Here is a 57,671-nt window from a genome sequence, read left to right as displayed (position 1 = left end):
GGGCAATTTCAGCAATGATGTTGCCGGGCGCCGTGAAGTCGCGCACGCGGATCTCATACTTCTCCGAGTCCAGGTACTCTTCCTTGCCCGGAATCGGCGCCGCTTCGCACAGCTCGAAACCTGAATACATGCCCCACAGGCCAGAGCCCATGGTCGCCAGCGCCGCACGGATCAGAAAGCCCGGCCGTCCCGATTCGTGCAGGAAGCGCGGATTGATGTCCGGCGTGTTGACGAAGAAGTTCGGGCGATAGCAATCGCGCCATGGCACTTCGTTAAGCTCGGTGAAATATTCAGACAGCTCGGCCTTGGTGTTACGCCATGTGAAATAGGTGTAACTCTGGGTGTAACCCACCTTGCCCAGACGCGCCATCATCGCTGGCTTGGTGAAAGCTTCAGCGAGGAACATCACTTCCGGGTGCTGACTGCGCACTTCACCGATCATCCACTGCCAGAACGGCAGCGGTTTGGTGTGCGGGTTATCGACGCGGAAAATCTTCACGCCTTCCTTGACCCAGCCCAGCACGATGTCCCGCAGTTCCAGCCACAGGCCCGGAATGGCATCCGGCGCGTAGAAATCGACGTTGACGATGTCCTGATACTTTTTCGGCGGGTTTTCCGCATAGCGGATGGTGCCGTCCGGACGCCACGAGAACCAGCCCGGATGCTGCTTGAGCCACGGATGATCCTGCGAGCACTGAATCGCGAAATCGAGTGCGATTTCCAAGCCATGGTCGGCAGCGGCTTTCACCAGATTGCGGAAGTCTTCAAGACTGCCCAACTGCGGGTGAATGGCTTCATGGCCGCCATCTTCGCTGCCGATTGCGTATGGACTGCCCGGATCATCCTGGCCAGCCGTCAACGAGTTGTTCGGGCCCTTGCGGTGCGCACGACCAATAGGATGGATTGGCGGGAAATACAACACGTCGAAACCCATGTCGCGAATCATCGGCAAGCGCGAATGAACGTCGTTGAACGTGCCGTGGCGTGCCTTGTCATCGGTGATCGAGCGAGGAAACAACTCGTACCAGCTGGCAAACTGCGCCAGTTCACGCTCGACATCCAGCGGGTATTCCAGGCTGCGACTGAGGAACGCATGATTATCAGCCTGTTTCATCAGGCTCACGGTATCGCTGTGCAGCAGCAGCGCGACCTGTTCGGTGCCGTCGGACCGGCCAAACCGCTCCAGCAGGCTTTCGATCTGCTGACGCTGCTCGTCCTGACTGCGTTCGGCAGCCTTGGTCAGATGAATACGGCCTTCTTCAAGCTCCAGATCGATGGGCACACCTGCCGCGAACTTTTTTTCCAGTTCATAGCAGTAGCTGCCAAATTGATCGATCCAGGCTTCAAGTTGAAACACGTAGCGGCTGACAGAGGTCGGGGTGAACTCACCGACCCAACTGTCGTTGCCCAACTCGTGCAACGGCGCGACCTGCCAGACCTCTTCATCGGCAGCGCGCCAGCGCACATTGACGGCCATCTTGTCGTGGCCGTCCGCGTAGACCTTGCTGGTGACTGTAACCGGTTGCCCGATGATCGCCTTGGCCGCAAACATCCCACCATCTATCACAGGCAACGTGTCTTCGATCACGATGCGTGGCAGCTGTAGCGCCTGGGTCAGCGACAAGGGTTGGGTCGGGTGCGGTACATCGGTGGCCAGGGAATCCGGACCGTATGGCTGTTCATTCATCGAGCATCACTCCTCACGCCCCAGGGACGCTCCTGTGCATTCCATGCAATGGAAAAATTGACGGTATGGCAGCGCACGACCACAGAGCCCCGAGGGCTCGTCTGTTCCGCTGCCTAGATTCCGAGCAGACATCAGGGTGAAAGTTCAAAGGTTTTATGACGGCTTGCGAAGCGGATCAGAGCATAGCTCAGCCGGAAATGTTTGAGTTGACCACGCAGGACTGTTCTCAGACGTACGCAGGAATTGTCGCTTGACGAGCCTTTGCTGCAAGGACTAGAGGCACTACGGCACACTGATTCAGAGGCATGGATTAGCCGGGTAATCGGAACGGAGATGCACCTTGATTCTGAAGCGCTGCAATTATGAAATATTGAATTTCAAAGTAGGTAGCGATGAAGCAAAGCGCTTCGATTTTGGTAGTGATCTGTTGGCAGCGGAGGCGGCTGACGCCACAAATCAATTGAATCATCGCAAAAGCAGAGAGGTCGAACGCAGTGCCAACAAGGAGGCTGAAACCATGAACCTGCCCATTCCGCCTGTAGCTCCTGATCCGAATATCGACAATCCGGTACTGCCCGGGACACCGCCCAGACCCGATAACGAACCACCACCGACAATGCCGCCGGTTATCGATCCGCCTGAGGAAAACCCGCCAGTGGGTGACCCACCGGCCGAAGAGCCTCCCGTGGTGGTCTGACCGCGCGCTGACCTGACGCTGAAGCTATCCGTGTCGCAGCTGGATACCCTCAGCGTCCTCCCGCCACATCAATGAACGTTCCGGTCGCATAAGACGCCTGATCCGACAGCAACCAGATGATGGCCTCGGCGACTTCCTCCGGAGTGCCGCCACGGCCCATGGGCAGTGCGCCTTCGAGTTTGCTGACGCGGAGCGGATCGCCGCTCAGGGCATGAAAGTCGGTAAAAATGAAGCCCGGCCTTACGGCATTGACGCGAATGCCCTCCCCGGCCACTTCCCTGGAAAGCCCGATGGTGAAGGTGTCCAGCGCGCCCTTGGAGGCTGCGTAGTCGACGTACTCACCCGCCGAACCGAGGCGCGCCGCCAGCGACGACACGTTGACGATGCTGCCGCCGTGACCACCATGTCGCGGTAACATGCGCAGCAGCGCGTGCTTACTGCACAGCATGGGCCCGACCACGTTGTTCATCATCATCTTGAGCATGCGAAATTCCGACATGTCCTCGACTCTTGAGGCCTGTGCCAGTGTCCCTGCATTGTTGACCAGATGCGTGACACGCCCAAGCTCGGAGTCGACTCTGGCGAACAGACGGATGATTTCGTCCTCGTTGCTCACATCGGCCTGCATCGTGATGGCATGCGCACCCTGCGCCCGGACCTGTGCGGCAGTCTTTTCCGCCGAGGCACGGTCGGACATGTAGTTGATGCAGATCCGGTAACCATGTTTGGCAGCCAGACGCGCCGTCGCTGCGCCGATCCCGCGCGAACCGCCGGTGATGATGAGGACTTTTTCCATGTTCAGTCTCGTAAATGTTTCCGGAAGTCGGCAATCAGTCGGGCCTGACACCCGCAGGGCGGCCAGAGGTGACTGATCGTGCCAGCGTTTGCGATCCAACGCCATCGAAGCGTTTCAGAAAGCCGACGCTTTGGTCTCCGGTTCTTGTGCACTGAGCGCGATTCTCGACTCGGCCTTGCGGATATCCTCGAGAAACTGCGGTGCAGGCAACGGGTGCCCGAGCAGAAAACCCTGCAGGGAATCACATCCCAGGTGAGTCAGAAAACGCTGCTGGAGCGTGGTTTCAACGCCTTCGGCGACGATGCGCAAATTCAGTGCCTGCCCCACCGCGACGATCGCCGACACAATGGCCGCATCGTCGGTGTCGTGTTCCAGATCGCGAACGAAACCGCGATCGATCTTGATTTCGTTGGCCGGCAGCCGTTTGAGGTACATCAGGCTGGAGTAACCCGTACCAAAATCATCGATCGACAGGTCCAGGCCCATCTCTGACAACCTGTTCAGCACGCCGAGGCTGGCATCCGCATCATCCATGGCGGTGGTTTCGGTGATTTCCAGCGTCAGGCAGTTGGCCGGCAACTGATGACGGGCCAAGGTATCCGCAACGGTGGCAACCAGACCGGAGTGGCGGAATTGCAAGGCCGACAGGTTGACTGAAATGCGCCAGTGCGAGTACCCCTCGGTGTACCACTCACGCATCTGCCGGCAGGCTTCGTCCAGCACCCATTCACCGATCTGAATGATCAGTCCGGTTTTCTCGGCCATGGCAATGAACAGATCAGGTCCCAGCACCCCGCGCTCTGGGTGATTCCAGCGCAAAAGGGCTTCGGCACCTATCGGCAGCCCGGTCAGAGCGTCAAATTTGGGCTGATAATAAAGACAGAAGTGCTTTTGCTTGAGCGCGGTGCGCAAATCCTGCGACAGCTGCAACTGGTTGCGAGCGTTGCAGTTCATCGATACTTCAAAAAAACTGTGGCCGTTCTTGCCTGCTGCTTTGGTGTGATACATGGCTGCATCGGCGTTGACCAACAGTTCGTGCTGGGTTGCACCATGGCCTGGATAAATGCAGATGCCGATGCTGAGCGAAATCTGCAACTGGTGTTCGCCGATCAGGAACGGATTGCTGATCTCGCTGACCTGACGGTTCGCCACCGTCAGCGCGTCCTGTTGATCGGCAAGCTCGATAAGCAGGACAAACTCGTCGCCGCCGACTCTGGCCAGCGTGTCATGCCGGTTCACGTTCTGACGCAGCCGCAACGCCACCTGACGCAACAGCAGATCGCCCGTGTGGTGGCCGAATGCGTCATTTACCGGCTTGAAACCATCCAGGTCCATGAACATCAAGGCAAAACAACCGCCCGTCTCATCGGCCCTGGTCATGGCCTGCTCGACACGCTCCGCGAGCAGCACACGGTTGGGCAGCCCGGTGAGGTTGTCGTGCATCGCCAGATGGGTGAGTTCCTGGTTGGCCTGGTTCAGAGAGTTGGACAGCACCGCCGTGCGCGCCTCAAGATGAGCATCCAGAATACAGGCGAACAGGGTGAGGCTCAGGACCGTCAGGCTGGCAACCAGCACCACTCTGTCCAGCCCGTTACTGCTCAGCCCGTTGACCAGCGCCCCACAAAAGCTGCCTTCGGCAAAGTTGGCGGCCGCCATGCCGGTGTAGTGCATGCCGACTACGGCGAGGCCCAGCACCACTGCCGCGCCAGCGCGTACCAGAAACATGCGAGGCCGGTGATGGCGGAGACGGAACGCGATCCACAAACCCGCCGCCGACGCTGCAACGGCGATCACCAGTGACAGGACGAACAGGACGGGCGTGTGTTCGATAGCGGGCTGCATGCGCATGGCCGCCATGCCGGTGTAATGCATGGCGCTGATACCCAGCCCCAGCAGCACGGCTCCCAGACTCAGTTGCAGTAGCGAAAGCTGCGGTTGTGCAACCAGCCACAGGGCGAATCCCGATGCCAGGACGATGATCGACAGCGACATCAGCAGGAGTGGCACGTCATAGCCGAGGTCGATGGGCAAGACGAAGGCCAGCATGCCGATGAAGTGGGTTGACCAGGTGCCGACACCCATCGCAAAAGCGCCGCCGACAATCCACACATACACCGCCCGCCCTTGGGCAGAGCTGATCCGGCCAGCGAGATCAAATGCGATGTAGGACGCAAGGATCGCAACGAAAACGGAAAGAACGACAAGCGAGGGTATATAACTGCCAATCAACATAGACGCACCTGAAACCCAATGAGCGCGTCCGTGCCGTTCTTGTGCGCTGATTGTACGCAATAGCTACCAAATGTCGCGGCACTTGGTCGAAAAAGGTGGCAGTGCGCCATTAATTTTGCAGTTATCAGCGATAGATAAAGAAAACTTGCTCTTTATTGCCTCAGCAGGCTCACTCCTTCAGTGTCATATCACGCTCGGCATCCCAGCCGCCACCCAGCGCAGCGATCAGTTGCACACTGGCAAGCAACCGGCTTTGCAGTACGTTGAGCACACTTCGCTCATTGCTCAGCGCAGTGGCCTGCACGTTGACGACGTCCAGATAGCCGATCAGACCAGCCTTGTACTGGTTGTTGGTGAGGCGCAACGAATCACGCGCGGACACCAGCGCTTCCTGACGCACCGCGGCCTCGTCTTCATAAACCTTGAGCTGGATAAGGTAGTTTTCGACTTCCTGAAAACCGTCGAGCACCGTTTGACGGTATTGCGCAACCGTCTGGTCATACAAGGCTTCGGTACGTTCCACCTCTGCCGAACGTCGACCGCCGTCGAACAGGGTCAGGGCCAGTTGCGGCCCTACCGACCAGAAACGGTTAGGCAGGCTGATCCAGTTGGCGAAGGTACTGCTGCTGTAACCGCCGCTCATGCTCAGGGTGAAGTCCGGATAGTAAGCCGCCTTGGCGACCCCGATGTTGGCATTGGCGCCCATCACCGAACGTTCTGCTGCCGCGATATCAGGCCTGCGCTCCAGCAGCTGCGATGGCAGCCCCGGCGGGATAGCCGGCAACTGCGGAATCGTCGTGCTGGCCGGCAGGTTGAAGTCAGCCGGTGCCACGCCCATCAACACGGCAATGGCGTTCTCGTATTGCGCGCGCTGCCAGGCCAGATCAATCAGGTCGGCCTGCGTGCTTTTCAGCTGGGTCTGCGCCTGAGCGACCGAATCACGTCCGGAAATACCGGCGCGGTACTGATTCTGGGTCAGGGTCAGGGAGCGCTGATAGGCATCGACAGTGGACTCCAGCAAACGCTTCTGTTCGTCGATCACCCGCAATTGCAGGTAATTCTGGACCAGCTCCGATTGCAGGCTCAGGCGCATTGCGGCCAGGTCGGCAAGGCTGGCCTGCGCGTTCGCGGTGTCGGCCTCCAGGCCACGGCGCAGTTTGCCCCAGACGTCGGCCTCCCAACTGACGCCCAACTGGGCGTTGTAGCTGTTACGAATCCCCGAAGCGCTGGTCCCGGAGTTCGATGTTCCGGTGCCCTGCCCTGAACGGGTCTTGCCGGTCGTCAGGTCCAGAGTCGGCATGAAGGCCGCTCTGGAACTGCGCACCAGCGCCTGTGCCTGACGGTATTGCGCTTCGTACTGGGCCACTGTCTGGTTGGACGTGTTCAAACGCTCGACCAATGCATTCAGGTCCTTGTCACCGTACACCTGCCACCAGGCGCCCTTGGCCATTGCGTCGCCGGGGGTCGCGGCCCGCCAGCCCTGAACCGCCTTGAACTGCACAGGCGCGGCCATGGTCGGCCGCTGATAATCCGGTCCGACCGCGCAGGCGCTGAGAAAAGCGATACAGACTGCCAGCCCGAGCGGGCGAATCAGCCATTCTGGACGGGATGTGAAAGCCGGGCGTTCGGTCATAGCGGAGTTTCCAGAGCGGCATCAGTGCGCACGCCACGCCATTTACTGAAGCGATGGCGCAGACGATCGAGATAAAGGTAAACCACAGGCGTGGTGTAAAGCGTCAGGATCTGACTGAAGATCAGGCCGCCAATAATGGTCAGGCCCAGCGGCTTGCGCATTTCGGCACCTTCGGCCGTACTGAGCAGCAGTGGCAAGGCACCGAGAATCGCCGCCATGGTGGTCATCAGAATGGGCCGCAGACGCTGCAGACAGGCATTGCGGATCGACTCCTCGGGCGCCATGCCCTGCTCGCGCTCAAGGTGCAGCGCCAGATCGATCATCATGATGGCGTTCTTTTTCACCACACCAATCAGCAGAAACAGTCCCAGCAGGGATATCAGGCTGAACTCGCTGCCGACCACATAGATCGTCAGCAAGGCGCCGACGCCCGCCGATGGCAGGGTCGAGAGAATGGTCAGCGGGTGAATGTAGCTTTCATAGAGAATCCCCAGCACCAGATATACCGCGAGCAGCGCTCCGAGAATCATCCAGGGCTGGCTTTTCTGGGTCGCGGCGAACGCATCCGCAGTGCCTGCCATTTTGGTGATGATGTCTGCTGGCAGCCCGATGGCCGCGATCGCCCGTTCGATGGCGACGTTGGCCTTGTCCAGGCTCGCGCCTTCTGCCAGGTCAAAGGAGATGTTTTCAGCGGCGAACTGCCCGTCATGGGAAACCCGGTCGTTGGCCAGACTGCGTTCGTAATGGGCAATGCTGGACAACGGCACACGCTGACCGTCTGCGGTGATGACCTGAACCTGCTCAAGTGTCACCGGGTCCTGCGCGTATTTGGGATTGACCTCCATCACTACCTTGTACTGATTGAGGCTGTCGTAAATGGTCGACACCTGGCGCTGGCTGTAGGCATTGTTGAGTACCGCAGTCACCATGCTCATGTCGATGCCCAGCCGCTTGGCGGTGTCGCGGTTGACCACCAGCGTCACTTGCTGGGCTCCGCGCCCTTCCCGGGCATCGATGGCGGTCAGCTCGGGGACCGACTTGAGTGCCGCGACGATCTTCGGATACCACTGGCGCAGGCTGGTCAGGTCGGCGCTCTGCACAATGTACTGGTACTGCGAGCTGGTCTGCTCGCGCCCCCCGCCCAATTGCAGGTCCTGGTCCGGCGCCAGGAACAATCGCCCGCCCGGTACATGCGGCAAGGTCTTGCGCAAGCGCTCGACAACTTTTTCCGCCGACAGTTTGCGCTCGGCGATTGGCACCAGACGCACGATCATGAACGCGTTGTTGGTGCCGCTGCTGCCGCCAATGAACCCGGCAACGCTCTCTACTGCAGGGTCGGCCAGCACGGCACGGCGGAATTGCTCCATCTTCGGCTGCATCACCGAAAACGACAGGCCGTCGTCGCCACGGACGAAACCCATCAGTTGCCCGGTGTCCTGCTGCGGCAGAAACGTCTTGGGCACCACCACGTACAGCGCGATGTTGACGATGACGGTGATCAGCAGGCTGATGAGTGTCAGGCGCGGATGGCGAAACACCCAGCCCAGCGAACGGTCGTAGCCTGCCACCATGCGGTCATTGACCCTCTCACTCCAGCGCTGAAAGGCGTTCTCGCCGCTGGCTTCACGGGGTTTCAACCAACGGGCGCACAGCATGGGGGTCAGCGTCAGTGACACGATCAACGAGACGATGATCGCCACCGACAAGGTGATGGAAAACTCGCGAAACAGACTTTCTACCAGCCCGCCCATGAACAGGATGGAAATGAACACCGCAACCAGCGAGACGTTCATCGACAGCAAGGTGAAACCTACTTCCTTGGCCCCCAGAAACGCCGCTTTCATGGGGTCCAGGCCGTTGTGAATGTGCCGGGAAATGTTTTCCAGCACCACGATGGCGTCGTCGACCACAAGCCCGGTCGCGAGGATCAGGGCCATCAGCGACAGATTGTTCAGGGAAAAGCCGAACAGGTGCATGATGGCGAAGGTGCCGACCAGCGACACCGGAACCGCCAGCGTGGGAATGAGCGAGGCGCGAAAGCTGCCGAGGAACAGAAAAACCACCATCACCACCAGAATCACGGCGATCAGCAGGGTCATTTCAGCTTCGTGCAGCGTCGCCTTGATCACCGGCGAGCGGTCCATGGCGATCTCCAGCCTGACACTTGCGGGCAGCACGGCCCGCAAGGCTGGCAATTGCGCCTTTATCTGCGCAACGGTCTCGATGATGTTGGCTCCCGCCTGACGGTTGACGACCAACAGCACCGCCTGATCATTGTTGAAGAAGCCACTGTTGTAGCGGTCTTCCACCGCATCGCTGACCTTGGCGACATCCTTCAGACGCAGGGTCGCGCCATCCTTGTAGCGAATGATCAGCGGTGCGTAGTCAGCGGCTTTTTCCAGCTGATCATTGGCCTGAACCTGCCAGTTATGCAGGTCATCCTCGACAAAACCCTTTGGCCTGCGCACGTTGGTCCCGGTAATCGCGGTGCGCACGTCATCCAGCGATACGCCGTACTGGGAAAGCATCTGCGGTTCCAGCTCGATGCGCACGGCGGGCAGCGAACTGCCGCCGATCTGCACCTCGCCAACCCCCGAAACCTGCGACAGGCTTTGCGAAAGGATGGTCGAAGCCAGGTCGTAAAGCTGGCCCTTTTCCAGCACCGTCGAGGTCATCGACAGCACCATGATCGGGGCCTGAGACGGATTGACCTTCTTGTAGGTCGGCATGCTGCGCATCCCGCTCGGCAGCAGATTGCGCGAAGCGTTGATGGCCGCCTGCACTTCGCGAGCGGCGCCATTGATGTCGCGATCGAGGTCGAACTGCAGAATGATCCGGGTTGTACCCTGGCTCGAATTGCTGGTCATGGTGTTGACCCCGGCAATACTGCCCAGAGAACGTTCGAGCGGCGTTGCCACAGTGGACGCCATGATCTCCGGGCTGGCCCCGGCGAGGCTCGCCGAGACCACGATGACCGGGAAATCCATGTTCGGCAAAGGTGCCACGGGCAACAACCTGAAACTGACCGCGCCCAGCAGCATGATCGCCAGGCTCAGCAGGACGGTCGCAACCGGGCGGCGGATAAAGGGGGCGGACAGGTTCATGCGTCAGCCTGTTGCGAGCGGTCCGGGGCAGCGGGTTTACGACTCCAGCGCTGACCGAGACGGTCGAAATACAGATAGATCACTGGCGTGGTAAACAGCGTCAGGACCTGGCTGAGCAGCAGGCCACCGACCATCACCAGACCCAGCGGCTGGCGCAACTCGGCGCCGGAGCCGCTCGCCAGCATCAGCGGAACGGCACCGAACAACGCCGCCAGGGTGGTCATCAGAATCGGCCGGAAGCGCAGCAGCGCTGCTTCGTAAATCGCCGTTTCCGGGTCGACGCCGCGATTGCGTTCGGCATCCAGAGCGAAGTCGATCATCATGATCGCGTTCTTCTTGACGATGCCGATCAGCAGAATGATGCCGATGATCGCGATCATTCCCAGATCGTTGCCGCTGATCAACAGCGCCAGCAAGGCGCCGACCGCCGCCGAAGGCAGTGTCGAGAGGATGGTGATCGGGTGGATGTAGCTCTCGTAGAGCACGCCCAGCACGATATACATGGTCACCACCGCCGCCAGCACCAACAACAGGGTGCTGGACAGCGAGGCCTGAAATGCTTCGGCCGCGCCCTGGAACCGGGTCTGCACGCCAATCGGCATACCGATGTCCTTCTGCACCTGCTCGATCACTTCCACGGCCTTGCCCAACGCAACGCCGGGGGCAAGGTTGAAGGACATCATCACCGCCGGAAACTGCCCGAGGTGGGTAATCGCCAGCTGTGCCTGACGCTGCTCGACCCGCGCCAGACTCGACAGTTTGACCTGTGCACCGTCAGTGGTCTTGACGTGGATCTGTTCAAGTGCGGCAGGACCGAGCTCACTGGCGGACGCCGCCTGCAAGACCACGCGGTACTGGCTGGCCTGAGTGTAAATGGTTGATATCTGCCGCTGGCCGAATGCGTCATACAGCGCATCGGTGATATTGGCCACCGTCACGCCGACCCGGCTGGCTGCGTCGCGATCGATATTCAGATACACCTGCAACCCCTTGTCCTGCAGGTCACTGGCCACGTCGGTCAGCTCGGAACGCTTGCCCAGCGCGTCGACCAGCGTCTGGCTCCACTTGCTCAGCAGCTCGGCATCGGGGGATGACATGCTGAACTGATACTGGGTACGGCTGACCCGGTCTTCGATGGTCAGGTCCTGTACCGGCTGCATGAACAGACGGATGTCCGACAGTTTGTCGACCTGCGGCTGCAGGCGCTGGATGACTTCGCTTGCCGTGAGATCACGTTCACCATGCGGCTTGAGGTTGATCAGCAGGCGTCCGCTGTTGAGCGTCGCATTGTCGCCGTCCACACCAATGTACGAGGACAGGCTGACCACCGCCGGGTCCTGAAGAACAATGTCCGCCAGCGCCTGCTGGCGCTCGCTCATGGCCGCAAACGAAACGGATTGCGGCGCTTCGGAAATGCCCTGGATGACGCCGGTATCCTGCACCGGAAAGAAGCCCTTGGGCACCGCGATGTACAGCAGTACCGTCAGGCCCAGCGTGGCGATGGCAACCAGCAGGGTCAGTGGCTGATGCTTGAGTACCCAGCGCAGCCTGCCGGCATACAGATCAATCAGCCAGTCGATCCACGCACCACTGGCCTTGTAGAAACGGCTCTGGTCTTCCTCTTTCGGCTCACGCTTGAGCAGACGCGCGCACATCATCGGAGTCAGCGTCAGCGAGACCACCAGCGAGATGAGGATGGCAACCGCCAGGGTGATGGCAAACTCGCGAAACAGGCGCCCCACTACATCCGCCATGAACAGCAGCGGGATCAGCACTGCAATCAGCGACAGGGTCAGGGAAATCAGGGTGAAGCCGATCTGCTTTGCGCCCTTCAGCGCAGCCTGCATCGGCGTTTCGCCTTCCTCGATGTGCCGGGAGATGTTTTCCAGCATCACGATGGCGTCGTCCACCACGAAACCGGTGGCGATGGTCATCGCCATCAGTGTCAGGTTGTTGATCGAGAAACCGGCGAGGTACATGACGCCGAACGTCCCGACCAGCGACAGCGGCACAGCAATCGACGGGATGATGGTCGCGCTGAAGCGACGCAGGAACAGGAACGTCACCAGCACCACCAGCACGATGGCGATCAGCAATTCATGCTGAACATCGGCCACCGACGCCCGAATGGTCTGGGTACGGTCAGTCAACACCACCACGTCGAGGCCTGCCGGAAGGTTATTGGTGATCCCCGGCAGCATGGCCTTGATCCGGTCGACGACCTCGATCACGTTGGCACCCGGCTGCCGTTGAATATTAAGCAAGACAGCCTGACTGCGATTGGCCCAGGCAGCCAGTCGTTCGTTCTCTGCACCGCCGACAATTTCCGCGACGTCTTTCAGGCGCAACGGCGCGCCGTCCTTGTAGGCCAGAATCAGGTTGGCATATTCCTCGGGGGACTTGAGCTGATCGTTGGCGTCGAGCATCGATACCCGGGTCGGCCCGTCAAAGTTGCCCTTGGGCTGATTGACGTTGGACGCGCTGATGAGCGTGCGCACGTCGGACAGATTGAGGCTGTTGGCCGCCAACGCCTCGGGATTGACCTTGATCCTGACTGCCTGACGCTGCCCGCCCGCAATACTGACCATACCGACGCCGCTGATCTGCGAAATCTTCTGTGCCATGCGCGTATCGACCAGATCATTCAGTTTGGGCAACAGCATGGTTTTGGAGGTGATGGCCAGGGTCAGCACCGGCGTGTCGGCCGGGTTCACCTTGTTGTACACCGGCGGGGCCGGAAGATCGGTCGGCAGCAGGTTGGTGGCCGCATTGATCGCTGCCTGCACTTGCTGCTCGGCCACATCCATATTGATTTCGAGGCTGAAACGCAGGGTGATCACCGAGGCGCCACCCGAACTGGTGGACGCCATCTGGGTAAGCCCGGGCATTTGCCCGAACTGGCGCTCCAGCGGCGCAGTCACCGAACTGGTCATTACCTGCGGGCTGGCACCGGGGTACAGCGTCATCACGCGAATGGTCGGATAGTCCACCTGCGGCAAGGCCGAAACCGGCAGCAAGGTGTAAGCGATGAGACCGGCCAGGACGATGGCCAGCATGCTCAACGTAGTGGCTACCGGACGCAGGATGAACAGGCGCGACATGTTCATACGTTTGGTTTTTCCACCTTGCCAAGCACTGCCGACTTGTCAGTGCCGCTGCCCGGCTTGCCGTGCAACTTCTCAACCGGGCTTGCCGGTACATCCTTGCTGTCGTTGACCACTTCCACTTCAGCGCCATCACGCAGTCGATCCGTGCCTTCGAGCACCACCCGCTCGCCCGCAGCCAGGCCTTCGGTGATCACCGTCGACGTTTCGTCGCTTGGACCGGTTTTCAGCAGCTTGAGTTTGACCTTCTTGTCGCCGTCCAGCACATAGACGAACGTGCCGTCGGTACCAAACTGCACGGCCGCCGTTGGCACCAGAATCGCCTGGCGAAGCGTGTCCGCACGCAGGCGCACGTTGACGAACTGGTTGGGGAACAGGATTTCGTCGCCGTTATCGAAACGGGCCTTGAACTTCAGGGTGCCGGTCGCCACGTCGATCTGGTTGTCGAGGCTGGCGAGCACACCGGTCGCCTGCATTTTCGTGTCGCCACGGTCCCACGCTTCGACGGGCAGCTTTTCGCCGGTGCGATAACGGGCGATGACCTTGGACAGGTCTTTCTCAGGCAGTGTGAAGTTGACCGAAATGGGCTGGGTCTGGGTAATCACCGCCAGCGCCGTGGTGTCGTTGGCGGCAACCAGATTGCCGACATCCAGCTGTTTGAGGCCCACCCGGCCCGCAATCGGAGACCGGATACGGGCAAAGTCCAGGTTCAGCTTCGCTTCAGCCACCGCTGCCTGGTTGGTCTTGATCGTGCCCTGGTACTGATTCACCAGTGACTCGGCGGTGTCCAGCGTCTGCTTGGCGATACTGTCTTCGGCAAACAGCCCGCGATAACGCTGCACATCAAGCTGAGCATTCTTGAGCAACGCCTGATTGGTGGCCAGCGTGCCTTCGGCCTGCTGCAAGGCGACTTGATAGCTGCGTGGGTCGATTTCTGCCAACAGATCACCGGCCTTGACCATCTGCCCTTCCTGGAAGTAGATCTTGACCAGTTCCCCCGCCACCCGGCTGCGCACATTGATGGTGTTCATCGCCGTCACAGTACCGAGCGCCTTGTAGTAGATCGGAAAATCGCCCTCGGTCGCTGGAGCTACACGCACCGGGACAGCCACCGCCGAGGCACCGAAACCAGGTCGGCCGGCACCCGCCTTCTTGCTCTCGGCCCCCTTGCCGGGTGTCGATGCAGGCCATAGCCACCAGCACAGGACAACGATGACCACAAGGACCAACAAACTGATCAACCAGCGACGGGATTTACGGGGGCCAGACAATTGCATGAATAAATCAACCATTACGGGTGGGGGGTTGTTCAGAAGGCAGAACAATAAGCACAGATACGTGACAAGCAAAGCGCCTTTACCAAGCCCTTACTTAATAAACGTATAAAGCACGAACAGAATAACGGCCTGAGTGGTATCAGGCCGTCAATGTGTTGCGGAACGTTACTTCAATACAGCCAGTGCAGCGTCGTAGTTCGGCTCTTCGGCAATTTCCTTGACCAGTTCGCTGTGCAGGACATTGTCGTTTTCGTCGAGCACGACTACCGCGCGTGCGGTCAGGCCTTTCAATGGGCCGTCGGCAATAGCAACGCCATAGTGCTGGCTGAAATCGGCACTGCGGAACGAGGAAAGATTCTGCACGTTTTCCAGACCTTCAGAGCCGCAGAAGCGTGCCTGGGCGAAAGGCAGGTCGGCGGAGATGCACAGGACCACGGCATTGCTCAGTTCGTTTGCCTGGGCATTGAACTTGCGGACCGATGTGGCGCAGGTCGGCGTATCGACACTCGGAAAGATGTTCAGCACTTTGCGCTTGCCTGCAAAATCGGCCAGGGTCACGTCGGACAGGTTGGCAGCGGTCAGCGTAAAAGCAGGTGCCTTCTTGCCAGCGGCAGGCAGCTCGCCATTGACTTGAACCGGACCGCCTTTGAGAGTCACTTGAGCCATGAAACACATTCCTTATTGAAAATGGGTAAAGAGCCGGAAGTTAAACACGAAAGTGGCTTCTGGCCTATATCGGAGAATTCCGAATTTGCTCAGGAAACGAGTCTGTCCCTGATATCTGGGTGGGCGCACAACTCCACCAGCCAATCGACGAATACCCGCACTCTTCGCGACAATTGTCGATGCGGCGGATAAAGCGCGGTCAAGGGCAGGGCCGGCGGGCGATACTCGCGTAACACCTCGACCAGCGCACCACTGCGCAGTTGTGCGGCAATGTGATAACGAGGCACCTGCACCAGGCCGAAACCCGCTTCGCAGGCGGCCACATACCCCTCCGCACTGTTGACCGACACCGAACAGGTCATGCCGTGATCACTGTCCAGGCCATCGGCCATGAACTCCAGGCCATAACGTTTGCTGGTGCTGGACGAGAAATATTCAATGACTTGATGCTGCGCCAGGTCATGCAGATCCCGCGGCGTGCCGTATCTGTCGAGATAGTCTCGGCTGGCGCAGGTAATCTGGGTCAGATTGCCCAGCGGCCTGGCGACCAGCGTGTCATCCAGCGCATCGCCAGCGCGCAGCACACAATCCACACCTTCACGTATCAGGTCGACCGGCCGGTCGCCCATGCCGATCTCAAGCCTTACCTGCGGGTAGCGCCGGGTGAACTCGGGCAACGCCGGGATCACGATCATACGGCCCAGGCTCACCGGCAAATCCACGCGCAGCAAGCCCTTGGGTTCAGCCCCCTTGGACGAGAAGGCAGCTTCGGCGTCGTCCAGATCGGCAAGCAGGCTGACGCACCGCTGATAATAGGCTTTGCCGTCCGGCGTGGTACTGACCTGCCGCGTAGTGCGCTGTAACAATTGCACACCCAGATGCGCTTCCAGCTGCTTGATCAGAACCGTCACTGACGCGCGCGGCATGTGCAGGCTGTCGGCAGCCTTGGCAAAACCGCCCAGTTCGACGATACGGGTGAATGCGCGCATGGCGTTGAATCGATCCATGATTACCGGAAGCCTGAGTTCAAGGAGTGTGTGAGGGATCACACTGTTTTAACAGGGTAAACCGGTTGAGCCGAGCGCCGGCAACAGGTCAGCGCCCGGCCTTGGTCAGAAGTCCCTTTTATAGAAAATATCCAGCGAACTGGCAACACCGCTCGCCGCCTCAAGGTATACCCGTTTGCTCAGCAGGTAGCGCAAGGCAATGGTATTGGCCGGTTCAAAAACACCCACGCCGTAACGCAGGCTGAGCTTCTCGGTGATCTTGCCGCTGGCCACCACATTGGTCTTGTCGCCCGTGCCAGACGTATCCAGTTCGAAATCCTTGATGCCGAGGTTGTCAGCGAGTTTGCCGGTGGTCGAAGAGCTGCCCGCAACACCCAGCGCCAGCGCCGCCTGAGCGACCATGTTGTTGTCTTCGCCGGAAGTGCTCAAGGGCCTGCCCATGACCAGATACGACAAGGCCTGCTCCTGACTCATCGCCGGTTCGGAGAACACTTCGGTGGTGGGCTGATCGGCGCTACCGGTCAGACGAATGCCCGCAATAACGTCATCCGTCTGCCGGATGGCTTCGATATCCAGATAAGGCTGGTCGACAGGACCGGCGAAAAGCAGCCTGGCTTTGCGGATGGTCAAACGCTGCCCATAGGCGCGATAGCGTCCGTCGTTAAGATTCAGTTCGCCACGGGTGTCCAGGTTGTCACCGATGTGTACACGGCCGGCCAGATTGGCCGTTAGCCCGAAACCGCTGAAGCTGAGTTTGTCCTGCCCGACAATCACGTCGATATCCATGCCCACCGCCAGCGGCGGCGTGCCCTGCTCGGTCTGCTGGCCGACAATCACCGTGTCACCCGACAGTTTGACGGTGGACGGTGGCAACTCGCGCACGGTAATCGTGCCCTTGGGCACCAGCACTTTGCCGGAGATGGCCAGCCGCTCGCCCTGCATGGAGATTTTCAGATCAGGGGAAGCTTCTACGGCGGCGTACGGTTCAACGTCGATCGGCAACTGCGAACCCTTGAGGCTGACGCCCACCATCAGGCTCTGCCCCCAGGCCACCTGACCGCCTATAGTGCCCTGACCTGCGCTGCCACTTTTCCAGCCACCGTTGATCTGCACGCTTTCACCTGCGATCAACGCCTGGACCTTGAGGTCATGCAGCTCCATCGGTAACTCGGGCCCTGCGACTTCACCGCCATCAAGGTTTACGCTGCCATTTACCAGCGGCGCCAGCAAACTGCCCGACAATCGACCGGAGCCGTTCAAGCGCCCGTTGAGTTTTTGCACGGTGGGTGCGAAAGGCCGTGCCACCGAGATATCCAGCCCGGAGAGATTAAAGTCGCCCGACAGGGTCTTGTCTTTGGCCAACGGGTCGATCTGCGCATTCAACAGCAGCCTGCCCAGCTTGCCGCCCTCGAAATCCAGACGCGAGTCGATGCGTTTGGGGGTCATGGTGCTGCTGAGTTTCAGCGTCTGATACGGGAAGTCCAGCCATTGATCGTTGTTACGAACCCGCAGCGTACCGCCCCCGGCATCGACCGTGATCTGACCGCTTGGGCCTGCCGCCGGGATATCGAGCTGAACGTCGGCATTCAGCGCGCCCTTCCAGGCGAAATCCTTGGGCATCCACTGCGCGAGGCTGTCGAGCGGAAAATTCTTCAATTGATAGCGTATACGTGGCTCCGGCATCAGACGCTGATCGCCGCCGCACAGGCTGGCCGGCCCGGAAACCCAGCAGTGCGCGCCGAAGTTGAGCTTGCCGTCAGCGAGGCGTTCGATCTTCGCCGGTTGCTGCAGACGCCAGTTCTGGCCGCCGCTCTGCACAGTGCCGCTGGCCAGACGACCGCGCCAGTTGTCTTGATCGAGACCGCCGTCCAGCCCCATCGCCAGTTTGAGCAGCGGGCCTTGCAGATCGAGCTTCAATTGCTGGGCCTTGAGCGTGCCCTGCCCGTCGAGCTGCAAGGTGCCCAAAGCCGTATCGCCTGCCTGAATGCCTGCGCCCTTCAGGTTGATGGTTGCGCGCTGCGCCGGATCAAGTCTGGCGTCGAGCGTCAGGCTTTGCAGGCGATTGTCCTGCAATGCAAGCTGGCTCCCCTGTAACGCCAATTTGCCCTCAGGGGCTTGCAGTGTACCCGCCAGGTCAAGCCGGCCTTTGATCTGCCCTTGCAAGCGCGGCCATAACTGGCCCAGACGCGGCAGATCAAGATCAAGTTGGCCTTTCAGACGCTGTTGCAGACTGCCAGTGCCCTGAATGCGGTTGTCGCCCAGGCGGATATTCAGACTGCTGACGTTCCATTGCTGATCACGGCCATCAGCCTTGGCTTGCAGCAACGCTGGCTGACCCCGCAAGCGACCCTTCAAATCCAGGTCGGCGGTCAGTTCAAGCTGCTCATTCTTCAGCTGTCCCTGGCTGCGCAACGGACCGGCCAGCTTGCCGGGAAGTTCGGCGACCCAGAACGAAGGGTCAAGTGCAGTCAGATCAAGTGCCGTGTCCCAGCCAATGCCGTCGGCGAATTTCAGGTTGAGGTGGCCGCTGGCCTTGCCCTGCCCCGCGACCAGCTCCAGTTGCGGCAGATGAACTTCCTGCAAATTACCGCTGAACGGGCTGACCAGCGTGAATGCCCCTGCCGGCCCTTTGAGGCTGGCGTTGAAATTGCCCAGGTAATTGCCATCGGTGTAAGAAATTTCGCCCTTGAAGGCGTGCAGCGAGACTTGCGGCTCGGACGGCAACGGATAAAGCCGCTGCCAGGGAAAGTCCAGCCAGTCGATGCTGGCATCAGCGGAAAACCCGTTTTGCCAATTCAGCTTGCCGTTGATGGCCAGACGCTGCTGATCACTGGCGCTGAGGTCCAGCCCGGCGATGGTTGCGCCCTTGGCGTCCACACGCCCTTGCAATGCCAGCGCGACCGGGCCTTTCTCGGCGGGCAGGCTGGCTGTGCCGTTAATCAGATAGCCCGCATCGAGATTGCCCTCGGCTGTCAGCAGCAACTGGTCGAGTTGCAGCGTGTCGGGCAATGCGGAACTGGGCTTGAAGTGCTCTGAGGTCAGTTTCAACCGGGCGGGCAGATGTTCGGCCAGCGGCTGCAACTCTCCGGTGAGGACGCCAGGCAGATACCCGCTGCTGTCCGCCTTGAGTTGCAGGGTCTTCAGCACGTCGCCCTGAATATCCAGCGCCAGCGTCCAGGCCTGACCGTCCTGCGGCGGCAGTTGCAGTTGACCCTGGGCGCTCAAAGGCCAGTCACCTTCGGGCTTGAGCAGGCCGTTGAGGTCCAGCACCAACGCGTCGCGCTGCAGGTGCGCGCTGTCGATCTGCAAGCCTTCAGCAGTCCAGTGCGCCGCCAGCTTCAAATCACGTAACTGTTCGACGCCGTCGAGTTGCAGGCTGCCAAGCTGTACATCAGCCAGTTTCAAGGCCAATGGCAGGTTGAGCGTTGGCAGACTCACAGGGCCGCTATTGCCAGGCTCGGCGCTCGGCGGGAAGTGCAACAGGACTTGTCCGGCATGCAAACGGTCGATGCACAGCGTCATTTTCAGCAGACAGGCAGGCGTCCACTCGACGTCGGCAGATTGAACCTCGACGCGGTCCTCGCCTTGCTGCCATACGAGTCGATCTGCACTCCACTGCCCGCCGAGCCGGCCCTGAAAGTTGTCCAGTTGCAGCCCCGGCACACGGGCCAGCGCCCAACGGCTGCCAGGCTGGGTCCCCAGTAGCAAGCCGGCGCTGACAATCACCAGCAGCAGCAAGGCAATCAGGCTCAGCCCAACAACTTTCGCAGCGCGCTTGATGTTGACACTGTTCACAGTTCCGGCCCCATCGAGAAGTGCAGGCGGATTCCACCGTCATCGTCCAGCCCGTGCGCCAGATCGAGGCGCAACGGCCCTACCGGTGAAACCCAGCGCACGCCGAAGCCGACCCCGGTCTTCAGGTCTGGCCGGTCCAGATTGTTGAACGAGTTACCCTGGTCGACAAAGGTCGCCAGCCGCCACTTCTCGGCAATCGAGTACTGGTATTCGACACTGCCCGCAAACATGTAGCGGCCGCCGGTGCGATCGCCGTCGGAATTGGTCGGTGAGAGTTTCTGATAGTCATAGCCGCGCACGCTCTGATCGCCACCGGCAAAAAAGCGCAGCGAAGGCGGTATCGAGGTGTAACCGTCAGTGAGGTTGCCGCCAAGCTGCACGCGGCCAAGGAAGCGGTGGTTCTGGGCAACCGTGGTCAGGCCTTTGAGCAACACGTTGGCATGGACCAGGTTGGCGTCCGACAACATGCCCTCTTTGGCCACCTGTGTTTCAAATTGCAGACGATAGCCGTGACTCGGGTCGATGCGATTGTCACTGCGCAGGTACGAGTAACTGATGCCCGGCATCAGCAGCGTGCTCAGGCCCGCGTCGTCGCCCAGCCGGTATTCTTCACGTTGCCATTTCAGGGAAATGACCCGCTCCCAGCCGCTGGGCAGCTTGCTGTGCCATTCCGGCCCGACAGTCAGCAGCTTGCTGAGGCTGTCAGTGCCGGCGATCTCTTCATATTGATAGCCACCGGCGTAACGCATTTTGTCGGTCAACGGCGGATCGAGCGGTACGTCGTACCACAAGCCGACGTTCTGCCGTGGCGCGGAAATTTCCGATTCGAAGCCGTAGCTATGGCCTTGCGGGTTGGCCCAGTGGCGGGTCCAGTTGGCTTTGCCACGTGGCCCCACGTCGGTGGAATAGCCCAGCCCCAGGCCCATGGTGCGCGGCTTGCGGGTTTCAAGCTGGACGGTAACCGGAATCACATCATTCACCGCCGCCGTGGGTACGGCGTCGACTCGCACGCCTTCAAAATAACCGCTGGCCTGCATGTCCTGGGTCAGCTCGGCGATCAGTTGCGAGTCGTAGGGGGTGTTTTCCTTGAAGGGCACCATGCGTTTGAGCAGGTCTTCATCGAAGGGGGTGTTGCCGCTGAACTTCACCTGACCCAGCGTGTAGCGTGGACCGCTGTCGTAGACCAGTTCGATGTCGGCGACGCCGGCTCGCGGGTCGATGGCCAGGCGCTGGTGGGTGAAACGGCCACTGAAGAAACCATAACGCGATGCCTGATTCTGAATCAGGCGCTTGGCGTCTTCGTAATTGCCGTGGTTAAGCACAGCGCCGGTCTTGAGCGCATCACTCTTCGGCACCTTGAATGCCTTGAGCGACGCAGCAGGACCCTCGACCCGGATAACCACATTGCGCAGGTGAATCGGCTCACCCGGCTTGATGTTGATGACCAGGCGCGGCTCGGGACCGTCCTGGATTTTGCTGTCGATCTGCGCCTGATAATAGCCCAGCGCCTGCGCTGCCTTTTCCGCCTGCTGCTCAGCGCCAAGACTGAAGTTGCGCAGGGCCTTGGCGTCACGCTCGCCCGGATCGCCCACGTAGCCTTCAACGTTGGCCTTGAGTTGCGGGTTGGCGGGCTCGATCCGGACATCCAGACGGGCCTCGGCCAACGCCGTTGCGCTCATGGACATCAGGACCAGGCTGCTGAATAGCTTGAACATTTTCATGGGCGTGGATGCTATCACGATCGACAGGCTGCACTGGAAGCCCACGAATTGGCGAATATTCAAACCGTTGCGTCAGGGACCGCCAGAGAAACCTGAGGGTTCGGATGGAAGAACACATGTTCGCGAACAGGTCCTACGGCGATCTCGCCAATTTCCTCGTAGCCTTGTCGCTTATAGAACTCGAAATAACGGGGATTTCCGGTGTCGACGACAATCCCTTGCGAGTTTTCGTCTACTGCGCACCAGTCGTGCAACGCCGCAAGCAGTCGCTCGCTCAAGTCTTGGCCGAGCTTCTGGCCCTGGTATTCCGGATCAAGCCCGATCAGCGGCAGAACATGCGCGGTTTCCGAAGGCACACAGGCCAGCACAGCGTTGTAATACGCCAGGTAGCGTTGGGTACAGCCCAGACCGGTGTCCATGACCATGCGCAGACGCCAGGCCCAGCTCTCGGTAACACCCAGGCGACGCTGAGGCGGCGCAACCAGTGCAACACCAACCAGACGATCCTCCAGGAACAGACCGAGCGCAGGCTGGTTCTGCAGGAAATGCTGTTTGACCAGATGGCGAATGGTCGCCAGCACGCGTTGTTCGTACCCTTCACGCTCAGCGTTGAACAGGTAAGCGAACGTCGGGTCGTGCCGATAAGCCCTGAACAGCAAGGCACGGGTTTCACGGGAGTAACCGCTGTCGAGCTGGCGGATTTCGCCCGTGATGGCAACAGGTAGGGACATAAAGGGCCTCGTGTTAACGGAACTGCGTCTGGCGCAGCGGTTTTGGCAGCAGGCTTTCGAGTGATGGCGATTGAGAACAGTTCCAACGAATTGTCCGACCCTGCGCCACTGTCGTGTCCGACGACGCTGGTTCTCGATCGGCAGGTCAGCTAGCATCGCAGTTTGTTTTGCTCAGGACCGCTGTTTTATGAAAATCGTCTCGTTCAACATCAATGGGCTGCGCGCTCGACCGCATCAATTGGCGGCGCTGATCGAAAAGCACCAGCCTGACGTGATCGGTCTTCAGGAAACCAAGGTCTCGGACGAGCAATTTCCCTATGCGGAAATCGAAGCGCTGGGCTATCACGTGCATTTTCATGGCCAGAAAGGCCACTACGGGGTCGCCCTGCTGTCGCGCAATCCGCCGCTGGAACTGCACAAGGGCTTTGAGGGGGATAACGAGGAATCCCAGAAGCGCTTCATCTGGGGCACCTATGCAGACAGCAATGGCCAGCCGGTCACCATCATGAATGGCTATTTTCCGCAGGGCGAAAGTCGCGATCACCCGACCAAGTTTCCGGCCAAGCAGCGTTTCTATGAAGACCTTCAGGCGTTGCTGGAAAGCCGTTTCAGCAACGAGCAGCCGCTGATCGTGATGGGCGATGTGAACATCTCGCCGCAAGACTGTGACATTGGTATCGGTGCCGACAATGCCAAGCGCTGGCTGAAAACCGGCAAGTGCAGCTTTCTGCCGGAAGAGCGCGAGTGGATGGAGCGCCTGAAAAACTGGGGGCTGGTAGACAGTTTTCGTTACCTGCACCCTGAGGTGAACGACCGGTTCAGCTGGTTCGACTACCGTAGCCGTGGCTTTGAAGACGAGCCGAAGCGCGGCCTGCGCATCGACCTGATCATGACCTCCACCGGTTTGCAGCCACGCATCAAGGCTGCAGGCGTGGACTACGATTTGCGCAGCATGGAAAAACCATCGGATCACGCGCCTATCTGGCTCGAACTGAACTGATCCGCCGCTCGTTGCACCGGCCTGTCCATTACACAAAGCAGGCCGGTGTTTAAAGACTCGTTAATCGCTCAACTGTCATATTCCAGCAACGTCTCTGTCTTAATCTCCCGACACCCTCCCGTGATCCATGGTGACGCCGATGCTGCGCGCTCTGCTAACGGCGCTGATCCTGTCGAGCGCCACCCTGCCCCTCACTGCGCAGGCGGCGTTGCCTGTCCCCGCCAGCGATATGCCGACCTTGCGTATCCAAGGGTCCAACACCATCAATGCCGAACTCGGGCCTGCGCTGGTCGAAGGCATGCTGCGCCAGCAAGGCATGCAAGCGGTGCAGAGCGTGCCGGGTACTGCGCTCAACGAACAGCGAGTGGTCGGCACTACCGCATCGGGCCAAACAGTCAGCGTCGAGGTCACCGCGCATGGCTCAGGCACCGGGTTCACCGCGTTAAAGGCCGGTAATGCCGACATTGCCGCTTCTTCGCGACCGATCAAGGACCAGGAAGCCCGAGAACTGGCCAGTCTGGGTGATCTCAAGAGCGCCGCAGGTGAGCAAATCATCGCCATCGATGGCGTTGCGGTGATAGTGCATCCCGGCAACCCGCTGCGACAGCTGGATACGTTGCAACTGGCACGCATTTTCAGCGGCGAAGTCAGAGACTGGAGTGAAGTGGGTGGCAATCCGGGAGTCATTCATCTGTATGTTCGCGACGAAAAGTCCGGCACCTACGAAACCTTCAAGGAACTGGTACTGGCCAAATATGGCAAGAACCTGTCCAGTGCTGCGGTGCGCTTCGAGTCCAGCGAGCAATTGTCCGATGAGGTCAGCAAAGATCCCAATGGCGTAGGCTTTACCGGAATGCCGTCGATCAGGCACGCCAGAGCGGTGGCCATTGCCGACGGTGAATCCAGGCCCATGTTGCCGACCATCAGCCTGATCGCTACCGAAGACTATCCGTTGTCGCGGCGGCTCTATCTGTATGTGCCGCCTGCCACTCATCAACGCTGGGCGCAGGCACTGGTGCGTTTTGCGCAGAGTGCCGAGGGTCAGGCCATTGTGGCTCAGGAAGGTTTTGTCGCGCAGACCGTGCAGGCGCTCAAGGTTCAGCCCACCGCCCAGATGCCTGCCGACTATCAAGCGTTGACCCGCAAGGCCGAGCGGCTTTCGGTCAATTTTCGCTTCGCGCAGGGCAGCGCCAGGCTGGACAACAAGGCTCAGCAAGACCTCAAGCGTGTCGTTGATTACCTGAAGGCCAATGACCGGCTCGACCAGCACGTGACACTGGTCGGCTTCGGCGATGCCAAGAGCGACCCGGCACGTGCTGCCCTGCTGTCACGACTTCGGGCCATGGCCGTGCGCCGCGAGCTGCTGAAGAGCGGCGTGACCTTCCGCGAGATTCTTGGCCTGGGCGACGAGATGCCGGTGGCAACCAATGACATCGACGACGGCCGGATCAAGAACCGCCGTGTCGAAGTCTGGGTGCAATAGCTCGCTTGCTGCTCAGGAGCGACTGCGCGACAGGTCCGCAGGCAGGTACTTGCCCAGCTCGAACTTGCCGATAGCAGCGCGGTGCACTTCATCCGGGCCATCGGCCAGCCGCAGGGTGCGTTGCATGGCGTACATGTAGGCCAGCGGGAAATCATTGGAAACCCCGGCACCGCCATGCATCTGAATGGCACGATCGATGACGTTCAGGGCAACGTTGGGCGCGACCACCTTGATCTGCGCAATTTCGCTTTTGGCGACCTTGTTACCTGCCGTGTCCATCATATAGGCGGCTTTCAGGGTCAGCAGCCTGGCCATATCGATCTCCATCCGTGAATCAGCGATTTTATCGATGTTGCCGCCCAGTCTTGCCAGCGGCTGGCCAAACGCGACGCGGTTGATGGCGCGTTTGCACATCAGTTCAAGCGCCCTTTCAGCCATGCCGATAGAGCGCATGCAGTGATGAATACGCCCTGGGCCCAGTCGCCCCTGAGCGATCTCGAAACCTCGGCCCTCGCCCAGTAACACGTTTTCATAAGGCAAACGCACATTGTCGAACAGCACTTCGGCATGCCCGTGGGGCGCGTCGTCATAACCGAATACCGGCAGCGGCCGGACGATCTTCACGCCGGGCGTATCGACCGGCACCAGAATCATGGAGTGCTGCTGATGGCGCGGCCCGTCGGGGTTGCTCAGGCCCATGAAGATCAGAATTTTGCAGCGCGGGTCACAGGCCCCGGAGGTCCACCATTTACGTCCGTTGATGACCCACTCATCGCCATCACGCTCGGCGCGTGCGGCCATGTTGGTCGCGTCCGAAGACGCCACATCAGGCTCGGTCATCGCAAAGGCCGAACGAATCTCACCGCGCAACAGCGGCTCCAGCCACTGTTTTTTCTGCTCATCGCTGGCATAGCGCACCAGCACCTCCATGTTGCCGGTGTCAGGCGCAGAGCAGTTGAACGGCTCCGGCCCCAGCAGCGAGCGGCCCATGATTTCCGCCAGCGGCGCGTACTCCAGATTGCTCAGCCCGGCGCCCAGTTCAGACTCCGGCAAAAACAGATTCCACAGACCTTCGGCTTTTGCCTTGGCCTTGAGTTCTTCCATGATTGCGGTGGGCTGCCAGCGATCACCTTCGGCCACTTGCTGTTCGAAGACCGGCTCGGCGGGATAAACGTAAGCATCCATGAACGCCGTGACGCGCTCACGCAGTGCCTGCACTTTCGGGGAGTACGCGAAATCCATGGGCCGCTACCTTCTCGGTCAGAGTGTCGATGTCGTCAAACGGATGCTAAAGAACCTCCAGCCATTTATCTAATCTATTCTCGGCGTGTATAAACATTCATAACCGATATATGATCGAACAACGCTGCGTCACGTCCTAACCTGATAAACGGCGAACCACAATAACAGTACGAGGCATCCTCACCCATGAACCTGAGCAAGGTCGATCTCAACCTATTCATTGTCTTCGACGCCATCTATACCGAGGCCAACCTGACCCGCGCCGGGCAGATCGTCGGGATCACCCAGCCCGCCGTTTCCAATGCACTGGCGCGCTTGCGCGAAACCTTCAACGACCCGTTGTTCGTGCGCACGGCACAAGGCATGGTGCCTACGCCCATGGCGCAGAACATCATCGGCCCGGTACGCAATGCGCTGTCGCTGCTCAGGGTCTCGGTGCAGGAAAGCCGCATATTCAACCCGTTGCAGGCCAACAAGAACTACCGCATCAGCATGACCGACCTGACCGAAGCGGTGATCCTGCCAGCGCTGTTCCAGCGGCTGCGACGCCTGGCACCTACTGTCACCATCGAGAGCTTTTTGTCCAAGCGCCGTGAAACCACCAAGGAACTGGCGGCCGGACGCCTGGATTTCGCCGTGGATGCGCCGCTCAACACCGACCCGCAAGTACGCCATGTCAAGCTGATGGAAGACCGCTATGTATGCAGCATGCGCAAGGCGCACCCGCTGGCTGGCAAGGCCTCAGTGACGCTGGATGATTATCTGGCGCAAGCACACATTCATATCTCCAGTCGCCGCAGTGGACTGGGCCATGTGGACCTTGCGCTGGGCAAGATGGGCATCCAGCGCAAAATCGCGTTGCGCTCCCAGCATTACCTCATGGCGACCCAGGTATTGCAGCAGACCGATATGGTCATGACCGTGCCGGAGCGCTTCGCCCGTCGCAACGACCTGCATTATGTGGACCTGCCGATCAATGACGTTCCCTCGGTCGAAACCCATCTCTACTGGCACGAAAGCACCGATCAGGACCCTGCCAATCGCTGGATGCGAGAGCAGATCATCGAGCTGGCACAGCGGATAGTTGCTCAGGAAAAAGGCTGAAGAGGAAGCTGCAAGCCTCAAGCTTCTGACTTGTAGCTTGTAGCTTGCAGCTTGACGCATACGTAAAGCAACCGTAGGTTAGAGCCCAAGCCCCGCCGAGTACCACCATGAGCAGTCAGACCTACAGTATTTCCGAACTTGCCCGCGAGCTGGACATCACCACCCGCGCAATCCGCTTCTATGAAGAGCAAGGCATGCTCAGCCCGGAACGCAAGGGGCTGGAGCGTATCTATTCGGCGCGTGACAAAGTCACCCTGAAACTGATCCTGCGCGGCAAGCGGATCGGCTTTTCACTGGCCGAATGCAAAGAGCTGATTTCGCTGTACGACCCGAGCGGCGGTAACCAGAAACAATTGCAGACCATGCTCGGCAAAATCACCGAGCGCCGGGCGCAACTGGAACAGCAACTGCTGGACATTCAGCAGATGCAACTGGAACTGGACACCGCCGAAGAGCGTTGCCGCGCCGAGCTCGATAAAACCGCCGCCACGTCACACTGACCCTGCAGGCACTGCCATGTCACTCCCGCAAAAAGTGAATATCGTCGAAGTCGGTCCGCGTGACGGTTTGCAGAATGAGGCGCTGCCGATCAGTGTCGAGGCCAAGGTGCGTCTGGTCGACGACCTGAGTGCTGCCGGATTTGGCCACATAGAAGCGGGCAGTTTCGTGTCCGCCAGATGGGTGCCGCAAATGGCGGGTTCGGCCCAGGTGCTGGCGCAGATTCAGCGCCGTGAGGGCGTAATATATTCGGCCCTGACGCCAAATCTCAGAGGGTTCGAAGATGCGCTGGCAGCCGGTGCCGGAGAAGTCGCAGTCTTCGCCGCAGCGAGCCAGGCATTCTCTCAGCGCAACCTGAACTGCTCGATCAGCGAAAGCCTGGAACGCTTCGCGCCGGTCATGGCCGCCGCTCGCCTGCATGGCTTGCGGGTTCGGGGTTATGTGTCCTGCGTATTGGGTTGCCCTTATGAGGGCAATGTGTCGCCCGAACAGGTCGTCGCAGTTGCCAATGAGCTGCATGCCATGGGCTGTTACGAGATTTCGCTGGGCGACACCATTGGCATCGGCACGCCCGGCGCTGCCCGCGCCCTGTTCAATGCAGTGGCTGCACACATCCCCCGCAGCAAACTGGCCGGACACTTTCACGACACCTACGGCCAGGCGCTGGTGAACATTTACGCCAGTCTGGAAGAAGGCATCCAGGTATTCGACAGCTCTGTCGCAGGCCTGGGCGGCTGCCCCTACGCCAAGGGGGCGAGCGGCAATGTCGCCACCGAGGATGTGCTGTACATGTTGCAAGGGCTGGGTATCGAGACCGGCGTTGATCTTGATCAAGTCATCCAGGCTGGCCAGCGAATCTGCGAGGTGCTGGGGCGCAGCAACGGCTCGCGCGTGGCCAAGGCCCGGCTGTCAGCCTGACAACCGTCACCGGTCGGTAACAGGGTGCGACACGTTGTCGCGGAGTGTTACCCTGACTGCGTCCTGTCGAGACAAACGGGTAACACGGAAACAACCGACAACAGAATCAGACGACCCGATGCCCGAAAAAAACCGCAAATGCCCGGTTTCAGGGGCTTTGAAAAAACTGGCACGGGTCCTGCTATATCCTTTGTACAACAAGAATAAAAGCACGCAGCAACCCAATAAAAACAATACGTATCGACTCTGACATAACAAGAACAACACGGACAGAGACGCAGCTAACAGATTTTTTTGGAGTGGATAGCTTTTCTGAACGACTTGCCCTGCAGGCCGTTCGCAGCCAGACAGAGAACAATAAAACTGCCCCGAGGCAGCCCCCGTACTGGTTGGATCGATACGATGAAAGTGGCATCAGCGCTCAAAAAAATACGTTTGCTCTTGATCCCGTATGTGGATCGCTCAAAAAAGATGTGAAGGGACAGGTCGCCAAAAACAACAACAGGCCTCCCGACAAACAAAAAAGAGCATAGCAATAGAACTTGAAGGGGAGCCCAGGCTCCCCTTCGTGCTTTCCTGGATTTCACCGGCCTTCCTTGCACGGATGACGCTCGTACCAACGCTCCGCGTCACGTATCCCCTTCTTGCCCGAAGCTCGCCGGTCAGCACCGCAACCTCCTGACGCTCCTACAGGTGTTAAACAGAACGTTGACAGTGCACACTCTCAGGTTTACGTTAACGTAAAGGTCATAGCCAATCGTTCAGAACGACATCCAAGAATAAAACAGGAACGCTGCCCATGAGTTACCCCAGCCTGAACTTCGCCTTGGGCGAAACCATCGACATGCTCCGCGATCAGTTGCAATCGTTCGTCGCTGCAGAGCTCACCCCTCGCGCCGCACAGATCGACAAGGACAACCTGTTCCCGGCCGACATGTGGCGCAAATTCGGTGAAATGGGCGTGCTGGGCATCACTGTTAGTGAAGAGTACGGCGGCGCGGGTCTCGGGTATCTGGCGCATGTGGTGGCCATGGAAGAGATCAGTCGTGGCTCGGCGTCGGTAGCGTTGTCCTACGGCGCGCACTCGAACCTGTGCGTCAACCAGATCAACCGTAACGGCAACCCCGAGCAGAAAGCCCGTTACCTGCCAAGGCTGATCAGCGGCGAACACGTTGGCGCACTGGCCATGAGCGAACCCAATGCGGGCTCGGACGTGGTGTCGATGAAGCTGCGGGCCGACAAGCGTGGCGACCGCTATATCCTCAACGGCAGCAAAACCTGGATCACCAACGGGCCGGACGCCAACACGTATGTGATCTACGCCAAGACCGACCTGGAGAAAGCAGCGCATGGCATCAGCGCGTTCATCGTCGAACGCGACTGGAAAGGATTTTCTCGCGGCAGCAAGTTCGACAAGCTGGGCATGCGCGGCTCCAACACCTGCGAACTGTTCTTCGACGATGTCGAGGTGCCGGAAGAAAACCTGCTGGGCGTGCTCGACGGCGGCGTCCGGGTGCTAATGAGCGGCCTGGATTACGAGCGCGTGGTGCTCTCGGGCGGGCCGACCGGCATCATGCAGGCCTGCATGGACGTGGTCGTCCCCTACATTCATGACCGCAAGCAGTTCGGCCAGAGCATCGGCGAGTTTCAGCTGATTCAGGGCAAGGTTGCCGACATGTACACCCAGCTCAACGCCAGCCGGGCCTATCTGTATGCCGTCGCCCAGGCCTGTGATCGTGGCGAAACCACGCGCAAGGATGCGGCAGGCGTGATCCTGTACAGCGCCGAGCGGGCCACCCAGATGGCGCTGGATGCCATTCAGATTCTCGGCGGCAATGGCTACATCAACGAGTTTCCGGCCGGTCGACTGTTACGCGACGCCAAGCTCTACGAGATCGGCGCAGGCACCAGCGAAATACGCCGCATGCTCATTGGTCGCGAACTGTTCAACGAAACCCGTTGATTCCGGAGTCCTCATGGCCATCCTGCACACCCGCATCAACCCGCGTTCCGCAGAGTTTTCGCTCAACCATGCCGCGTTGCTGCAACAGGTCGAAAACTTGCGCAGCCTGCTGAACACTGTCCGCCAAGGCGGTGGGCCAAAAGCCCAGGAACGCCATACCTCGCGTGGCAAGTTGCTGCCGCGCGAACGCATCAATCGCTTGCTGGACACGGGCTCGCCGTTTCTGGAAATCGGCCAGTTGGCCGCGCACGACGTGTATGGCGAAGACGTCCCGGCGGCCGGTGTCATTGCCGGCATCGGCCGCGTCGAAGGCGTCGAATGCATGATTATCGCCAACGATGCCACGGTGAAAGGCGGCTCCTATTACCCGCTGACGGTCAAAAAACACCTGCGGGCGCAGACCATCGCCCAGCAGAATCGCCTGCCATGCATCTATCTGGTGGACTCCGGCGGTGCCAACCTGCCACGTCAGGACGAGGTGTTTCCGGATCGCGAGCACTTCGGGCGAATCTTCTTCAATCAGGCCAACATGAGTGCCCAGGGCATTGCCCAGATCGCCGTGGTCATGGGCTCCTGCACAGCAGGCGGGGCCTATGTACCGGCGATGGCCGACGAAGCGATCATGGTACGCCAGCAAGCCACAATCTTTCTGGCCGGGCCGCCACTGGTCAAAGCCGCCACCGGCGAAGTAGTGAGCGCCGAGGACCTGGGCGGTGCCGACGTGCATTGCCGCACGTCCGGGGTTGCCGATCATTACGCTGAGAGCGACGAACACGCACTGGCGCTGGCACGGCGCAGTATCGCCAACCTCAACTGGCGCAAGCAGGGTCAGTTGAACGTCATCACCCCCGTTGCCCCGCTCTACGCCAGTGACGAGCTGTACGGCATTATTCCGACCGACACCAAACAGCCGTTTGATGTACGGGAAATCATCGCCCGACTGGTGGACGGCTCGGTCCTTGATGAGTTCAAGGCGCTGTTCGGCACCACGCTGGTCTGCGGTTTTGCGCATCTGCACGGTTACCCGATCGCCATTCTGGCCAATAACGGCATCCTCTTCGCCGAAGCCGCCCAGAAAGGCGCGCATTTCATCGAACTGGCCTGCCAGCGCGGGATTCCGCTGCTGTTTCTGCAGAACATCACTGGTTTCATGGTCGGTCAGAAGTACGAAGCGGGTGGCATCGCCAAGCATGGCGCCAAGCTGGTCACCGCCGTAGCCTGCGCCAGGGTGCCGAAATTCACGGTGATCATCGGTGGCAGTTTCGGGGCTGGCAACTACGGCATGTGCGGCCGCGCTTACGACCCGCGTTTTCTGTGGATGTGGCCCAACGCGAGAATCGGCGTGATGGGTGGCGAGCAGGCGGCCGGCGTGCTGGTGCAGGTCAAGTGCGAACAGGCTGAACGCGCAGGGCAGGCCTTCAGCCCGCAACAACAGGCCGAGCTGAAACAGCCGATCCTCGATCAGTATGAACATCAGGGCCATCCGTATTACTCCAGCGCCCGCCTGTGGGACGACGGCGTCATCGACCCGGCGCAGACCCGCGAGATACTGGCGCTGGCCCTCTCCGCTTCGCTCAATGCGCCCATCGAACCCACGACCTTTGGCCTGTTCCGCATGTAAGCGGGGAAATCACCATGACCTCATTCGCCACCATAGAACTGCTCGAAGACCCGCGAGGTTTCGCCACCCTGTGGCTGAACCGTGCGGACAAGAACAACGCATTCAATGCGCAGATGATTCGCGAACTGATCATCGCGCTGGACCAGGTACAAGCCAATTCCAGCCTGCGTTTTCTGCTGCTCCGTGGCCGCGGCCGACACTTCAGTGCGGGCGCTGATCTGGCCTGGATGCAGCAGGCCGCCGATATGGATTACAACACCAATCTGGACGATGCACGGGAGCTGGCGGAGCTGATGTACACCCTCGCCAGATTGAAGCTGCCCACGCTGGCCGTGGTTCAGGGCGCAGCCTTTGGCGGTGCGCTGGGCCTGATCAGTTGCTGCGACATGGCTATCGCTGCCGAGGACGCGCAGTTCTGCCTTTCAGAAGTACGCATCGGCCTCGCTCCGGCGGTTATCAGCCCGTTTGTGGTTCAAGCCATAGGCGAACGCGCAGCACGGCGTTATGCACTGACCGCGGAACGCTTCGACGGCCGGCGCGCACAGCAGATCGGCCTGATTGCCGAGTGCTATGCGGGCACCGAGCTGGAAGCGCGAACGCTTGAATGGATCGAGAACCTGCTGCTCAACAGCCCGCAGGCCATGCGCGTCAGCAAAGAATTGCTGCGCGAGGTGGGCAGCGGCGAGTTGACGCCTGCGTTGCGTCGTTACTGCGAAAGCGCCATTGCCCGCATCCGCACCAGCGCCGAAGGTCAGGAAGGCCTGCGCGCCTTTCTGCAAAAGCGCGCGCCCGGCTGGCAGAGCACGCCGGATGAGCATCCTGGCGAACGCCCTGCCCTGACCGAAACACACAAGGATTCGCAATCATGAGCTTGCCCGAGCTGAACACGCTACTGATCGCCAATCGAGGCGAAATAGCCTGTCGCATCATGCGCAGCGCAAAAAGAATGGGCCTGACCACGGTGGCCGTGCACAGCGCCATTGATCGGGAGGCACGTCACAGCCGTGAAGCCGATGTCTGCGTGGATCTGGGTGGAAGCAAGGCGACTGACAGCTACCTGATGATCGACAAGCTGATCGACGCCGCACGGTCTAGCGGCGCGCAGGCGATCCATCCCGGTTACGGTTTTCTGTCGGAAAATGCTGATTTCGCGCGGGCCATTAAAGACGCAGGGCTGATTTTTCTCGGCCCGCCCGCCTCGGCCATCGATGCCATGGGCAGCAAATCCGCAGCAAAATCATTGATGGAAAAAGCTGGCGTGCCGTTGGTGCCGGGCTATCACGGCGCGGCGCAGGATATCGAAACATTCGCTGCGGCTGCCGAACGCATTGGCTATCCGGTATTGCTGAAAGCGACCGCTGGCGGCGGTGGCAAAGGCATGAAAGTGGTGGAACAGGCCAGCGAACTGACCGAAGCGCTGGCCTCCGCTCAGCGTGAGGCGCAGTCGTCGTTCGGCGATGCACGAATGCTGGTGGAAAAATACGTGTTGTCACCGCGTCATGTCGAGATTCAGGTGTTTGCCGATCAGCACGGTCATTGCCTGTACCTCAACGAGCGCGACTGCTCCATTCAGCGCCGCCACCAGAAAGTGGTCGAAGAAGCGCCTGCACCGGGCCTGACGACTGAACTGCGCCGGGCCATGGGCGAAGCGGCAGTCAAGGCCGCCCAGGCGATTGGCTACGTGGGCGCAGGTACTGTGGAGTTCCTGCTCGACGCACGCGGCGAGTTCTTCTTCATGGAGATGAATACCCGCCTGCAGGTCGAACACCCGGTGACCGAATACATCACAGGGCTGGATCTGGTCGAGTGGCAGATCCGCGTGGCGCGCGGTGAACCCCTGCCGATCACTCAGGAGCAGGTTCCGCTGATCGGTCATGCCATCGAAGTCCGGCTCTACGCCGAAGACCCGGCCAACGACTTCCTGCCCGCGACCGGGACACTGAATCTGTATCGCGAGCCCGCCCATGGCGTTGGCAGGCGTGTGGACAGCGGCGTGGCCGAGGGTGACAGCGTTTCGCCCTTTTACGACCCGATGCTCGGCAAGCTGATCGCCTGGGGCGAGACCCGTGAAGAGGCGCGTCTGCGCCTGCTGGGCATGCTCGACGAATTCGCCGTGGGCGGCGTCAGGACCAACCTGGCGTTCTTGCGGCGCATCATTGCCCATCCGGCATTTGCCGCCGCCGAGCTGGATACCGGCTTCATCCCGCGCCACCAATCGCAACTGCTGCCCGACACCATCGAACTCAGCGAGGCCTTCTGGCAGGCGGCTGGCGAAGCGTTCAGCCAAAGCGAACCGGCGCGCATCAATCCAGCCGACCCGCACTCACCCTGGTCGGCCATGAACGGCTTCCGTGCAGGAATGCCAGCAGAGACCGATCTTCAATTAGTTTGCAATGGTCATACCCGAGCCGTCCGCTTGCACAGCAGCAGCGCATCATTGTTCAGGCTGGATGGGGAGCAGCTGCGCATTGATCGCGACGGGGTGCGCCATCAGCATCTGGCTATCAGACGCGGCGCTACGCTTTATCTCAAATGGCAGGGCGATCTGCACACCATTGTTCAAGCCGACCCGATTGCCGAGGCCGAGCCTGGTCACGATCAGCAAGGCAGCCTGATTGCGCCCATGAATGGCAGCATCGTGCGCGTGCTGGTCGAGGCAGGACAGACCGTCGACGCAGGCGCACAACTGGTCGTGCTGGAGGCGATGAAGATGGAGCACAGCATTCGCGCAGCCAGCGCCGGGGTGATCACTGGTTTGTACTGCCGCGAGGGCGAGATGGTCAATGAAGGCGCGGTGCTGGTGGAGATGGCTTGAGTACCCTCGCTGCAAACAAAAACGCCCTGGCCAGGCCAGAGCGTTTTATTTATGTAGCAGAAACGCCTCAGTAGTAAGCGTTTTCTTTCTGTGTGTGGTCGGTGACATCGCGAACGCCCGACAGCTCGGGAATGCGCTCAAGCAACGTGCGCTCAATACCTTCCCTCAGGGTGACGTCGGCCTGGCCACAACCCTGGCAACCGCCGCCGAATTGCAGAACGGCGATATTCTTCGCTTCTTCTTCAACCACGTCGATCAGGGTGACCTGACCACCGTGGCTGGCAAGGCCGGGGTTGATCTCGGTTTGCAGGTAATAATTGATCCGCTCGTTGATCGGACTGTCGGCATTGACCATCGGAACCTTGGCGTTCGGAGCCTTGATGGTCAACTGGCCGCCCATGCGGTCGGTGGCGTAGTCGACGACGGCATCATCCAGGAAAGCCTCACTGAAGCCGTCGATCCAGGCCGTGAAGCTTTTCAGGCCGATGGCCTTGTCATCAGGTTTTTCTTCGCCCGGCTTGCAGTAGGCAATGCAGGTTTCGGCGTACTGAGTGCCGGGCTGGGTGATAAACACGCGGATGCCGATGCCTGGGGTATTCTGCTTTTCCAGCAGATCGGCCAGATAATCGTGGGCGGCATCGGTAATAGTGATAGCGGTCATGAAAATTCCTCGCAGACGTGCGTGCAGTTTACGCCAATCGACCGCTGCGCACAAAGTCCTAGTATTTTTGTCAGGATAACGCCTGCGCGTGGGTGACCTGCCGCCGTCCGTCCAGCCAACCCTTTATTCGCTGATAAAGGCCCTTCTCGATCCACTCGTAGCTGACCCATGCGCCGATGGCGATGATCGGTACGCAGAACGCGAATACCACATAAGGACTAAGGCCAAAGCGCTGCGCCATCAGCAAGCCCCCGTACAGCACCAGCACATGCAGCAGGTACACCGAATAGGAGCAGTCCCCCAGTACTTTGAGCAGGCGGCTGCCTCTGAAGTACGGTTCAAGGGAAATGCACGACAGCACGATCAGCGCGCTGGGCAGGCCCCAGTTGAGCAACCGCTGCTCATTGGTCAAGTTGTTGATCGCATACAGCCCCACGGCGATACCCGCCAGCGGCAACCACAGAGCATTTCGTATCAAGCCCCGGCGATAGAGGATGCCAATGCCGATACCCAGCAGGAACTCATAAACAATGTCATTGCCGTAGAAGCGGCTGATCAGACCAGCCTTCGCCAGCACTTCACTGACGGCGAACAGTGCCGCCGCAATGATCAGGGGTCGATGGCGTTGCTCGAACAGAAATACCATCGAAAACAATAGATAGAAGAACATTTCGTAATTGAGCGTCCAGCCGACGTTGAGCGTCGGGTACAGCCCATAGCCGCCCGGGTTTTCCGAAGGAATGAAGATCAGCGACAGGAGAAAGTTCTGCCAGCCGATGACCTGGTGCGGCAGCATCGGCGCTGCGATCAGCAGCAACAGCCCCATGGCGGCGGTGTACAGCCAATAGGCCGGGACAATTCTGATCAGGCGGTGAAGGATGAAGCGCCGCGCGGGCATTTCTTTGTTTTGCGTAGACAGAAAAATCACCAGGCCGCTGATGACGAAGAAAATATCGACGCCGACTGCGCCCTTGGAGACAAAGAACTGGCCGATGGGACCACTGGCCTTGAAGTCAAAAAAAATCTGCATGAAGTGGTGACACACTACAACCCACGCAGCGAATGCCCGTAAGGCCTGAACCGAAATCAACATCACTGAATCCTCTACTGCCTGACCATCAACCCTGCACCTGAAAACCGCGTGGTGCATGGCGCGCCCCATTTCCGACCGCGCTTTTAGAAAAAAGATCGCAAAAACCCTTCTCGTTCAGGAAACGACGATGGCCGCGGGCCATGTTCCGTAAGGCTTGCAGCCCTGTGTACCTTTAAGCACGGTGAACTACAGTGCTTGCCGGAAACAGCGCAGCGTCGTAGAAGACCCGGTCTCGCAACATGAATGAATTTCATGCAAAAGGCACATCAGCACCAAAAGCGTTCCGGTTTGCTATCATCGCGTCCTTTAAAGCATCGACCTTCTCAAGGTAGCCCCCATGTCTGACCGCAGCGCCCGCCAGCAAGCCTTCCTCAACGCTCTCAAACAGCGGATTCTGATCCTCGACGGCGGCATGGGCACGATGATCCAGAGCTACCGCCTTGAAGAGCAGGATTATCGCGGCAAGCGTTTCGCTGACTGGCCAAGCGACGTCAAAGGCAACAATGACCTGCTGATCCTGAGCCGTCCCGATGTGATTGGCGCGATTGAAAAGGCCTACCTTGATGCGGGCGCCGACATTCTCGAAACCAACACCTTCAACGCCACTCAGGTGTCCCAGGCCGATTACGGCATGGAATCGATCGTCTACGAACTGAACGTCGAGGGCGCACGTCTAGCGCGTAAGGTGGCAGACGCCAAGACCCTCGAAACCCCGGACAAACCGCGCTTTGTTGCCGGTGTGCTGGGCCCCACCAGCCGCACCTGCTCGCTGTCACCGGACGTTAACAACCCCGGCTATCGCAACGTCACCTTCGATGAGCTGGTAGAGAATTACACCGAAGCGACCAAGGGCCTGGTCGAAGGCGGCGCCGACCTGATCCTGATCGAAACCATTTTCGACACACTCAACGCCAAGGCGGCGATTTTCGCCGTGCAGGGCGTATTCGAAGAGCTGGGTTTCGAGCTGCCGATCATGATCTCCGGCACCATCACTGATGCCTCGGGGCGCACGCTGTCCGGGCAAACCACTGAAGCCTTCTGGAACTCGATCAGCCACGCCAAACCGATATCGGTCGGCCTGAACTGCGCCCTGGGTGCAAGCGAACTGCGCCCGTATCTGCAAGAACTGGCCAACAAGGCCAACACGCATGTGTCTGCGCACCCCAACGCCGGCCTGCCGAACGCCTTCGGCGAATACGACGAACTGCCGAGCCAGACCGCGAAGATCATCGAAGAATTCGCGCAAAGCGGCTTTCTGAACATCGTCGGCGGCTGCTGCGGCACCACGCCTGCGCACATCAAGGCGATTGCCGAAGCTGTCTCCGGCTATACACCGCGTGAAATTCCTGACATCCCCAAAGCCTGTCGTCTGTCCGGCCTCGAACCGTTTACCATCGATCGCCAGTCGCTGTTCATCAACGTCGGCGAACGTACCAACATCACCGGCTCCGCACGCTTTGCCCGCCTGATCCGTGAAGACAACTACACCGAGGCCCTGGAAGTCGCCCTGCAACAGGTCGAAGCCGGTGCCCAGGTGATCGACATCAACATGGACGAAGGGATGCTCGACTCGAAGAAGGCCATGGTGACCTTCCTCAACCTGATCGCAGGCGAGCCGGATATTTCCCGCGTGCCGATCATGATCGACTCCTCCAAATGGGAAGTGATCGAGGCCGGCCTGAAGTGCATCCAGGGCAAGGGTATCGTCAACTCGATCAGCATGAAGGAAGGCGTCGAGCAGTTCATCCATCATGCCCGCCTGTGCAAGCGTTATGGCGCAGCGGTGGTGGTCATGGCCTTCGATGAGCAGGGTCAGGCCGATACCGAGGCGCGCAAGAAGGAAATCTGCAAGCGTTCCTACGACATTCTGGTCAACGAAGTGGGCTTCCCGCCGGAAGACATCATTTTCGACCCGAACATCTTCGCCATCGCCACCGGCATCGAAGAACACAACAACTATGCCGTGGACTTCATCAACGCCTGTGCCTACATCCGTGATGAACTGCCCTACGCCCTGACCTCGGGCGGGGTGTCCAACGTCTCGTTCTCGTTCCGCGGCAACAATCCGGTGCGCGAGGCCATCCACTCGGTCTTCCTGCTGCACGCGATCCGCAACGGCCTGAGCATGGGCATCGTCAACGCCGGGCAGCTGGAAATTTACGACCAGATCCCGGCCGAACTGCGTGATTGCGTCGAAGATGTGGTACTCAACCGTACCGCAGACGGCACCGACGCACTGCTGGCCATTGCCGACAAGTACAAGGGCGACGGCAGCGTGAAGGAAGCCGAGACCGAGGAGTGGCGCAGCTGGCCGGTCAACCAGCGGCTGGAACACGCACTGGTCAAGGGCATTACCACGCACATCGTTCAGGACACCGAAGAGTCGCGCCTGGGGTTCAACCGGCCTATCGAAGTGATCGAAGGCCCGCTGATGTCTGGCATGAACGTGGTCGGCGATCTGTTCGGCGCGGGCAAGATGTTCCTGCCGCAGGTGGTCAAGTCCGCACGCGTCATGAAACAAGCGGTAGCGCACCTGATCCCGTTCATCGAGCTGGAAAAAGGCGACAAGCCTGAAGCCAAGGGCAAGATCCTGATGGCGACGGTCAAGGGTGACGTGCACGACATCGGCAAGAACATTGTCGGCGTGGTGCTGGGCTGTAATGGCTACGACATTGTCGATCTGGGCGTGATGGTGCCTGCCGAGAAAATCCTGCAGGTCGCTCGCGACGAGAAGTGCGACATCATCGGTCTGTCCGGGCTGATCACCCCGTCGCTGGACGAGATGGTGCATGTTGCCCGGGAAATGCAACGCCAGGATTTCCACTTGCCGTTGATGATCGGTGGCGCGACCACCTCCAAGGCACACACTGCGGTCAAGATCGAACCCAAATACAGCAACGACGCGGTGATCTACGTGACCGACGCATCACGCGCTGTAGGCGTCGCGACTCAGTTGCTGTCGAAAGAGCTGAAACCGGCGTTCATTGAAAAGACCCGCCTGGAATACATTGAAGTGCGTGAGCGCACCTCGGCCCGCAGCGCGCGCACCGAACGCCTGAGTTACGGCGCAGCGGTGGCGAAGAAGCCGCAGTTCGACTGGGAAAACCATACCCCGGCACGGCCGACGTTCACCGGGACACGCATCCTGCAAGACATCGACCTGAACGTGCTGGCCGAGTACATCGACTGGACACCGTTCTTCATCTCCTGGGACCTGGCCGGCAAGTACCCGCGCATCCTGACCGACGAAGTGGTCGGCGAGGCTGCCACCGCGCTGTTCGAGGACGCTCAACAGATGCTGCGCAAACTGATCGACGAGAAGCTGATCAGCGCCCGCGCAGTGTTCGGTTTCTGGCCAGCCAATCAGGTCAACGATGATGATCTGGAAGTCTATGGTGACAACGGCAAACCGCTGGCGAAACTCCATCATTTGCGCCAGCAGACCATCAAGCCTGACGGCAAGCCGAATTTCTCGCTAGCCGACTTCGTCGCGCCTAAAGAAAGCGGCCTGACCGACTATATTGGCGGCTTCATCACCACTGCCGGCATTGGAGCCGAAGAAGTTGCCAAGGCCTATCAGGACAACGGCGACGACTACAACTCGATCATGGTCAAAGCGCTCGCAGACCGTCTTGCCGAAGCCTGCGCCGAATGGCTGCACCAGCAGGTGCGCAAGGAATACTGGGGCTACGCCAAAGAGGAAGCGCTGGACAACGAAGCGCTGATCAAAGAGCAATACATGGGCATCCGCCCTGCTCCCGGCTATCCGGCATGTCCCGACCACACTGAAAAGGCCACCCTGTTCGCCCTGCTCGATCCACTGCCTGAAGGTACTCCGGAGCATACGCCGGGCAAAAGTGGCGTATTCCTTACCGAGAGCTACGCCATGTTCCCTGCGGCGGCGGTCAGCGGCTGGTACTTCGCCCATCCGCAGGCGCAGTATTTTGCAGTGGGCAAGGTCGACAAGGATCAGGTTGAAAGCTACGCAGCCCGCAAGGGTCAGGACCTGAGCATCATCGAACGCTGGCTGGCGCCCAATCTGGGCTACGACGAGTAATAACCTTCAACAGCGCAGCCGGCGCAGGTTCGGCTGCAGCCTGAAGCGATTGCTTATCTGCTGTGTGCGGCGGTAGCCGGGAGCATGCTTTTAAGCGAGAACGGCGACAGTTCACCTGGCACCTTCAGGTCGAACGCTCGGGTATCCAGCTGATAGCGCTCGTTACGAGTCGCCTCCAGAAAGCGCTGCGTGTCCTGCGGTTCGACCAGATGCACGACATCAAGGGTTCGATCGCCCAACGGCTGGCGCGCGGTCGGCTGGGCAGCGTCGTAGCGATGCAGCAGAATGATCGCCCAGCCTCCCAGGGTGAAGTGGCCGGTGGCGACCACACTAAGGCTGCCATTCAATTGCGCCTGCAATGACAGGGCAGTGCCGTTGATGGCACTGAACATCACCTCCCTGCCCGGCATGCCGCCACGCTCTCGCAAGGCGTCCATGGCGCCGAATGCCATCAGCTCATTGGCCGACCACACCAGACGAATATCCGGGTAACGCTTGAACAATACGCGAGCTTGCTCCAGCGCCCTGTCACGCCGCCATCCGCCCAGCACGATTTGCCGCAGATGCACCTCGGGATGTTCTGCGACAGCGCGCAACATGCCCTTCTCACGCAACAGCGAAACCGCGGTGGTATTGGTACCCGAGAAAGCCAGCATTTCAACCGTCTGGCCCTCTGCAACGTGAGGCGCGAGGCTGATAAGCCGCTTGGCGGTCATGTAACCGCCCTCCTCGTCGTTGCCGACCAGGCTGCCGATGAAATCCGGATAGCGAGCTCGCAGGTCGCCGAGAATACGCGCCTGGTCTGCCGTCAGCGTGTTATTGACCGCAAACAGCTTTACCCCGCTGCCTATAGACAGGCGCAGAATCTCCGGAGCTACATTCAGCTCATTGGAAAACAGCAGGTAGTCCGGTCGCTCGTCGCCTGACAGCGTTTCCCGCGCCATACGGATCAAGGTTCGTGTATCACGATCGGTGTAGAGTATTTTGAGCGACATGCCCGTGGTGCTGGCAGCCGTCTGCATGACTCTCGAATAGCTCAGCCAATAGCCGTCTGTTTCAGCGCCGGGGCTTATGAACACCACCGACGCCGCACTTGACGCAGCTGACCACAACCAGCCGAACACGATCAGCCATCGGACGCACACCTTCATACACTTGAACCTTGAGACAACCGCGATTGAACGCTTTACAAGCGAGCTATCGGCCGCAACTACAAGGTTCTGGAGGCTCCGGACAAATCTTTATCCGCAACGCTACCGGCTGCTGGCCCAGAACAGTGCGGCAGCAATGGCCAGAATGACGATAAAAAGAATGGCCCAGGCATCAACGGACTTACCTGGCTTGGTCAGTTTAGGGTGCTTGCTCATCGCATCGCCTCTTGTCAGTTTTATGGGTGATTGCACATGAAAGGATAGGTCTGCCCACCCGTTCGCAAGGTGGGCATCCTCAGTAAAGTCGAGTCTTGACCACACGGCAAGCAGGGATATGAACAGACGCCGAATTGCTTATCGCTTTTAGTGATTTGCATATATATAAACATCACTTTTATCGATATCTGCAAACTGCTATCGTCGCCTCCGCTCCCCGGGGAGTGCGCGGCCGTGCGCGCAGAATTGACCAGATGAAGCAGGCAGACAGCGAACGACAGCCATTGCTGCCCGGACTTCACGCCACTGACCTGCTTCATGACGAAGCCTGAGAACAGGACCTATATGTACGTATACGACGATTACGATCAGAGGATCATCGAGGACCGCGTCAAGCAGTTCCGGGATCAGACCCGACGCTATCTGACCGGGGAACTGAGCGAGGAAGAGTTTCGACCGTTGCGCCTGCAAAACGGGCTGTATATTCAGCGTTTCGCGCCGATGCTGCGCGTCGCCGTACCCTACGGCCAGCTGACCTCGCGTCAGGCGCGCATGATGGCGAAAATTGCCCGCGACTACGACAAGGGCTATGCACACATCAGCACCCGTCAGAACGTCCAGTTCAACTGGCCGGCGCTTGAAGATGTACCGGATATCCTCGCCGAACTGGCGACCGTGCAGATGCACGCCATCCAGACCAGTGGCAACTGCCTGCGCAACGTGACCACCGACCAGTTTGCCGGCGTTGCAGCCGATGAGCTGATCGACCCGCGCCCGTGGTGCGAGATCGTTCGTCAATGGACCACATTCCACCCGGAATTCGCCTACCTGCCGCGCAAGTTCAAGATTGCAATCAACGGTTCGACCCGCGACCGCGCAGCGATCGAAGTCCATGACATCGGTCTTGAGCCGGTGCACAACGAAGCCGGCGAGCTGGGTTTCCGCGTACTCGTCGGTGGCGGCCTGGGCCGTACTCCGGTAGTCGGCGCGTTCATCAATGAATTCCTGCCGTGGCAAGACCTGCTGAGCTACCTGGACGCCATTCTGCGCGTCTACAACCGCTACGGTCGTCGCGACAACAAGTACAAGGCGCGGATCAAGATTCTGGTCAAGGCGCTGACTCCTGAAGTGTTCGCGGAGAAAGTCGACGCCGAAATGGTCCACTTGCGTGGCGGCCAGACCACGCTGACCGAAGCGGAAGTGCAGCGCGTTTCGCGGCATTTTGTCGACCCCGAATACAAAGCCCTCAGCGATCAGCACGCTGAACTGGCGGCGCTGGACGCTCAACACCCAGGCTTCGCACGCTGGCGTCAACGCAATGTGCTGGCCCACAAGAAGCCGGGCTACATAGCGGTAACCCTGTCGCTCAAGCCGACCGGCGTTGCCCCTGGCGACCTGACCGACAAGCAGCTGGATGCCGTCGCCGATCTGGCCGACCGTTACAGCTTCGGCCAGTTGCGCACCTCCCACGAGCAGAACGTCATCCTCGCTGATGTCGAGCAGGCCCAGCTGTTCACGCTATGGAACGAGCTGCGCGAAAACGGTTTTGCGACCCCGAACATCGGCCTTTTGACCGATATTATCTGCTGCCCGGGCGGTGATTTCTGCTCGCTGGCCAACGCCAAGTCGATACCGATTGCCGAATCCATCCAGCGCCGCTTCGACGATCTGGATTACCTGTTCGATATCGGTGAGCTGGACCTGAATATTTCCGGCTGCATGAACGCCTGCGGTCACCATCACGTCGGCCATATCGGCATTCTGGGCGTGGACAAGAAAGGCGAAGAGTTCTACCAGGTTTCTCTCGGCGGCAGTGCCAGCCGTGATGCAAGCCTGGGCAAGATCCTCGGCCCGTCGTTCGCCCAGGATGTGATGCCGGACGTGATCGAGAAGCTGATCGACGTCTATGTCGAGAAACGTAACGAAGACGAGCGCTTCATCGACACTTATCAGCGTATTGGCATTGACCCTTTCAAGGAGCGCGTCTATGCAGCGAATCATTAAGAACAACGAGGTCATCGACGAAACCTGGCACTTGCTGCCCAAGGAGACGACCTTTGAAAGCCTGTCCAACTGCGATGACCTGATTGTTCCGCTGGCGCTGTGGCGCGAGCATGCGCACGCCCTCAAGGCACGCGACGGCGGTCTGGGTGTGTGGCTGGACAGTGATGAAGAAGCCGAAGAAATCGGTGCCGATGTCGATCAGTTTCAGGTCATTGCCTTGAACTTCCCGGCCTTCACCGACGGCCGCAGTTTCTCCAACGCCCGTCTGTTGCGTGACCGTTATGGTTACAAGGGCGAATTGCGGGCGATCGGCGATGTGCTGCGCGACCAGCTGTTCTACATGCGCCGCTGCGGTTTTGATGCCTTTGCAGTGCGTGCGGACAAAGATCCGTATGAAGCGCTGGAAGGCTTGAAGGATTTTTCGGTGACGTATCAGGCTGCTGCCGATGAGCCACTGCCGTTGTTCCGCAGGCGCTGAAAGGCGCCTTTATCCGCGTCACTCAGCGACATGCGCAAGCCCCGATAAGCCCTGAGAACAGGGCTCATCGCATTGGCACGAGAGACGCGGCGGCCTTACCGTTATGCGGCGCTTACCAAAAACGCTGCTGAGTCAAACGTCCCCACCATTTAGCAGCCATCTGATCCACTGAAGTGGCAGCGGCCATCCCCATGCGTTCCTGCAGGCTTTTGCGCTGAACATAGTGCAAGTGGAACACGTCCGCTTCTTTGGCGCGCTCGGCCAGGTACTCGTCACTGGTCTTCAACTCGTCGACCAGCAGTTTGTCGATCGCCGCCATGCCCAACCACACTTCGCCAGTCGCCACTTCATCGATGGAGAGTTGCGGGCGGTAGCTGGCAACGAAGTTCTTGAACAGGTCGTGGGTGATGTCCAGATCCTGCTGGAATTTCTCACGGCCCTTTTCGGTGTTTTCGCCAAACACGGTCAGCGTGCGCTTGTACTCACCCGCCGTCAGCACTTCGAAATCAATATCGTGCTTTTTCAACAGGCGATTACGTTCGGCAACTGCGCCACGACGCCGATCGAGCCGAGAATCGCGAAAGGAGCGCTGATGATCTTGGTGCCGATGCAGGCCATCATGTAACCGCCGCTGGCAGCCACCTTGTCGATGCACACGGTCAGCGGAATGCCCGCCTGACGTATACGCGCCAGTTGCGAAGACGCCAGGCCGTAGCTGTGGACCATGCCGCCGCCGCTTTCCAGACGCAGAACCACTTCGTCCTTGTCAGTGGCGAGCGTCAGCAGCGCGGTGATCTCGTGGCGCATGCTTTCAGTGGCAGACGCCTTGATGTCACCGTCGAAATCCAGCACGTAGACGCGGGACTTCGGCTCGGCCAGCTTTTTCTCCTTCTTCAGCGCCTTGCCCTGTTCCTTGCGCAGCGCTTTGAGGCGGTCTTTGTCCAGCAGCGATTGCTCAAGACGATCACGCAGGCCTTTGTAGAAGTCATTAAGGCGCGTGACCTGCAACTGGCCGGCTGATTTGCGACGGCCCTTGCCGCGCAGGGACGCAATGGCAACCAGCACCACAACGATGGCAATCACCAGCGTCACGGTCTTGGCCAGAAAACTTGCGTAATCGACAACAAAATCCACGATTGTTCCTCACTTGCGTTATGCCCTTACCCATCAAGAGCAGCGATGAATGCAGCATACCGGCGCCCTGTACGGTTCACCAGCAGCCGACCCGTAACAAACCATTAAAACGATGATTTCAAACGAGCGTATGTTTTTTCATTGACAGCTCCCCGGTATCCCTCCTAACCTCGCCAGACCTTCAACGTACCGAGACGACGACGGACGTGGGCAGCATCTACCTGATACGACATGGCCAGGCCTCATTTGGTGCAGACGATTACGACGTCCTGTCTCCGGTGGGCATTCGCCAGGCGCAGGTGCTGGGTACACACCTTGTCGATCTGGGTCTGACGTTCGACCGCTGCCTGTCGGGTAAGCTGCTTCGTCAGCAGGACACTGCCCGGCACGCACTGGCGCAGTACGCCGAGGCCGGACACGATATACCGGTCATCGAGACGGACAGTGCCTTCGACGAATTCGATGCCGAAGGCGTAATTCGTGCGCTGATCCCGGCCATGCTGGCCGAAGAACCCGAGGCCCTGAACATCCTGCGCAACGCAGCAGAAGATAGCGCCGGGTTTCAGCGCTTGTTCACCCTGATCACCCGCCGCTGGCTAAGCGGCCAGTACGATAGCCCCGAGCTGCAAAGCTGGGCAGCTTTCCTGGCTGGCGTGCAGGCAGGTCTGCACAGAATTCTGGAGACCGCAGGCAATCATGAGCGCATCGCCGTGTTCACTTCCGGCGGCACTATCACCGCGCTGCTGCATCTGATTACCGGCATGCCCGTCCAGCAGGCGTTCGAGCTTCACTGGCATATCGTCAACACGTCGCTGCATCAACTCAAATTCAAAGGCAACCAGGTCAGCCTGGCTTACTTCAACAGCTATACGCACCTGCAATTGCTGAAGACTCCAGAACTCATTACTTACCGCTAATCTCCGTACATCGCGCCCCTGCGGACGCGGAACTTACCCTAAAAGGATCAAGACATGACCTCAGTAGACGCCGCCGTGAAGACCATGCAAGCCAAGTTCAACCCAGCGGCTGCTGCCGGTCTGGACCTGGTCTTCGGCTTCAACATCACCGACGAAGACAAACACTATGCGCTGATCGTCAAGGACAGCACCTGCGAACTGCAGGAAGGTGAAAACCCTGACGCCAACGTGACACTGGTCATGGACAGCGCAACCCTGAAGGGCATCGTCAGCGGCGAGACCGACGGCATGCAGGCGTTCATGGGTGGCAAATTGCGCGCCGAAGGCGACATGATGCTGGCCATGAAGCTCAGCGAGCTGTTTCCGGTATAACCGCCCGGTACGTTGCACCAGAACCGAAGCTGACCGCTTCGGTTTTTTTTGGCCTGGCTGAACAGGGATCAAGGCCACTGATTGCCCGGCAACACGCTGACCTATAAGGCTGTTACGCAGTTGCTGACAGGCGGGGGAGTCATTAGATTAGTCAATGATTCTATCGGACCATAATAAGCGCAAGGGATAGACATGGCACTGACCGATCAGTCCACCGAGATTCGTCCTGGCGAAGAGCTGGACGTTGCCCTCATTGATCCTTATTTGAAAGCGCACATCCCGGCGCTCGTCGGTACCCCGACCATCAGCCAGTTTCCTGGCGGCGCGTCGAACCTGACCTACCTGATCCAGTACCCTGAAAGAGAGCTGGTGCTGCGCCGTCCGCCCTTCGGGCACAAGGCCAGGTCAGCGCACGACATGGGCCGCGAGTATCGAATCCTCAACCAGCTCAAGGACGCCTTCCCTTACTGCCCGCAGGCGTATCTGCACTGCACCGACCCGTCGGTAATCGGCTCGGAGTTCTACGTCATGCAGCGCGTCAAGGGTGTCATTCTGCGCTCCGACCTGCCGCCGCAACTGGGCCTGAGCGCGCAGCAGACCGAGGACTTGTGCAAAAGCTTCATCGACAAACTGGTAGACCTGCACCAGGTCGACTATCAGGCGTGCGGGCTGGGTGATCTGGGGAAACCGCAGGGCTACGTGCAGCGACAGATTGGCGGCTGGTGCGAACGCTACGAAAAGGCCATGACCCCGGACGCTCCGGCCTGGGAGCAGGTCAAGGCCTGGCTGGCAGCGAAAATGCCTGCCGACTCGCCCACCACAAGCATCGTGCACAACGACTATCGCTTCGACAACGTGATCCTCGACCCGGAGAACCCGATGCGCATCATCGGCGTACTGGACTGGGAACTGACCACCCTGGGTGATCCACTGATGGATCTTGGCAATACCCTCGCCTACTGGATTCAGGCGGACGATCCTGCGCCTGTGCAGTTGATGCGCCGTCAGCCCAGCAATGCGCCCGGCATGCTGACCCGGCAGGCGTTCGTCGATTACTACGCCGAACGCGCGGGCATTCGCATCGACAACTTCGACTTTTACTACACCTACGGCCTGTTTCGTCTGGCCGGTATCGTGCAACAGATCTATTACCGTTTCTTTCACGGCCAGACTCAGGACAAACGCTTTGCCCAGTTCATTCAGATGAACAGGCTGCTTGAGCAAATGAGCCTGGCGGTGATTGCCAAATCCAGCCTTTGATGGCGCCAAGACCAGGAACTGACATGTCCAGAACCCAGCTTTTCGACCTTGACGGCAAAATCGCCTTCGTTTCGGGTGCCAGCCGTGGCATCGGCGAGGCCATTGCCAGGCTGCTTGCCCAACAAGGCGCGCACGTTATTGTTTCAAGCCGCAAGCTCGACGGCTGCCAGGCGGTCGCTGACGCAATCACTGCCGAAGGCGGCCAGGCCACAGCAATGGCCTGCCACATCGGCGAAATGGAGCAGATAACCAGCGTGTTTGCGCAGGTTCGCCAGCAGTTCGGCCGACTGGACATTCTGGTCAACAACGCCGCCACCAACCCGCAATTCTGCAACGTGCTGGACACTGACCTCAGTGCCTTCCAGAAGACCGTGGACGTGAACATCCGTGGCTATTTTTTCATGTCTGTCGAAGCGGGCAAGCTGATGCGCGAAAACGGCGGCGGCAGCATTATCAACGTCGCGTCTATCAATGCGGTGTCGCCGGGTGCCTATCAGGGTGTCTACTCGATGACCAAAGCGGCGGTGGTCAATATGACCAAAGTGTTTGCCAAGGAGTGTGCGGAATTCGGTATTCGCTGCAACGCCTTGTTGCCTGGCCTGACCGACACCCGATTCGCCTCGGCGCTGGTCAAGAACGACGCGATCCTCAATCTCGCTCTTTCGCAGATCCCCCTGAAACGCGTCGCGGCCCCCAGTGAAATGGCCGGGGCGGTGCTGTATCTCGCGAGTGAGGCGTCCAGCTACACCACAGGCGTGGCATTGAACGTCGATGGCGGATTTCTGTCCTGATCAATACCTCCTCAAGATAATGAATTAATTTTCCATTAATAATTAAAATGGAATATATTTTCCGCATAACAAAAATCCTTTCTGGAGACTGTCATGCGGGAAAACCATTCTGCTGTTGCTTTACCGGAACTGGGCATCGGCCTCATCGGCACCGGCTTCATGGGCCGAGCCCATGCGCTGGCGTTCGGCAATGCCAACGCGGCCCTTGAACTGCCAGCCCGCATTCGTCTCGCTGCCCTGGCCGATGCCGACAGCGCGCGAGCCGAACACTGCGCGCAGACATGGGGCTTCGATCGCAGTCATGCTGACTGGCAGCAACTGATCCACGATCCCCGCGTGCAGATCGTCGCAATCACCACGCCCAACCATTTGCATTTCCCCATGGCCATGGCCGCCATCGCTGCGGGCAAGGCGGTTTACTGTGAAAAGCCGCTGGCGGTGAGTCTGGCTGAGGCCGATGAGATGCGCTGCAGTGCCAAAACGGCCGGAGTGGTGACCAAAGTCGGTTACAACTATCAGCACAACCCGATGATTGGTCTGGCCAAAGACATGATCGAGGCAGGCGAACTGGGCGATATCGTCAGTTTTCAGGGTGAGTTCAGCGAAGACTTCATGGCCAACCCGGCCTCTCCCTGGTCATGGCGCTGCGATGCCGCGCACGCAGGCGGCGCACTGGCTGATCTGGGCAGCCACTTGCTGGGCATGGCGCGTTATCTGGTGGGCGATGTCGAAGCAGTCTGCGCCGATTGCAGCACCGTACACCTGCAGCGTCCTGCCAGTCCGGGCAGCCACGAAATGCGCCCTATTGCAGTCGACGACCAGACCCATGCACTGCTGCGTTTCAGCAACGGCGCGCGCGGGACCTTCAGCAGCAGCTGGCTCAAGCACGGTTACAAGAACCACTTGAGCTTTGAAATCAGCGGCACCCTGGGCACGCTGGCATTCGATCAGGAGCGCTTGAACGAACTGCGCGTGTATCGGGCAGGCGCATCGGGTCGCGATGGTTTTCAGCGTCTGCTGGCAGGCCCGGCCCAGCCCGGTTACGCCGCCTTCTGCCCTGCCCCCGGCCATCAACTGGGCTACAACGAGCTCAAAGCACTTGAAGTACAGGCGCTGATTCAGGCGGTATGCGGGCACAGCAGCCGCGGTCCCGACTTCGAAGAGGCCTGGCAGATCGAGCGCCTGGCGACGGCCATACGCCTTGCGGCGGCCGAGCAACGCTGGGTCGCGCTGGAAGATATCTGACTTCCTGCGAGGGCTGGCGAGGGGGTAGAATGCGTGACGTTCGGGCAGCCTCTTCGCCCCTTGCCGCTCTCTCTTTATAAGCCCCTCTCGTCATGCCTTTTGAACTCAGCGTCGACCTGACCACCCTCGCCATCCTCGCCGTTGTGGCATTTTTAGCGGGCTTCATCGACGCCATTGCAGGCGGCGGCGGGTTGCTCACGACGCCGGCACTCATGACGGCCGGGCTGCCACCGCATCTGGTGCTGGGAACCAACAAGCTCAGTTCAACCTTCGGCTCGGCCACGGCCAGCTTCACGTTCTACCGGCGCAAGCTGTTTCATCCGCGCCAGTGGGTGCATGCCGTGATCGGCACCGCCGTCGGCGCAGCATTGGGCGCTGTAATCGCCCATTATCTGCCTGCCGAATGGCTGAACCAGATGCTGCCGGTGATTGTATTCGGCTGCGGGCTGTACCTGCTGTTTGGCGGTACGCCCAAGGCACCACTGGACAGCGACGCGCCGATCAAAAAGAAATGGCAGTTACCGCAGGGCCTGGGGCTGGGTTTCTATGACGGCGTCGCCGGACCGGGCACCGGCGCTTTCTGGACGGTCAGCACGCTGCTGCTCTACCCGGTGGATCTGGTCAAGGCCAGCGGCGTGGCGCGCAGCATGAACTTCGTCAGCAATGCGGTCGCGCTGTCGGTGTTCATGTTTTCCGGCCAGGTGGATTACATCATCGGCCTCAGCATGGGCCTGGCGGTGATGCTCGGCGCCTACTTCGGCGCCGGAACGGCCATCAAGGGCGGCGCCAGATTCATCCGCCCGGTGTTCATTACCGTGGTGCTGGGGCTGACGGTGCGTCTAGCCTGGCAGCACTGGTTCGGCGGCGCCTGAGCGCTGTGCCAGATAGGCTTCAATAAGATAGCGGGCGATTGAGCGATTGGCCGGCAATGCTGGCAGATCATTGATGTGAAACCAGCGTGCGTCCTCGATCTCTTCTGCCTGCGGCACGATATCGCCGCTGTCGTATTCGGCATGAAAGCCCAGCATCATCGAGTGCGGAAACGGCCAGCACTGACTCCCCAGGTACTTCAGGTTCCTGATCCTGACCTGCACCTCTTCCATCACTTCACGGTGTACGCAGTCTTCCGCTGACTCACCCGGCTCGACGAAGCCGGCCAGCGCGCTGTACATGCCCGTCACAAAGCGCGGCGAACGGGCCAGCAGGATTTCATCGCCCCGGGTCACCAGCACGATCATGCTTGGAGAAATACGCGGGTACAGGCGCAGTTTGTCGTGCTCGCAGTACATGGCCCGCTCACCGGGGATTTGTACTGTCGGCCGGCCACACGCGCCACAGAAACGATGTTCCCTGGCCCATGTGCTGACCTGAGCAGCGTACCCCAGCATCTGGAACACGGCGAAGTCGCCTTCCATCATGAACTGGCGCAAGCCCTGCCAGGCGCAGCCCTCGACCGCGACGCACGCTTCCAGCACCAGCAGATACACAGGTTCGCCGTCCAGATACCCGATGCCGTGCTCGCTCTGTACCGGCAGGTCCAGCCCGTTCAGCCAGGCTCTGGGAAACATCACGCCATTGTTATCCAGCAGGAAGCCCTGATCGCTGTGGACCACGGCCAGACCCTCTTTGGTCTCGACATCCAGAACTGCTGTTGTCCAACGCACCGGGCGCGTCATGGAAAAACTCCTTTGTCTGCGCACAAGCATTGTGCTGCTTCAGTTATCGAATACCGGCTTCTGCTTGCTCATTTGCGCAACCATCGCCAATTTGAGATCGGGCGATTGCAACATGGCGGCGTTCCAGATGGCAACGTGTTCGAGCCCGTCTTCGACCCGGTGATCGCGCATATAGCCGATCATCTGCTTGGTGCCTTCGATGGCGATCGGTGACTTGCCTGCGATTTCCCGCGCCAGCGCAAATACACCGTCCAACAGACATGCATGATCATCGAAGGTGCGATTGACCAGTCCGATTCGTTGCGCCTCTTCAGCGCCGACAGTACGTCCGGTGTAGGCCAGCTCGCGCAACATTCCATCGCCGATAATCCGCGGCAGACGCTGCAAGGTGCCGACGTCGGCGGCCATGCCCATATCGATTTCACGAATCGCGAATTGCGCGTCGGCAGCGGCGTAGCGCATGTCACAGGCCGAGATCAGATCGATTGCGCCGCCCAGACAATAGCCCTGAATGGCAGCCAGTACCGGCTTGCGACACTGGTCGACGGCAGTAAACGAGGCCTGCATGTCGAGGATCTTGCGTCTGAGCAGGCGCGCATTACGGCCCGCGTCGTCGCCCATCTGGTTAGCGACCGAGGCCAGCAGTGCCAGGTCGATGCCTGACGAAAAGTGCTTGCCCGCGCCGCTCAGCACCACGACGCGAATGGCATCGTTGCGTTCTATCCAGTCGAATATCTCAATGATTTCGGTCCAGAATGCCGCGTTCATGGCATTGACCTTGTCAGGCCTGTTGATCTGCACATGAGCAATGCTGTCGGTCAGTTCGACCTTGAAGGCCTGGTAATTGAGCATCGCGTCATCCTTAAACAGGTTCAAAGCCCGGAAGAGAAACTATAACAACACCGCTGTAACTATCGTAAGCGGACTGAACTGACTTTTCCCGGACCCTGAACCACTCATTTGAATGGCTATAATCGCAAATCCAGCCACAAATAGTGTGAACCGCCCGCATGTGGGGTGGTCCAGAGTTAAGCGGTATTAAAACCTACATGGGTTATCAGAGGGCGATACTTGAATACGTCAAAAGCGGCAACCGGGATTGAAGGTCTGGACGACATCCTGTCAGGGGGTCTTTCACGCAATCATGTTTTCCTTCTTGAAGGCGAACCCGGAACCGGCAAGACAACCGTAGCACTTCAGTTTTTACAAGCGGGAGCGGACGCGGGTGAAGTGTCGTTGTACATCACCCTGTCCGAGACCGAACACGAGCTTCGCGAAGGCGCGGCGTCGCACGGCTGGGAACTGGCTGACGAGATCAATATTTTCGAATTGACCCCGCCCGAGAACCTGCTGGACTCCGATCACCATCAGAGCCTGCTCTACTCGTCTGACCTGGAACTCGGTGAGGCCACGCGCCACATCTTCGAGGTGGTCGAGCGCGTGAAACCCGCGCGAGTAGTCATCGACAGCCTTTCGGAAATTCGCCTGCTGGCGCAGAGCTCCTTGCGCTATCGTCGCCAGATTCTGGCCATCAAGCATTACTTCAGTCGCTACAACGCGACAGTACTGTTGCTGGATGACCTGACCACCGAAGCGCTCGACAAAACCGTACACAGTGTCGCCCACGGCGTGATCCGCCTCGAATCGCTGACGCCGATCTACGGTGCCGAGCGCAGGCGCGTCAAGATCGTCAAATACCGCGGTCAGAAGTACCGGGGCGGCTACCACGATTTCACCATTGCTCATGGCGGCATACAGGTATTCCCGCGCCTGGTGGCCGCTGAATACCGCTCGGACTTCCCACGCACGCAGATGAGCAGCGGGATCGAAGGGCTCGACAAACTGTTGGGCGGTGGAATCGAGAGTGGTTCCAGCACTTTGATTCTTGGCCCGGCCGGTACGGGCAAGTCACTGATATCGCTGGTATTTGCAGTGCAGGCTGTTGCACGCGGCGAGCGAGTCGGTCTGTTCATCTTCGATGAAGAGATGGGCCTGCTGTTCGAGCGCATGCTCAAGCTCGGGATTGACCTTCGCGCACTGAAGGACACCGGTAATCTGCTGATCGAGCAAATCGACGCGGCTGAACTGTCTCCCGGTGAGTTCGCGCATCGGGTACGAAGCGCGGTGGACCGCAAGCAGATAAAAACCGTGATCATCGACAGTATCAATGGCTATCAGGCCGCGATGCCGGAAGAAAGCGCGCTGATTTTGCACATGCATGAACTGCTGCTCTACCTCAATCGGCAAGGCGCCTCGACATTCATCACTGTCGCGCAGCACGGGCTGGTGGGTGACATGCGCTCTCCGGTCGATATCACCTATCTCGCCGACAGCGTGATCCTGCTGCGCTATTTCGAGGCACTGGGTCAGGTGCGTCGGGCTGTATCGGTTATCAAAAAGCGTACCGGCACGCACGAGTCGACCATTCGCGAATACCGTATCAGCTCGAATGGCTTGACCATCGGCGAGCCACTGGATGCCTTCCAGGGCGTATTGGGCGGAATTCCCAATTATATGGGCGACAAAAAGCCACTCCTGGTGGATGAAGATCTGTGAGTATTCCGGGTCAGTTATCCGAACGCGCAATCATTCTCGCGCCCCGAGGACGAGACAACCGGATTGCCCTGCGAATACTCGAAGAAGCGGGCTTCCCGGCAGCAGTGGTCAACGACCTGACGGATCTGGTCAAAGAGCTGGGCGACGGCGCGGGCCTTGCGGTCATCGCCGATGAAGCGCTGCAAAACGGCGATATCAACCCGCTACTGAATATGCTGGAACGGCAACCCGCGTGGTCTGACCTGCCCATCGTCTTGCTCACCCATCACGGCGGACCGGAACACAATCCGTCCGCCCGTCTGGGTAACCTTCTCGGCAATGTGACCTTTCTGGAACGCCCGTTTCATCCGGTGACACTGGTGAGTCTGGTGACCACAGCAGTGCGCGGTCGAAGGCGACAATATGAAGCCAGGGCGCGAATCGAAGATCTGCACGAAAGCGAACGCAGCCTGCAGAACGCCTTGAAAGCCGGACGTCTTGGCTCGTGGCAATTGCAGGCGGAGAACCTGAAGCTGAGCTGCTCGGCCATCACCAAGGCGCATTTCGGTCTGGATGAGCACGAAGCGTTCAGTTATGACAACTGGTTGTCAGTCGTCTACTCGGAAGATCAGCCACGCATGCAGTCAGCGCTACAGCGCAGTCTGGATTCCGGCGTGGACTTCATCATCGAATACCGCAATGTCTGGCCTGATGGCTCACTCAACTGGGTGGACGTGCGCGCACGCGCGATTCACAGCGAGAACGACCGGGTCAGCACACTGGTCGGCGTGACGTCGGACATCACCGAACGCAAACAGGCCGAATCCCAGTTGCGCCGCCTCAACGAAACCCTTGAGCAGCAGGTCGAAGAACGCACCACCCAGTTGCGTCATAAGGAAGAAGTACTGCGTCAGTCGCAAAAGATGGAAGCGGTGGGTCAGTTGACTGGCGGTATCGCCCACGACTTCAACAATATGCTGACCGGCATCATCGGCAGCCTTGAGCTGATCAGAAGACGTGTGGCGCGCGGCCAGGTGCAGGAACTGGAAAGCCTGATCGATCTGGGTGTGACCTCAGCCAATCGCGCTGCCGCCCTTACCCATCGCCTGCTGGCGTTCTCGCGTCGCCAGTCGCTGGACTCCAAGCCAGTGAACATGAACCATCTGGTCAGCGCCATGGATGAGCTGTTGCGCCGCAGCGTCAACGAGAGCACCCGACTGCAGGTGCGGCTGGCGGAAGATTTATGGACCGCCGAAGCCGACCCCAACCAGCTGGAAAACGCGCTGCTCAACCTGGTACTCAATGCACGCGACGCGATGTCCGAGGGTGGTGAACTGGTGGTCGAGACATTCAACCGGCAACTGGACAAGACCTTCACCAACGCCCATGAAAACCTGCTGCCGGGCGATTATGTGGTGTTGAGTGTCAGTGATACCGGCTGCGGCATGCCGGAAGCGGTGATCAATCGCGCGTTTGATCCGTTTTTCACCACTAAACCGATTGGTCAAGGCACCGGCCTCGGTCTGTCGATGATCTACGGCTTCAGCAAACAGTCGCACGGCCATGTTTCGATCAGCAGTGAAGTCGGTCAGGGCACCACCGTGCAATTGTTCCTGCCGCGCTTTCAGGGGCTGCAGAATGACGATGAGCAAAGTTTTCAGAGCCATGCGATTTGCGCTGAAGACGGCGAAACCGTGCTGATCGTGGAAGATGATTCCGCCGTCCGCGCGCTGGTCAGCGAAGTACTGAGCGAACTGGGCTATGCCTTTATCGAGGCCAGTGACGCGCCGGGTGCCGTGCCCATTCTTGAATCGGGGCAGCGTATCGATCTGTTGATCAGTGACGTAGGGCTGCCGGGGATGAATGGTCGACAACTGGCCGAAATCGCTCGCCAGTTAAGGCCAGAGCTGAAGGTGCTGTTCATTACTGGCTATGCCGAGCATGCCGCGGTGCGCGCAGGCTTTCTGGAAACCGGCATGCAATTGATCACCAAGCCGTTCGCCTTTGACCACCTGACCTCGAAAGTGCGGGAAATGATCGAAGCCTGAGATCAGGCTTCTTCATTCAATGGTCGTGGCATGCAACGCTCTTGGCCGGTCGGGCGGCAGGCAGCGTTAGGCCAGCAGGCTCTGAATCTTGGACTGCAAGGTTTCCATCGTGAACGGCTTGGCCAGAATCGGCGCCTTGGCGGCAATCGGGCTGCCGGATTCCAGAATTTCCGCCGGATAGCCACTGATGAAGATCACTTTCAATTCCGGACGCAGCATGACGGCGGGCTCGGCGATCTGCACGCCCGAAATGCCGCCCGGCAATCTGTAATCGGTGATCATCAGGTCCAGATGAGGCTTGGTGGCCAGAATCTCGAAAGCCTGCTCACCGTTTTCCGCCTGAAGGACGCGATAGCCCACCCCTGACAGATAATCGGCCAGCAACATCAGGATCAGCGGTTCGTCTTCGACGATTAGTACGACGTTTTCTGCATCAGCGCTCATTGAACTGCCTTCGATCTTATAAATAGCTGCCATTACGACCACAGCCGTCATGGGAGGTTGCGCGCAACTCTGATTAAACTTGATCGCCAGTGGCTATCAGTTGCAGCAACGCGCTACAAAGGCAGACAAATCCGGAAGGTAGACCCCACGCCCTCCTCGCTTTCAACCTCGATACGGCCACCATGGGCCATCACAATCTGCTCGGAAATAAACAGCCCGAGCCCCAGCCCGGCAACCGCGTGGTTGCTCGTGACACGCTCAAATTGCTGAAAGATACGCTTCTGGTTTTCAGGCGTGATACCGATGCCCTGGTCCGTGACTTCGATATACGCGTGACCTTCCTTGCCGAACACACGCACTTCGACAGGCTTGCGTGCCCCATAACGCAACGCGTTGGTCAGCAGATTGGCTACTACCTGCTCGATGCGGAACTCATCCCAGACGCCAATCACCGGTTCGTCGGCAACCAGCGTGATGCTGGAGTGGGCAGCGGCA

General features: G+C 59.5%; 42 protein-coding genes and 1 pseudogene (2 of these 43 cut by a window edge). 21 read left to right on the top strand and 22 right to left on the bottom strand.

Annotated features, from left to right (window positions below; all coding sequences use genetic code 11):
• Nucleotides 1–1,687, bottom strand: the 5' portion of a protein-coding gene (locus I9H07_RS11155; protein ID WP_236425879.1) for an alpha-1,4-glucan--maltose-1-phosphate maltosyltransferase. The gene continues 332 nt to the left of window position 1, outside the view; 1,687 of the gene's 2,019 nt are visible here — the first part of the coding sequence; the start codon lies at nucleotides 1,685–1,687; its stop codon lies off the left edge, out of view.
• A 340-nt stretch (nucleotides 1,688–2,027) separates the two neighbouring features.
• Here I9H07_RS11155 and I9H07_RS25025 point away from each other — a divergent pair, with 340 nt between their 5' ends.
• Complete coding sequence (locus tag I9H07_RS25025) at nucleotides 2,028–2,384, top strand: hypothetical protein (protein WP_419204047.1); 357 nt, start codon at nucleotides 2,028–2,030, stop codon at nucleotides 2,382–2,384.
• A 49-nt stretch (nucleotides 2,385–2,433) separates the two neighbouring features.
• Here the strand turns inward: I9H07_RS25025 and I9H07_RS11145 are convergent, their stop codons facing one another.
• The 11 genes from I9H07_RS11145 to I9H07_RS11095 all read right to left on the bottom strand — a co-directional run bounded on the left by I9H07_RS11145 (nucleotide 2,434) and on the right by I9H07_RS11095 (nucleotide 22,450).
• The gene (locus I9H07_RS11145; RefSeq protein WP_024673229.1) at nucleotides 2,434–3,180 is read right to left on the bottom strand and encodes an SDR family oxidoreductase; all 747 of its coding nucleotides are present in this window, start codon (nucleotides 3,178–3,180) and stop codon (nucleotides 2,434–2,436) included.
• A 114-nt stretch (nucleotides 3,181–3,294) separates the two neighbouring features.
• The gene (locus I9H07_RS11140; protein WP_236424560.1) at nucleotides 3,295–5,412 is read right to left on the bottom strand and encodes a putative bifunctional diguanylate cyclase/phosphodiesterase; all 2,118 of its coding nucleotides are present in this window, start codon (nucleotides 5,410–5,412) and stop codon (nucleotides 3,295–3,297) included.
• A gap of 169 nt (nucleotides 5,413–5,581) precedes the next feature.
• Nucleotides 5,582–7,045 carry an efflux transporter outer membrane subunit gene (locus I9H07_RS11135; RefSeq protein WP_024673227.1) on the bottom strand — a complete coding sequence of 488 codons (1,464 nt, stop codon included), beginning with the start codon at nucleotides 7,043–7,045 and terminating at the stop codon, nucleotides 5,582–5,584.
• On the bottom strand, nucleotides 7,042–10,149 hold the full coding sequence (locus tag I9H07_RS11130) for an efflux RND transporter permease subunit (protein ID WP_058824539.1): 3,108 nt from the start codon (nucleotides 10,147–10,149) through the stop codon (nucleotides 7,042–7,044). The genes I9H07_RS11135 and I9H07_RS11130 overlap by 4 nt, the downstream gene beginning before the upstream one ends.
• Nucleotides 10,146–13,256 (bottom strand): MdtB/MuxB family multidrug efflux RND transporter permease subunit, encoded by a 3,111-nt coding sequence (locus I9H07_RS11125; RefSeq protein WP_058824540.1) that lies wholly within the window; start codon nucleotides 13,254–13,256, stop codon nucleotides 10,146–10,148. Before I9H07_RS11125 ends, I9H07_RS11130 begins: the two co-directional genes overlap by 4 nt.
• Nucleotides 13,253–14,545 (bottom strand): MdtA/MuxA family multidrug efflux RND transporter periplasmic adaptor subunit, encoded by a 1,293-nt coding sequence (locus tag I9H07_RS11120; RefSeq protein ID WP_024673224.1) that lies wholly within the window; start codon nucleotides 14,543–14,545, stop codon nucleotides 13,253–13,255. The genes I9H07_RS11125 and I9H07_RS11120 overlap by 4 nt, the downstream gene beginning before the upstream one ends.
• Before the next feature lie 150 nt (nucleotides 14,546–14,695).
• On the bottom strand, nucleotides 14,696–15,196 hold the full coding sequence (tpx, locus tag I9H07_RS11115) for a thiol peroxidase (protein ID WP_024673223.1): 501 nt from the start codon (nucleotides 15,194–15,196) through the stop codon (nucleotides 14,696–14,698).
• Nucleotides 15,197–15,285: 89 nt separating this feature from the next.
• A complete protein-coding gene (locus tag I9H07_RS11110; protein WP_236424559.1) occupies nucleotides 15,286–16,203 on the bottom strand; it encodes a LysR family transcriptional regulator in 918 nt (305 codons plus the stop codon).
• A gap of 105 nt (nucleotides 16,204–16,308) precedes the next feature.
• Nucleotides 16,309–19,998, bottom strand: coding sequence for a translocation/assembly module TamB domain-containing protein (locus tag I9H07_RS11105; RefSeq protein WP_236424557.1), 3,690 nt, complete (start codon nucleotides 19,996–19,998; stop codon nucleotides 16,309–16,311).
• A complete protein-coding gene (locus tag I9H07_RS11100) occupies nucleotides 19,995–21,719 on the bottom strand; it encodes an autotransporter assembly complex protein TamA (protein ID WP_236424555.1) in 1,725 nt (574 codons plus the stop codon). The genes I9H07_RS11105 and I9H07_RS11100 overlap by 4 nt, the downstream gene beginning before the upstream one ends.
• Nucleotides 21,720–21,778: 59 nt before the next feature.
• Nucleotides 21,779–22,450: a GNAT family N-acetyltransferase gene (locus I9H07_RS11095; RefSeq protein WP_024673219.1), complete on the bottom strand. Its 672-nt coding sequence runs from the start codon at nucleotides 22,448–22,450 to the stop codon at nucleotides 21,779–21,781.
• Nucleotides 22,451–22,637: 187 nt separating this feature from the next.
• Between I9H07_RS11095 and xthA the strand changes: the two genes are divergently transcribed.
• Nucleotides 22,638–23,450, top strand: coding sequence for an exodeoxyribonuclease III (xthA, locus tag I9H07_RS11090; protein WP_236424553.1), 813 nt, complete (start codon nucleotides 22,638–22,640; stop codon nucleotides 23,448–23,450).
• Between the two features lie 139 nt (nucleotides 23,451–23,589).
• Nucleotides 23,590–24,933: a substrate-binding domain-containing protein gene (locus I9H07_RS11085; protein WP_236424551.1), complete on the top strand. Its 1,344-nt coding sequence runs from the start codon at nucleotides 23,590–23,592 to the stop codon at nucleotides 24,931–24,933.
• 12 nt (nucleotides 24,934–24,945) lie between these two features.
• Here the strand turns inward: I9H07_RS11085 and I9H07_RS11080 are convergent, their stop codons facing one another.
• Nucleotides 24,946–26,175 (bottom strand): acyl-CoA dehydrogenase, encoded by a 1,230-nt coding sequence (locus I9H07_RS11080; RefSeq protein WP_024673216.1) that lies wholly within the window; start codon nucleotides 26,173–26,175, stop codon nucleotides 24,946–24,948.
• Between the two features lie 186 nt (nucleotides 26,176–26,361).
• On the opposite strand from I9H07_RS11080, the gene I9H07_RS11075 reads away from it, so the two are divergent.
• The 3 genes from I9H07_RS11075 to I9H07_RS11065 all read left to right on the top strand — a co-directional run bounded on the left by I9H07_RS11075 (nucleotide 26,362) and on the right by I9H07_RS11065 (nucleotide 28,695).
• Entirely contained in the window at nucleotides 26,362–27,279 is a 918-nt protein-coding gene (locus I9H07_RS11075) for a LysR family transcriptional regulator (protein WP_024673215.1), read from the top strand.
• Between the two features lie 107 nt (nucleotides 27,280–27,386).
• A complete protein-coding gene (locus I9H07_RS11070) occupies nucleotides 27,387–27,779 on the top strand; it encodes a MerR family transcriptional regulator (protein WP_236424548.1) in 393 nt (130 codons plus the stop codon).
• Between the two features lie 16 nt (nucleotides 27,780–27,795).
• A complete protein-coding gene (locus I9H07_RS11065; RefSeq protein WP_236424547.1) occupies nucleotides 27,796–28,695 on the top strand; it encodes a hydroxymethylglutaryl-CoA lyase in 900 nt (299 codons plus the stop codon).
• A 281-nt stretch (nucleotides 28,696–28,976) separates the two neighbouring features.
• Here I9H07_RS11065 and I9H07_RS11060 read toward each other — a convergent pair whose 3' ends face one another.
• A complete protein-coding gene (locus I9H07_RS11060) occupies nucleotides 28,977–29,231 on the bottom strand; it encodes a hypothetical protein (protein WP_419204052.1) in 255 nt (84 codons plus the stop codon).
• Between the two features lie 263 nt (nucleotides 29,232–29,494).
• On the opposite strand from I9H07_RS11060, the gene I9H07_RS11055 reads away from it, so the two are divergent.
• The 4 genes from I9H07_RS11055 to I9H07_RS11040 are packed head-to-tail and all read left to right on the top strand — an operon-like array spanning nucleotide 29,495 to nucleotide 35,094.
• Nucleotides 29,495–30,658: an isovaleryl-CoA dehydrogenase gene (locus tag I9H07_RS11055; protein ID WP_058824549.1), complete on the top strand. Its 1,164-nt coding sequence runs from the start codon at nucleotides 29,495–29,497 to the stop codon at nucleotides 30,656–30,658.
• Nucleotides 30,659–30,671: 13 nt separating this feature from the next.
• A complete protein-coding gene (locus I9H07_RS11050) occupies nucleotides 30,672–32,279 on the top strand; it encodes a carboxyl transferase domain-containing protein (RefSeq protein WP_236424544.1) in 1,608 nt (535 codons plus the stop codon).
• 8 nt (nucleotides 32,280–32,287) lie between these two features.
• Nucleotides 32,288–33,148, top strand: a complete 861-nt coding sequence (locus I9H07_RS11045) for a gamma-carboxygeranoyl-CoA hydratase (RefSeq protein ID WP_236424566.1) — start codon at nucleotides 32,288–32,290, stop codon at nucleotides 33,146–33,148.
• Nucleotides 33,145–35,094, top strand: a complete 1,950-nt coding sequence (locus I9H07_RS11040) for an acetyl/propionyl/methylcrotonyl-CoA carboxylase subunit alpha (RefSeq protein WP_236424542.1) — start codon at nucleotides 33,145–33,147, stop codon at nucleotides 35,092–35,094. Before I9H07_RS11045 ends, I9H07_RS11040 begins: the two co-directional genes overlap by 4 nt.
• 67 nt (nucleotides 35,095–35,161) lie before the next feature.
• Here the strand turns inward: I9H07_RS11040 and nfuA are convergent, their stop codons facing one another.
• Nucleotides 35,162–35,755 carry a Fe-S biogenesis protein NfuA gene (nfuA, locus tag I9H07_RS11035; RefSeq protein ID WP_024673209.1) on the bottom strand — a complete coding sequence of 198 codons (594 nt, stop codon included), beginning with the start codon at nucleotides 35,753–35,755 and terminating at the stop codon, nucleotides 35,162–35,164.
• A 70-nt stretch (nucleotides 35,756–35,825) separates the two neighbouring features.
• Nucleotides 35,826–36,848 carry an acyltransferase family protein gene (locus I9H07_RS11030; RefSeq protein WP_236424540.1) on the bottom strand — a complete coding sequence of 341 codons (1,023 nt, stop codon included), beginning with the start codon at nucleotides 36,846–36,848 and terminating at the stop codon, nucleotides 35,826–35,828.
• A 337-nt stretch (nucleotides 36,849–37,185) separates the two neighbouring features.
• Here I9H07_RS11030 and metH point away from each other — a divergent pair, with 337 nt between their 5' ends.
• On the top strand, nucleotides 37,186–40,905 hold the full coding sequence (gene metH / locus I9H07_RS11025; protein ID WP_236424538.1) for a methionine synthase: 3,720 nt from the start codon (nucleotides 37,186–37,188) through the stop codon (nucleotides 40,903–40,905).
• Between the two features lie 53 nt (nucleotides 40,906–40,958).
• Here metH and I9H07_RS11020 read toward each other — a convergent pair whose 3' ends face one another.
• The gene (locus I9H07_RS11020; RefSeq protein ID WP_024673206.1) at nucleotides 40,959–42,056 is read right to left on the bottom strand and encodes an ABC transporter substrate-binding protein; all 1,098 of its coding nucleotides are present in this window, start codon (nucleotides 42,054–42,056) and stop codon (nucleotides 40,959–40,961) included.
• A 561-nt stretch (nucleotides 42,057–42,617) separates the two neighbouring features.
• Between I9H07_RS11020 and I9H07_RS11015 the strand changes: the two genes are divergently transcribed.
• Entirely contained in the window at nucleotides 42,618–44,276 is a 1,659-nt protein-coding gene (locus I9H07_RS11015) for a nitrite/sulfite reductase (protein ID WP_236424564.1), read from the top strand.
• Entirely contained in the window at nucleotides 44,260–44,754 is a 495-nt protein-coding gene (locus tag I9H07_RS11010; RefSeq protein WP_024646949.1) for a DUF934 domain-containing protein, read from the top strand. Before I9H07_RS11015 ends, I9H07_RS11010 begins: the two co-directional genes overlap by 17 nt.
• A 112-nt stretch (nucleotides 44,755–44,866) precedes the next feature.
• On the opposite strand, the pseudogene sohB reads toward I9H07_RS11010, so the two are convergent.
• Nucleotides 44,867–45,888, bottom strand: a pseudogene (sohB, locus tag I9H07_RS11005) (protease SohB).
• Between the two features lie 206 nt (nucleotides 45,889–46,094).
• Between sohB and I9H07_RS11000 the strand changes: the two are divergent.
• The 6 genes from I9H07_RS11000 to I9H07_RS10975 all read left to right on the top strand — a co-directional run bounded on the left by I9H07_RS11000 (nucleotide 46,095) and on the right by I9H07_RS10975 (nucleotide 51,345).
• Complete coding sequence (locus tag I9H07_RS11000) at nucleotides 46,095–46,805, top strand: histidine phosphatase family protein (protein WP_024673202.1); 711 nt, start codon at nucleotides 46,095–46,097, stop codon at nucleotides 46,803–46,805.
• 54 nt (nucleotides 46,806–46,859) lie between these two features.
• The gene (locus I9H07_RS10995) at nucleotides 46,860–47,177 is read left to right on the top strand and encodes an SCP2 sterol-binding domain-containing protein (protein ID WP_024673201.1); all 318 of its coding nucleotides are present in this window, start codon (nucleotides 46,860–46,862) and stop codon (nucleotides 47,175–47,177) included.
• A 192-nt stretch (nucleotides 47,178–47,369) separates the two neighbouring features.
• Nucleotides 47,370–48,437, top strand: a complete 1,068-nt coding sequence (locus tag I9H07_RS10990; protein WP_024673200.1) for a phosphotransferase family protein — start codon at nucleotides 47,370–47,372, stop codon at nucleotides 48,435–48,437.
• Nucleotides 48,438–48,460: 23 nt separating this feature from the next.
• Nucleotides 48,461–49,228: an SDR family oxidoreductase gene (locus tag I9H07_RS10985; RefSeq protein WP_024673199.1), complete on the top strand. Its 768-nt coding sequence runs from the start codon at nucleotides 48,461–48,463 to the stop codon at nucleotides 49,226–49,228.
• A 93-nt stretch (nucleotides 49,229–49,321) separates the two neighbouring features.
• On the top strand, nucleotides 49,322–50,473 hold the full coding sequence (locus I9H07_RS10980; RefSeq protein ID WP_058392195.1) for a Gfo/Idh/MocA family protein: 1,152 nt from the start codon (nucleotides 49,322–49,324) through the stop codon (nucleotides 50,471–50,473).
• 92 nt (nucleotides 50,474–50,565) lie between these two features.
• Nucleotides 50,566–51,345: a TSUP family transporter gene (locus tag I9H07_RS10975; protein ID WP_058824559.1), complete on the top strand. Its 780-nt coding sequence runs from the start codon at nucleotides 50,566–50,568 to the stop codon at nucleotides 51,343–51,345.
• Here the strand turns inward: I9H07_RS10975 and nudC are convergent.
• Complete coding sequence (gene nudC / locus I9H07_RS10970) at nucleotides 51,313–52,149, bottom strand: NAD(+) diphosphatase (RefSeq protein WP_058824560.1); 837 nt, start codon at nucleotides 52,147–52,149, stop codon at nucleotides 51,313–51,315. The genes I9H07_RS10975 and nudC overlap by 33 nt on opposite strands.
• 39 nt (nucleotides 52,150–52,188) lie before the next feature.
• Nucleotides 52,189–53,001, bottom strand: coding sequence for a crotonase/enoyl-CoA hydratase family protein (locus I9H07_RS10965; protein ID WP_058824561.1), 813 nt, complete (start codon nucleotides 52,999–53,001; stop codon nucleotides 52,189–52,191).
• A 219-nt stretch (nucleotides 53,002–53,220) separates the two neighbouring features.
• Between I9H07_RS10965 and I9H07_RS10960 the strand changes: the two genes are divergently transcribed.
• Nucleotides 53,221–54,705 carry an ATPase domain-containing protein gene (locus tag I9H07_RS10960; protein WP_058824562.1) on the top strand — a complete coding sequence of 495 codons (1,485 nt, stop codon included), beginning with the start codon at nucleotides 53,221–53,223 and terminating at the stop codon, nucleotides 54,703–54,705.
• Complete coding sequence (locus I9H07_RS10955; protein WP_058824563.1) at nucleotides 54,702–56,732, top strand: response regulator; 2,031 nt, start codon at nucleotides 54,702–54,704, stop codon at nucleotides 56,730–56,732. The genes I9H07_RS10960 and I9H07_RS10955 overlap by 4 nt, the downstream gene beginning before the upstream one ends.
• A gap of 66 nt (nucleotides 56,733–56,798) precedes the next feature.
• Here the strand turns inward: I9H07_RS10955 and I9H07_RS10950 are convergent, their stop codons facing one another.
• Both I9H07_RS10950 and I9H07_RS10945 read right to left on the bottom strand, forming a co-directional pair.
• On the bottom strand, nucleotides 56,799–57,176 hold the full coding sequence (locus I9H07_RS10950; RefSeq protein WP_007251816.1) for a response regulator: 378 nt from the start codon (nucleotides 57,174–57,176) through the stop codon (nucleotides 56,799–56,801).
• 113 nt (nucleotides 57,177–57,289) lie between these two features.
• Nucleotides 57,290–57,671 carry the 3' end of a hybrid sensor histidine kinase/response regulator gene (locus I9H07_RS10945; protein ID WP_024673192.1) on the bottom strand. The gene runs 800 nt beyond the window's last position, so the window shows 382 of its 1,182 coding nt (coding positions 801–1,182); the start codon falls outside the window, past its right edge; its stop codon occupies nucleotides 57,290–57,292.

This window comes from Pseudomonas syringae, from assembly GCF_023278085.1.
GTDB classification, from domain to species: Bacteria; Pseudomonadota; Gammaproteobacteria; order Pseudomonadales; family Pseudomonadaceae; genus Aquipseudomonas; species Aquipseudomonas syringae_Q.
Note: the sequence above shows the minus strand (reverse complement) of the source record. Positions and strands in the feature narration are given on the sequence as shown.

Excerpts from the sequence above, each read along its gene's own strand:
- I9H07_RS11145 (WP_024673229.1), bottom strand. The coding sequence starts at position 3,180 with ATGGAAAAAGTCCTCATCATCACCGGCGGTTCGCGCGGGATCGGCGCA.
- I9H07_RS11140 (WP_236424560.1), bottom strand. The coding sequence starts at position 5,412 with ATGTTGATTGGCAGTTATATACCCTCGCTTGTCGTTCTTTCCGTTTTC.
- I9H07_RS11135 (WP_024673227.1), bottom strand. The coding sequence starts at position 7,045 with ATGACCGAACGCCCGGCTTTCACATCCCGTCCAGAATGGCTGATTCGC.
- I9H07_RS11130 (WP_058824539.1), bottom strand. The coding sequence starts at position 10,149 with ATGAACCTGTCCGCCCCCTTTATCCGCCGCCCGGTTGCGACCGTCCTG.
- I9H07_RS11125 (WP_058824540.1), bottom strand. The coding sequence starts at position 13,256 with ATGAACATGTCGCGCCTGTTCATCCTGCGTCCGGTAGCCACTACGTTG.
- I9H07_RS11120 (WP_024673224.1), bottom strand. The coding sequence starts at position 14,545 with ATGGTTGATTTATTCATGCAATTGTCTGGCCCCCGTAAATCCCGTCGC.
- tpx (WP_024673223.1), bottom strand. The coding sequence starts at position 15,196 with ATGGCTCAAGTGACTCTCAAAGGCGGTCCGGTTCAAGTCAATGGCGAG.
- I9H07_RS11110 (WP_236424559.1), bottom strand. The coding sequence starts at position 16,203 with ATGGATCGATTCAACGCCATGCGCGCATTCACCCGTATCGTCGAACTG.
- I9H07_RS11100 (WP_236424555.1), bottom strand. The coding sequence starts at position 21,719 with ATGAAAATGTTCAAGCTATTCAGCAGCCTGGTCCTGATGTCCATGAGC.
- I9H07_RS11095 (WP_024673219.1), bottom strand. The coding sequence starts at position 22,450 with ATGTCCCTACCTGTTGCCATCACGGGCGAAATCCGCCAGCTCGACAGC.
- xthA (WP_236424553.1), top strand. The coding sequence starts at position 22,638 with ATGAAAATCGTCTCGTTCAACATCAATGGGCTGCGCGCTCGACCGCAT.
- I9H07_RS11085 (WP_236424551.1), top strand. The coding sequence starts at position 23,590 with ATGCTGCGCGCTCTGCTAACGGCGCTGATCCTGTCGAGCGCCACCCTG.
- I9H07_RS11080 (WP_024673216.1), bottom strand. The coding sequence starts at position 26,175 with ATGGATTTCGCGTACTCCCCGAAAGTGCAGGCACTGCGTGAGCGCGTC.
- I9H07_RS11075 (WP_024673215.1), top strand. The coding sequence starts at position 26,362 with ATGAACCTGAGCAAGGTCGATCTCAACCTATTCATTGTCTTCGACGCC.
- I9H07_RS11070 (WP_236424548.1), top strand. The coding sequence starts at position 27,387 with ATGAGCAGTCAGACCTACAGTATTTCCGAACTTGCCCGCGAGCTGGAC.
- I9H07_RS11065 (WP_236424547.1), top strand. The coding sequence starts at position 27,796 with ATGTCACTCCCGCAAAAAGTGAATATCGTCGAAGTCGGTCCGCGTGAC.
- I9H07_RS11055 (WP_058824549.1), top strand. The coding sequence starts at position 29,495 with ATGAGTTACCCCAGCCTGAACTTCGCCTTGGGCGAAACCATCGACATG.
- I9H07_RS11050 (WP_236424544.1), top strand. The coding sequence starts at position 30,672 with ATGGCCATCCTGCACACCCGCATCAACCCGCGTTCCGCAGAGTTTTCG.
- I9H07_RS11040 (WP_236424542.1), top strand. The coding sequence starts at position 33,145 with ATGAGCTTGCCCGAGCTGAACACGCTACTGATCGCCAATCGAGGCGAA.
- nfuA (WP_024673209.1), bottom strand. The coding sequence starts at position 35,755 with ATGACCGCTATCACTATTACCGATGCCGCCCACGATTATCTGGCCGAT.
- I9H07_RS11030 (WP_236424540.1), bottom strand. The coding sequence starts at position 36,848 with ATGTTGATTTCGGTTCAGGCCTTACGGGCATTCGCTGCGTGGGTTGTA.
- metH (WP_236424538.1), top strand. The coding sequence starts at position 37,186 with ATGTCTGACCGCAGCGCCCGCCAGCAAGCCTTCCTCAACGCTCTCAAA.
- I9H07_RS11020 (WP_024673206.1), bottom strand. The coding sequence starts at position 42,056 with ATGAAGGTGTGCGTCCGATGGCTGATCGTGTTCGGCTGGTTGTGGTCA.
- I9H07_RS11015 (WP_236424564.1), top strand. The coding sequence starts at position 42,618 with ATGTACGTATACGACGATTACGATCAGAGGATCATCGAGGACCGCGTC.
- I9H07_RS11010 (WP_024646949.1), top strand. The coding sequence starts at position 44,260 with ATGCAGCGAATCATTAAGAACAACGAGGTCATCGACGAAACCTGGCAC.
- I9H07_RS10995 (WP_024673201.1), top strand. The coding sequence starts at position 46,860 with ATGACCTCAGTAGACGCCGCCGTGAAGACCATGCAAGCCAAGTTCAAC.
- I9H07_RS10990 (WP_024673200.1), top strand. The coding sequence starts at position 47,370 with ATGGCACTGACCGATCAGTCCACCGAGATTCGTCCTGGCGAAGAGCTG.
- I9H07_RS10985 (WP_024673199.1), top strand. The coding sequence starts at position 48,461 with ATGTCCAGAACCCAGCTTTTCGACCTTGACGGCAAAATCGCCTTCGTT.
- I9H07_RS10980 (WP_058392195.1), top strand. The coding sequence starts at position 49,322 with ATGCGGGAAAACCATTCTGCTGTTGCTTTACCGGAACTGGGCATCGGC.
- I9H07_RS10975 (WP_058824559.1), top strand. The coding sequence starts at position 50,566 with ATGCCTTTTGAACTCAGCGTCGACCTGACCACCCTCGCCATCCTCGCC.
- nudC (WP_058824560.1), bottom strand. The coding sequence starts at position 52,149 with ATGACGCGCCCGGTGCGTTGGACAACAGCAGTTCTGGATGTCGAGACC.
- I9H07_RS10965 (WP_058824561.1), bottom strand. The coding sequence starts at position 53,001 with ATGCTCAATTACCAGGCCTTCAAGGTCGAACTGACCGACAGCATTGCT.
- I9H07_RS10950 (WP_007251816.1), bottom strand. The coding sequence starts at position 57,176 with ATGAGCGCTGATGCAGAAAACGTCGTACTAATCGTCGAAGACGAACCG.